This window comes from Vibrio pomeroyi, assembly GCF_024347595.1.
GTDB classification, from domain to species: Bacteria; Pseudomonadota; Gammaproteobacteria; order Enterobacterales; family Vibrionaceae; genus Vibrio; species Vibrio pomeroyi.
This window is the reverse complement of record NZ_AP025506.1, coordinates 1326442-1384112: the sequence shown is the minus strand read 5'-3', so window position 1 is coordinate 1384112 and position 57671 is coordinate 1326442. Positions and strand designations below refer to the sequence as shown.

55 protein-coding genes and 1 pseudogene (2 of these 56 only partly in view) are annotated in these 57671 nt (G+C 44.2%); 26 read left to right on the top strand and 30 right to left on the bottom strand.

Annotated features, from left to right (window positions below; genetic code table 11):
* The 4 genes from OCV12_RS06165 to OCV12_RS06150 form a co-directional block, all read left to right on the top strand.
* Positions 1 to 869 carry the 3' portion of a lysine exporter LysO family protein gene (locus tag OCV12_RS06165; RefSeq protein ID WP_176681525.1) on the top strand. Its footprint begins 37 nt before the window's first position, so 869 of the gene's 906 nt are visible here — the last part of the coding sequence; its start codon lies off the left edge, out of view; it ends in the stop codon at positions 867 to 869.
* A gap of 174 nt (positions 870 to 1043) precedes the next feature.
* Positions 1044 to 1571, top strand: coding sequence for a hypothetical protein (locus OCV12_RS06160; protein WP_146492362.1), 528 nt, complete (start codon positions 1044 to 1046; stop codon positions 1569 to 1571).
* A 118-nt stretch (positions 1572 to 1689) separates the two neighbouring features.
* Entirely contained in the window at positions 1690 to 3333 is a 1644-nt protein-coding gene (gene panP / locus OCV12_RS06155) for a pyridoxal-dependent aspartate 1-decarboxylase PanP (protein WP_017630381.1), read from the top strand.
* Between the two features lie 359 nt (positions 3334 to 3692).
* Complete coding sequence (locus OCV12_RS06150) at positions 3693 to 4547, top strand: MurR/RpiR family transcriptional regulator (protein WP_004734686.1); 855 nt, start codon at positions 3693 to 3695, stop codon at positions 4545 to 4547.
* Positions 4548 to 4674: 127 nt separating this feature from the next.
* Here OCV12_RS06150 and OCV12_RS06145 read toward each other — a convergent pair whose 3' ends face one another.
* A complete protein-coding gene (locus OCV12_RS06145) occupies positions 4675 to 5967 on the bottom strand; it encodes an iron-containing alcohol dehydrogenase (protein WP_261885625.1) in 1293 nt (430 codons plus the stop codon).
* Between the two features lie 553 nt (positions 5968 to 6520).
* Here OCV12_RS06145 and OCV12_RS06140 point away from each other — a divergent pair.
* Both OCV12_RS06140 and OCV12_RS06135 read left to right on the top strand, forming a co-directional pair.
* Positions 6521 to 6784, top strand: coding sequence for a GrxA family glutaredoxin (locus OCV12_RS06140; protein ID WP_009847069.1), 264 nt, complete (start codon positions 6521 to 6523; stop codon positions 6782 to 6784).
* A gap of 250 nt (positions 6785 to 7034) precedes the next feature.
* The gene (locus tag OCV12_RS06135) at positions 7035 to 8717 is read left to right on the top strand and encodes an aspartate:alanine antiporter (protein WP_017630384.1); all 1683 of its coding nucleotides are present in this window, start codon (positions 7035 to 7037) and stop codon (positions 8715 to 8717) included.
* A 368-nt stretch (positions 8718 to 9085) separates the two neighbouring features.
* Here OCV12_RS06135 and fabV read toward each other — a convergent pair whose 3' ends face one another.
* The 3 genes from fabV to OCV12_RS06120 form a co-directional block, all read right to left on the bottom strand.
* Positions 9086 to 10288, bottom strand: coding sequence for an enoyl-ACP reductase FabV (fabV, locus tag OCV12_RS06130; RefSeq protein ID WP_048664789.1), 1203 nt, complete (start codon positions 10286 to 10288; stop codon positions 9086 to 9088).
* Positions 10289 to 10498: 210 nt separating this feature from the next.
* Positions 10499 to 12781 carry an acyl-CoA dehydrogenase gene (locus OCV12_RS06125; RefSeq protein WP_261885624.1) on the bottom strand — a complete coding sequence of 761 codons (2283 nt, stop codon included), beginning with the start codon at positions 12779 to 12781 and terminating at the stop codon, positions 10499 to 10501.
* 55 nt (positions 12782 to 12836) lie between these two features.
* Positions 12837 to 13466: a TetR/AcrR family transcriptional regulator gene (locus OCV12_RS06120; RefSeq protein WP_017631427.1), complete on the bottom strand. Its 630-nt coding sequence runs from the start codon at positions 13464 to 13466 to the stop codon at positions 12837 to 12839.
* Positions 13467 to 14373: 907 nt separating this feature from the next.
* Here OCV12_RS06120 and OCV12_RS06115 point away from each other — a divergent pair.
* Together OCV12_RS06115 and OCV12_RS06110 are read left to right on the top strand one after the other, a co-directional pair.
* Complete coding sequence (locus tag OCV12_RS06115) at positions 14374 to 15681, top strand: TolC family outer membrane protein (RefSeq protein ID WP_261885623.1); 1308 nt, start codon at positions 14374 to 14376, stop codon at positions 15679 to 15681.
* On the top strand, positions 15681 to 16292 hold the full coding sequence (locus OCV12_RS06110) for an OmpA family protein (RefSeq protein WP_026084313.1): 612 nt from the start codon (positions 15681 to 15683) through the stop codon (positions 16290 to 16292). The genes OCV12_RS06115 and OCV12_RS06110 overlap by 1 nt, the downstream gene beginning before the upstream one ends.
* Positions 16293 to 16523: 231 nt before the next feature.
* Here the strand turns inward: OCV12_RS06110 and nhaA are convergent, their stop codons facing one another.
* The 5 genes from nhaA to OCV12_RS06085 all read right to left on the bottom strand — a co-directional run bounded on the left by nhaA (position 16524) and on the right by OCV12_RS06085 (position 23702).
* Positions 16524 to 17687, bottom strand: a complete 1164-nt coding sequence (gene nhaA, locus OCV12_RS06105) for a Na+/H+ antiporter NhaA (protein WP_261885622.1) — start codon at positions 17685 to 17687, stop codon at positions 16524 to 16526.
* Between the two features lie 275 nt (positions 17688 to 17962).
* Positions 17963 to 19111 carry a lipocalin-like domain-containing protein gene (locus OCV12_RS06100; protein ID WP_261885621.1) on the bottom strand — a complete coding sequence of 383 codons (1149 nt, stop codon included), beginning with the start codon at positions 19109 to 19111 and terminating at the stop codon, positions 17963 to 17965.
* On the bottom strand, positions 19101 to 21554 hold the full coding sequence (locus OCV12_RS06095) for an ABC transporter permease (RefSeq protein WP_261885620.1): 2454 nt from the start codon (positions 21552 to 21554) through the stop codon (positions 19101 to 19103). The genes OCV12_RS06100 and OCV12_RS06095 overlap by 11 nt, the downstream gene beginning before the upstream one ends.
* Complete coding sequence (locus OCV12_RS06090; RefSeq protein WP_017060385.1) at positions 21535 to 22206, bottom strand: ABC transporter ATP-binding protein; 672 nt, start codon at positions 22204 to 22206, stop codon at positions 21535 to 21537. Before OCV12_RS06090 ends, OCV12_RS06095 begins: the two co-directional genes overlap by 20 nt.
* A gap of 122 nt (positions 22207 to 22328) precedes the next feature.
* A complete protein-coding gene (locus OCV12_RS06085) occupies positions 22329 to 23702 on the bottom strand; it encodes an MATE family efflux transporter (protein ID WP_239848629.1) in 1374 nt (457 codons plus the stop codon).
* 482 nt (positions 23703 to 24184) lie between these two features.
* Here OCV12_RS06085 and OCV12_RS06080 point away from each other — a divergent pair, with 482 nt between their 5' ends.
* Positions 24185 to 25612: a cytochrome-c peroxidase gene (locus tag OCV12_RS06080; protein WP_261885619.1), complete on the top strand. Its 1428-nt coding sequence runs from the start codon at positions 24185 to 24187 to the stop codon at positions 25610 to 25612.
* A 155-nt stretch (positions 25613 to 25767) separates the two neighbouring features.
* Positions 25768 to 27198 (top strand): SDR family oxidoreductase, encoded by a 1431-nt coding sequence (locus OCV12_RS06075; protein ID WP_261885618.1) that lies wholly within the window; start codon positions 25768 to 25770, stop codon positions 27196 to 27198.
* A 161-nt stretch (positions 27199 to 27359) separates the two neighbouring features.
* Here OCV12_RS06075 and OCV12_RS06070 read toward each other — a convergent pair whose 3' ends face one another.
* The 3 genes from OCV12_RS06070 to rsuA all read right to left on the bottom strand — a co-directional run bounded on the left by OCV12_RS06070 (position 27360) and on the right by rsuA (position 30136).
* Positions 27360 to 28019, bottom strand: coding sequence for a DUF2913 family protein (locus tag OCV12_RS06070; protein WP_176681535.1), 660 nt, complete (start codon positions 28017 to 28019; stop codon positions 27360 to 27362).
* Entirely contained in the window at positions 28019 to 29236 is a 1218-nt protein-coding gene (locus OCV12_RS06065) for a Bcr/CflA family multidrug efflux MFS transporter (protein ID WP_176681536.1), read from the bottom strand. The genes OCV12_RS06070 and OCV12_RS06065 overlap by 1 nt, the downstream gene beginning before the upstream one ends.
* Before the next feature lie 204 nt (positions 29237 to 29440).
* The gene (rsuA, locus tag OCV12_RS06060; RefSeq protein ID WP_017633289.1) at positions 29441 to 30136 is read right to left on the bottom strand and encodes a 16S rRNA pseudouridine(516) synthase RsuA; all 696 of its coding nucleotides are present in this window, start codon (positions 30134 to 30136) and stop codon (positions 29441 to 29443) included.
* Positions 30137 to 30233: 97 nt separating this feature from the next.
* Here rsuA and OCV12_RS06055 point away from each other — a divergent pair, with 97 nt between their 5' ends.
* The 4 genes from OCV12_RS06055 to OCV12_RS06040 all read left to right on the top strand — a co-directional run bounded on the left by OCV12_RS06055 (position 30234) and on the right by OCV12_RS06040 (position 34746).
* Positions 30234 to 31976 (top strand): DEAD/DEAH box helicase, encoded by a 1743-nt coding sequence (locus tag OCV12_RS06055; protein ID WP_261885617.1) that lies wholly within the window; start codon positions 30234 to 30236, stop codon positions 31974 to 31976.
* A gap of 174 nt (positions 31977 to 32150) precedes the next feature.
* Positions 32151 to 32549, top strand: a complete 399-nt coding sequence (locus tag OCV12_RS06050) for a PepSY domain-containing protein (RefSeq protein ID WP_132763695.1) — start codon at positions 32151 to 32153, stop codon at positions 32547 to 32549.
* A 61-nt stretch (positions 32550 to 32610) separates the two neighbouring features.
* Positions 32611 to 33270, top strand: coding sequence for a response regulator transcription factor (locus OCV12_RS06045; protein WP_004741316.1), 660 nt, complete (start codon positions 32611 to 32613; stop codon positions 33268 to 33270).
* Positions 33271 to 33396: 126 nt separating this feature from the next.
* The gene (locus tag OCV12_RS06040; protein ID WP_261885616.1) at positions 33397 to 34746 is read left to right on the top strand and encodes an ATP-binding protein; all 1350 of its coding nucleotides are present in this window, start codon (positions 33397 to 33399) and stop codon (positions 34744 to 34746) included.
* A 105-nt stretch (positions 34747 to 34851) separates the two neighbouring features.
* Here OCV12_RS06040 and OCV12_RS06035 read toward each other — a convergent pair whose 3' ends face one another.
* The 3 genes from OCV12_RS06035 to OCV12_RS06025 all read right to left on the bottom strand — a co-directional run bounded on the left by OCV12_RS06035 (position 34852) and on the right by OCV12_RS06025 (position 37503).
* Complete coding sequence (locus tag OCV12_RS06035; protein ID WP_132763689.1) at positions 34852 to 35232, bottom strand: VOC family protein; 381 nt, start codon at positions 35230 to 35232, stop codon at positions 34852 to 34854.
* A 220-nt stretch (positions 35233 to 35452) separates the two neighbouring features.
* A complete protein-coding gene (locus OCV12_RS06030; protein WP_261885615.1) occupies positions 35453 to 36760 on the bottom strand; it encodes an LssY C-terminal domain-containing protein in 1308 nt (435 codons plus the stop codon).
* 14 nt (positions 36761 to 36774) lie between these two features.
* Entirely contained in the window at positions 36775 to 37503 is a 729-nt protein-coding gene (locus OCV12_RS06025) for a glycosyltransferase family 2 protein (RefSeq protein WP_261885614.1), read from the bottom strand.
* Positions 37504 to 37872: 369 nt separating this feature from the next.
* Between OCV12_RS06025 and rplY the strand changes: the two genes are divergently transcribed.
* A complete protein-coding gene (gene rplY / locus OCV12_RS06020; RefSeq protein ID WP_132763680.1) occupies positions 37873 to 38151 on the top strand; it encodes a 50S ribosomal protein L25 in 279 nt (92 codons plus the stop codon).
* A 168-nt stretch (positions 38152 to 38319) separates the two neighbouring features.
* Here rplY and OCV12_RS06015 read toward each other — a convergent pair whose 3' ends face one another.
* The 10 genes and pseudogenes from OCV12_RS06015 to OCV12_RS05970 form a co-directional block, all read right to left on the bottom strand.
* Positions 38320 to 38712 (bottom strand): NUDIX hydrolase, encoded by a 393-nt coding sequence (locus OCV12_RS06015; RefSeq protein ID WP_176681559.1) that lies wholly within the window; start codon positions 38710 to 38712, stop codon positions 38320 to 38322.
* Between the two features lie 30 nt (positions 38713 to 38742).
* Positions 38743 to 39252, bottom strand: coding sequence for an RDD family protein (locus OCV12_RS06010; protein ID WP_261885613.1), 510 nt, complete (start codon positions 39250 to 39252; stop codon positions 38743 to 38745).
* 151 nt (positions 39253 to 39403) lie between these two features.
* Positions 39404 to 40159, bottom strand: a complete 756-nt coding sequence (locus OCV12_RS06005) for a nucleotidyltransferase domain-containing protein (protein ID WP_261885612.1) — start codon at positions 40157 to 40159, stop codon at positions 39404 to 39406.
* 71 nt (positions 40160 to 40230) lie between these two features.
* Entirely contained in the window at positions 40231 to 40893 is a 663-nt protein-coding gene (locus OCV12_RS06000; RefSeq protein ID WP_176681562.1) for a DNA alkylation repair protein, read from the bottom strand.
* 142 nt (positions 40894 to 41035) lie between these two features.
* Positions 41036 to 41570, bottom strand: a pseudogene (locus tag OCV12_RS05995) (GNAT family N-acetyltransferase).
* Between the two features lie 51 nt (positions 41571 to 41621).
* Complete coding sequence (locus tag OCV12_RS05990; RefSeq protein WP_261885611.1) at positions 41622 to 42017, bottom strand: DUF3465 domain-containing protein; 396 nt, start codon at positions 42015 to 42017, stop codon at positions 41622 to 41624.
* 66 nt (positions 42018 to 42083) lie between these two features.
* On the bottom strand, positions 42084 to 42335 hold the full coding sequence (locus OCV12_RS05985) for a TIGR03643 family protein (protein ID WP_261885610.1): 252 nt from the start codon (positions 42333 to 42335) through the stop codon (positions 42084 to 42086).
* 113 nt (positions 42336 to 42448) lie between these two features.
* Positions 42449 to 42970 (bottom strand): GNAT family N-acetyltransferase, encoded by a 522-nt coding sequence (locus OCV12_RS05980; RefSeq protein ID WP_261885609.1) that lies wholly within the window; start codon positions 42968 to 42970, stop codon positions 42449 to 42451.
* Positions 42971 to 43084: 114 nt separating this feature from the next.
* On the bottom strand, positions 43085 to 43831 hold the full coding sequence (locus tag OCV12_RS05975; RefSeq protein WP_390904561.1) for a zinc metalloprotease: 747 nt from the start codon (positions 43829 to 43831) through the stop codon (positions 43085 to 43087).
* Positions 43832 to 44099: 268 nt separating this feature from the next.
* Positions 44100 to 44525: a hypothetical protein gene (locus OCV12_RS05970; protein WP_261885607.1), complete on the bottom strand. Its 426-nt coding sequence runs from the start codon at positions 44523 to 44525 to the stop codon at positions 44100 to 44102.
* 475 nt (positions 44526 to 45000) lie between these two features.
* Here OCV12_RS05970 and OCV12_RS05965 point away from each other — a divergent pair, with 475 nt between their 5' ends.
* A complete protein-coding gene (locus OCV12_RS05965; protein WP_176681569.1) occupies positions 45001 to 45192 on the top strand; it encodes a hypothetical protein in 192 nt (63 codons plus the stop codon).
* Positions 45193 to 45498: 306 nt separating this feature from the next.
* Entirely contained in the window at positions 45499 to 45918 is a 420-nt protein-coding gene (locus OCV12_RS05960; protein ID WP_261885606.1) for a BLUF domain-containing protein, read from the top strand.
* 146 nt (positions 45919 to 46064) lie between these two features.
* Here OCV12_RS05960 and OCV12_RS05955 read toward each other — a convergent pair whose 3' ends face one another.
* Genes OCV12_RS05955 through OCV12_RS05945 form a run of 3 tightly spaced genes read right to left on the bottom strand, consistent with a single transcriptional unit; the run spans position 46065 to position 47579 of the window.
* The gene (locus OCV12_RS05955) at positions 46065 to 46529 is read right to left on the bottom strand and encodes a hypothetical protein (RefSeq protein ID WP_261885605.1); all 465 of its coding nucleotides are present in this window, start codon (positions 46527 to 46529) and stop codon (positions 46065 to 46067) included.
* Complete coding sequence (locus OCV12_RS05950) at positions 46520 to 46909, bottom strand: hypothetical protein (RefSeq protein WP_239848611.1); 390 nt, start codon at positions 46907 to 46909, stop codon at positions 46520 to 46522. Before OCV12_RS05950 ends, OCV12_RS05955 begins: the two co-directional genes overlap by 10 nt.
* Before the next feature lie 52 nt (positions 46910 to 46961).
* Positions 46962 to 47579, bottom strand: coding sequence for a winged helix-turn-helix domain-containing protein (locus OCV12_RS05945; RefSeq protein WP_261885604.1), 618 nt, complete (start codon positions 47577 to 47579; stop codon positions 46962 to 46964).
* 254 nt (positions 47580 to 47833) lie between these two features.
* Here OCV12_RS05945 and OCV12_RS05940 point away from each other — a divergent pair, with 254 nt between their 5' ends.
* From OCV12_RS05940 to OCV12_RS05900, 9 genes are read left to right on the top strand one after another with little or no spacing between them, the layout of a single operon-like run.
* Entirely contained in the window at positions 47834 to 48352 is a 519-nt protein-coding gene (locus OCV12_RS05940) for a hypothetical protein (RefSeq protein WP_261885603.1), read from the top strand.
* 17 nt (positions 48353 to 48369) lie between these two features.
* Positions 48370 to 48888, top strand: a complete 519-nt coding sequence (locus tag OCV12_RS05935) for a hypothetical protein (protein WP_261885602.1) — start codon at positions 48370 to 48372, stop codon at positions 48886 to 48888.
* Positions 48885 to 51668 carry a TcfC E-set like domain-containing protein gene (locus OCV12_RS05930; protein WP_261885601.1) on the top strand — a complete coding sequence of 928 codons (2784 nt, stop codon included), beginning with the start codon at positions 48885 to 48887 and terminating at the stop codon, positions 51666 to 51668. Before OCV12_RS05935 ends, OCV12_RS05930 begins: the two co-directional genes overlap by 4 nt.
* A gap of 2 nt (positions 51669 to 51670) precedes the next feature.
* Complete coding sequence (locus OCV12_RS05925; protein ID WP_239848606.1) at positions 51671 to 52369, top strand: fimbrial biogenesis chaperone; 699 nt, start codon at positions 51671 to 51673, stop codon at positions 52367 to 52369.
* Positions 52369 to 53409 (top strand): hypothetical protein, encoded by a 1041-nt coding sequence (locus OCV12_RS05920; RefSeq protein WP_261885600.1) that lies wholly within the window; start codon positions 52369 to 52371, stop codon positions 53407 to 53409. The genes OCV12_RS05925 and OCV12_RS05920 overlap by 1 nt, the downstream gene beginning before the upstream one ends.
* On the top strand, positions 53409 to 54233 hold the full coding sequence (locus OCV12_RS05915) for a LysM peptidoglycan-binding domain-containing protein (RefSeq protein WP_261885599.1): 825 nt from the start codon (positions 53409 to 53411) through the stop codon (positions 54231 to 54233). The genes OCV12_RS05920 and OCV12_RS05915 overlap by 1 nt, the downstream gene beginning before the upstream one ends.
* Before the next feature lie 3 nt (positions 54234 to 54236).
* The gene (locus OCV12_RS05910; RefSeq protein ID WP_261885598.1) at positions 54237 to 54788 is read left to right on the top strand and encodes a winged helix-turn-helix domain-containing protein; all 552 of its coding nucleotides are present in this window, start codon (positions 54237 to 54239) and stop codon (positions 54786 to 54788) included.
* A 7-nt stretch (positions 54789 to 54795) separates the two neighbouring features.
* Positions 54796 to 55221, top strand: a complete 426-nt coding sequence (locus OCV12_RS05905; protein ID WP_261885597.1) for a hypothetical protein — start codon at positions 54796 to 54798, stop codon at positions 55219 to 55221.
* Entirely contained in the window at positions 55172 to 55663 is a 492-nt protein-coding gene (locus OCV12_RS05900) for a hypothetical protein (RefSeq protein ID WP_261885596.1), read from the top strand. Before OCV12_RS05905 ends, OCV12_RS05900 begins: the two co-directional genes overlap by 50 nt.
* Before the next feature lie 78 nt (positions 55664 to 55741).
* Here OCV12_RS05900 and OCV12_RS05895 read toward each other — a convergent pair whose 3' ends face one another.
* Positions 55742 to 56737: an OmpA family protein gene (locus tag OCV12_RS05895; RefSeq protein ID WP_261885595.1), complete on the bottom strand. Its 996-nt coding sequence runs from the start codon at positions 56735 to 56737 to the stop codon at positions 55742 to 55744.
* A gap of 63 nt (positions 56738 to 56800) precedes the next feature.
* Positions 56801 to 57671, bottom strand: partial view of a hypothetical protein gene (locus OCV12_RS05890; RefSeq protein ID WP_261885594.1) — the 3' end only. It continues 2645 nt past the right edge of the window; only the last 871 of its 3516 coding nucleotides appear in the window; the start codon falls outside the window, past its right edge — the gene reads right to left on this strand; the stop codon is at positions 56801 to 56803.

The window sequence follows — 57671 nt, the reverse complement described above, 5'->3', positions numbered from 1 at the left end:
TCGTGGGGTATCTGTTTTCTATTTCAAACGCTCAAACGCTCGAATTTATCAACCGCTCAACATCACGTTTAATCTACGTGATTCTCGCCTTAATGGGCCTTAGCTTAGCGGCGCTCGATAACCTTGGCAGCAACCTGCAGACAATACTTCTTTATACCGTCACTTTCTTTGTCTGCTTAAGCGTCTGTAATCTAATGGCGCTTCCTGCGATTGATAAGTTACTGCCACTCAAAACAGACAGTAGCAAAAAGAAGCTGCCCCTCTCTTCGATGGCGATGGAATCTGCCAAGCTGATTTTAGTCGTGGGTTCTGGTCTTATTGCTGGTCTAGTGCTGCCTATCGGCCTTGACTGGGTAGATACGGCAAGTGAATGGATTCTGTTTGTGCTGCTGTTCTTTATTGGCATTCAACTGCGTAATAGCGGTTTAACACTTCGACAGATTTTGCTCAATAAACACGGCATGGTCATCGCGGTGACAATCATCATCACCTCAATGTTAGGCGGCGTTATCGCGGCTTACCTACTTGATATTCCACTGTTCAAAGCTTTAGCTATGTCTTCTGGTTTTGGCTGGTACTCTCTCGCCGGTATCTTAATGGGTGACGCGTTCGGCCCCGTTTATGGCGGAGCTTCTTTCATGCTAGAGCTTTTGAGAGAGTTAGTAGCATTAGTGCTGATCCCAGTGCTTATCCGCAGTTACCCATGCACCTCTATTGGCTATGCAGGCGCGACAGCAATGGACTTCACTTTGCCAGTGATTCAAACAACAGGTGGCGTTCGATGTGTCCCTATCGCGATTGTCAGTGGTTTTATATTGAGTCTGCTTGTGCCTATTTTGATGTTGTTCTTTGTATCTCTTGCTAACTAGATCGCAGGAATAGCGTTTGTTTTAGATTAGAATGCATCTCGAATACCAATGCCCAAGACACCGATACAGTTACCGAAATAAAAACACACTAAGTGTCATTGCTCAACAAATAACGATCACGGTAACCTGTAACGACAAAGTTATAAAAAGAATAAACTTACAAAAGGAACCACTATGAAACGCCTTTGCGTCGCATTACTGCTAGCTACAACTTCTACTTTCTCTTTTGCAGCAGATTCAATGTCTGAGACAAACCAGTGCCAAGCAAAAAAATATGATGCGTACATCGACGCTTCTTTAGGTTGGTATACTGACCTTGCGGCATTAACGTCTGAGCAATACCCAGAACTAACCGAAGTAAGTGAGTGGTTCCTAGAAGGTCGTAAGCACCACTTTGAGCTAAATCGTGCAGCCGTTCACTACTACTTAGTCAACGACTCAAGCAAAGTGGCAACAGAGCAACCTGTTGAAGGTTGGCTACAGCTTGAGCAACACGACATTAAGACGCTTTCACAGCGCGATGACGAACTAGGCAAAGTAGCAAAAACCACGTTCGACGACCGTCAATCAAAGCCTCATGCTCAAAACTACGAGCTACGTTCAGCGTTTGCAGAACTGCTTAGCCACCCTAAGCAAATCGACACAGCGCTTCAACGCTACAACCAGTCGATTGCTAAACTTGAAGCGATTAAGTGTAAATAACCACTCATTTAATATGCTTTTTTGAGAAGTTGGATTTCATAATTAAGACGGGACATTGTTCCCGTTTTCGTTTAGATTGTCCCGCTCGCGTCAATATTAGAAAAATAACTCGCTTGCTATGGTTACGGAACAAAAAACAGCAGATGTTAGCTTCGACAGTCTTCTACGTATCTTCACGGTACCGGAAGGCCCAGATTCAACACTCACTCAAATTGAAGACAAACTTTCACGAAACCTGAATCAATTCTTACGTGAACATATTGTGGCTGAAGAAAAGCCGCTGCGTGAAATTGAGAAAGATTTTTCAAATGCTCATATCCCAGAGCAGCCTGAGTTTGTTTCTGAACATACTGAGCATCTCCTCGATTCGCTCGTGTCTCATTCGGTACATACGTCTTCGCCAAGTTTTATTGGTCACATGACGTCTGCATTGCCGTACTTCCTGATGCCGCTTTCTAAAATCATGATTGCGTTGAATCAGAACCTAGTAAAAATTGAGACCTCCAAAGCTTTCACTCCCCTAGAACGCCAAGTTCTGGGCATGCTACATCGCTTGATCTATCAAGATAACGACCAGTTCTATTCTCGCTGGATGCACAGTGCTAACCACTCTTTGGGTGCGTTTTGTTCTGGCGGTACCATTGCAAACATTACGGCGCTTTGGGTTGCACGCAACAATGCACTGAAAGCACAAGGTTCGTTCAAAGGTGTCGAAAAAGAAGGCTTATTCAAAGCCATGAAGCACTACGACTATGAAGGTCTTGCCATCTTAGTCTCTGAACGTGGTCACTACTCTCTTAAGAAAGCCGCAGATGTGCTTGGTATTGGCCAAGAAGGTTTGGTATCGGTTAAGACGGATAACGACAACCGTATTTGCACTGACGACCTAAGACTTAAGATTGAGCAACTAAAGCAGAACAAGATTAAGCCTTTTGCCGTGATCGGCGTGGCTGGCACAACCGAAACTGGCAATATCGATCCACTTAAAGATATAGCTGAGGTGTGTGCAGAATCAGATTGTCACTTCCATGTGGATGCGGCTTGGGGCGGTGCGACCTTGATGTCTAACAATCATCGTCACCTGCTTGATGGTATCGAATTGGCTGACTCCGTCACCATCGATGCGCACAAACAGCTTTACATCCCTATGGGTGCAGGCATGGTTCTGTTTAAGAAGCCAGATGCGATGACAGCGATTGAACATCACGCTCAATACATCCTGCGTAAAGGCTCTAAAGACTTAGGCAGCCATACTTTAGAAGGTTCACGTTCAGGCATGGCGATGTTGGTTTATGCAGCTATGCACATCATTAGCCGCCCAGGTTATGAGCTGCTGATCGACCAAAGCATCAATAAGGCACGTTACTTTGCCGACCTTATTAAACAGCAAAGCGATTTTGAGTTGGTATCAGAGCCAGAACTTTGCCTGCTGACTTATCGCTACGTACCTGAATCAGTAAAAGCTGCGCTGCTTAAAGCGGAGCCTGAACAACGCGTACAGTTGAACGAGTTGCTTAACGAACTGACTAAGTTTATTCAGAAGAAGCAGCGTGAAACCGGCAAATCTTTTGTATCACGAACACGCTTAAACCCTGAGGCTTGGGCACACCAGCCAATCATTGTTTTCCGCGTCGTGTTAGCTAACCCACTAACAGGTAATGAGATTCTTTCTTCAGTGCTTGAAGAACAACGCGAGATCTCTAAACTAGCGCCTAACTTGATGGGTAAAATCACCAAGTTGGTTACGCAAATCAACGCATAGCCATTCAATTTTAGTTGCATCAAATTGAAAATTTCTTTCTTTTTGATGTAACTAAGCTGTCAGTTCATACTCAATTTGCATTCTTTTTGCTCAAACCCTCTTCCAATTCTGTAGTTTTCTAAAATTTTGTTGAGGTTTGTCATATTCTTAAGCATTCATGCCGTGTTTTTGTATTAGTAAATAGTATGTTGGGTTTATACTGACTCTATGGTGCTAGTTAGCTTGATATCTATTTGAAGCAGCAGTATTTACGATACTGAATTTAAGTTTGGTTTTGTGATTATTGATATTTGTTTCAACCATACCCCCTGGTAAAAGATATTAACTGGCAAGTTGTTCTCTATACCCTTGTGAACACTATGAATACATTAGAAAAAATACAAAAAAACCTGGAAAATTTCAGCAAGTCTGAGCGTAAGGTAGCTGAAGTAATTATGGCTTCCCCTCAAACTGCAATCCATTCTAGCATTGCTACCTTAGCTAAGATGGCTGACGTAAGTGAGCCTACAGTTAACCGCTTCTGTCGTCGTTTAGACACTAAGGGCTTCCCTGACTTCAAACTTCACCTAGCTCAAAGCTTGGCGAACGGTACACCTTACGTGAACCGCAACGTTGAAGAAGACGATGGTCCAGATGCTTATACGCATAAGATTTTCGAATCGACTATGGCATGTCTAGACGTTGCTAAAAACAGTCTAGATGCGATGCAAGTAAACCGTGCGGTTGACTTGCTGACTCAAGCAAAACGCATTTCGTTCTTCGGACTGGGTGCCTCTTCTGCCGTAGCGAAAGACGCTCAAAACAAGTTTATTCGTTTTAATATCCCAATCACTTGTTTCGAAGACATCGTGATGCAACGAATGAGCTGCATCAACTGCAGTGATAACGACGTTATCGTTCTTATCTCTCACACGGGTCGCACTAAGAGCCAAGTTGAGATTGCAAACTTAGCGCGTGAAAACGGCGCAACGGTTATCGCTATCACAGCAAAAGACTCTCCACTAGATAAAGCAAGCTCGCTTTCTATCTCATTGGATGTACCGGAAGACACAGACGTTTATATGCCAATGGCAAGCCGCGTTGTTCAAATGACGGTTATTGATGTGCTAGCGACAGGCTTTACGCTGCGTCGTGGTTCTGGTTTCAGAGAGAACCTAAAGCGCGTTAAAGAGTCTCTTCGTGATTCACGTTACGAGAAATACTCTCAGTTCTAACCTTCTAGGTACGAACAAAGTGCCAATTGGATACGAACCAAAAGTTAGCGATTAAAAAACGGAGCCTAGTGCTCCGTTTTTGTTTGTCTGTTTTAAATGCTTTATTCAGCGAACAGGTCGAAGGCCGTTAAATAGTCCAGCTGTTACCTTTCTCTACCACGCTGTTTTCGGACGCGTAAGAGTTAATGATCGTGAAGCTTGATTCGACCATTGATGACTCTTCATCTTGGTGCTTCAAAGCCCCAGCATCTCTGCTCTCACCACAATCACACTTCTCGCAAACCTTCTGCAGAATATGAATTAAACGGTCTTGGTTCAGTGGTAACGGGTTTCCTTTTATCGCAACCGACTTAAGGGCATCAGTAGACACTTCATCGAACTGAGCTTCACAGACACCAAACTCTAGTAGACTTGGAAGCTTTAACGTATCCAGCACTTCAGATAGCCAAGTTATCGCCTCTTCTTCTGTCGCCTCGGAGTTATTTGTCACTATCTGAGCAATTCGTTGGTAGCGCACTAAGATGTCGGCTCTTTGCTGTTCTCTCGCAACAGCAATGTTTTCCAACATCACGAACGGGGCTAAGCGCGCGGTAATCACACTGTGTGGTGCTGAAATCTTGCCACCCAATGCAGAGGCTAAACCATGTGCTGCTCCAAGCTTGGCATTGGTTATCGCCATCCCGCCCAGCATAGATGCGAAAGCCAAGTCAGAACGAGCTTGAGGTTCATCATAAACGCACGCTTGAACTACAGAGCCACTCAGCTTACGTAACCCTTCTTCGCAGATCATATCAGTGAGCGGGTTAGGTTCACCACAAACATAAGCTTCCATCAGGTGAGTAAAGGCATCCATCGCACCGCGCCCTGACAAATATAGATTGGTGCCATGAGTTAAAGTTGGATCGACAATCGCAACGTCAGCCAACATATCTGGACTTCTAAGGCTGATCTTAACTTGGTCTTGCCCTGATTTAAGCACCGCATTTTTAGTCACCTCTGCGCCTGTACTGGCCGTGGTAGGAATCGCAATGAATGGAAGCGGCTTGGTTTTAAGAGGAACATTACGCCCGACGACTTCGACATAGTCGTATAAATTGCCTTGGTTAGGTAATACGGCGGCTAACGCTTTCCCCATATCGATCGCACTGCCTCCTCCCATAGAAACAACCATATCGGGCTTGAACCTTCGGGCAGATATCGCCGCCTCTTCGACCATTTTAATATTGGGTTCGCCGGAGACTGCGATGTGTTGATAGCGCATACCCTGAGCGTCTAGATAATCAGTGACAATTGACGTGCGTTCTAATGTATTGCCAGTAACCAATAGCACGCTGTAGCCGTATTGGTTAAAGAGAGACAATGAAGCGGAAAGTGCTCCATCACCAAAGATGATCTTTGTAGATGTCATAAATTGAAACATGGTGCCTCCTGCGCCTATGACCAAACAAAACTGCGAACTCTTGGTTTTTGGAATGTGGACTTTATAGCTCGTTTTTCTTGCCGTTTTAACTGGCAGATTTAGTAGCGAGGGTAAGAGCATGCTGAAAACGACATATGGCTAATAAAGAATACAAAACATGGTGGCGGTCCGTACATTTACGCCACGCCGCCTCTTTTCAATTTCGCTTCTTTCCCGCGCATCAGTATTAAGATGCCTCGTTCTATGCGTACGTTTTTTGACGAGGTGCAACTTGTCGCATTAAAGATAGATTAAAGTCCTATTCTTAGGGGTAATTCACACTCTTAAATTATGGGTAATCAACCTAGATACCCATCAGAAATAATCACGGATCCTTTTTGTGACCATTATTTGCTCTGATAGGCAAAACCTATTGTATTAAGAGGCAATTCCATCTTTATTTCCCCATGGCATTGAGGCATAGTTGGTTTTAAGAAATTTTGAGTGGCATTCATAAAAGAATAGTTAACATAAATGAGTTAACGAGCCTCATCCCGTATTTAGGAGAAATTAAATGTTTGTAGTTATTTTTGGTCGCCCTGCTTGCCCATTCTGTGTTCGTGCAAAAGAGCATGCTGAAACTCTTAAAGCTAAACGTGATGACTTCAACTACCGTTACGTTGACATTCACGCTGAAGGCATCAGCAAAGCTGACCTAGAGAAGACTGTAGGTAAGCCAGTAGACACAGTTCCACAAATCTTCATCGATCAAGACCACATTGGCGGCTGCACAGAATTTGAAGCATACGCAAAAGAAAACCTAGGTCTTTTCGACTAAGCTAAGATTTCTCTCAAGAGATCCAAGGCTGTAGCCTTAAACAGCTGACCAATTTTAGCGTTAGACTGTACGATTTATAAGAAGCCCGCTCACTGTAGCGGGCTTTTTTTATGACCATTTTTCGTACGGAATAAGAATAAGGTCAAAATCAAGTAAAATAGCAAAATATCGCTTATAATTTATTTATATTTAGATACAATTCACCTCTCAAACTTACCCTGTGTTTCACGCCAATTATTGAGCGACCACTGTGAATATCGACGTTGTTTTTCTGTTAGAACAAAACCCCATTCTCCTCATCTTTGTTGTTTTATCGATTGGATTAGCCATTGGTAAAATTCGTTTCGGTAGTCTCCAACTCGGCAATTCAATCGGTGTTCTGATTACTTCCCTCGTTATGGGACATCTTGGCTTTTCTTTTAACGCAGATGCACTCACCATTGGCTTCATGTTGTTTATCTACTGTGTTGGCATTGAAGCGGGTCCAAACTTCTTCGGTATCTTTTTCAGAGACGGTAAGCACTACCTCATTCTAAGCCTTGTGGTACTTTCTACCGCGATTGCCCTCACCTATTTCAGCAGTCACTACCTTGGCCTAGGCTTCGGCTTATCTGCCGGCATGATGGCAGGTGCGCTTACCGCAACACCTATCTTGGTAGGGGCGCAAGACGCTCTTAATTCTGGGCTTGCTGAAGTACCAAGAAACATGGACTTGAGCCTGATTATCGAAAACCTATCAGTGGGTTACGCGATGGCTTACTTGGTTGGCTTAATCAGCATGATCATGTTCGCTCGCCTGATTCCAAAGCTGCAAAAAGTAAACCTACACGACTCGGCTGAGCAGATTGCTCAAGAGCGTGGTTTAGGTGCTTCTGGCCAGCGTAAAGTTTATCTTCCTATCATTCGCGCCTATCGTGTGGGACCTGAGCTTATCTCTTGGACTGACGGTAAGAACCTACGTGAATTGGGTATCTATCGCCAAACAGGCTGTTACATCGAGCGTATTCGCCGTAATGGTATTCTTGCCCACCCAGATGGTGATGCAATTCTGCAAGAAGGTGACGAAATCGCACTGGTTGGTTTCCCAGACAGTCACGCGCGTCTTGACCCAAGCTTCCGTAACGGTAAAGAGGTTTTCGACCGTAACCTTCTCGATCTACGTATCGTGGAAGAAGAGATCGTCGTTAAAAGTGACAGCATCGCAGGTAAGCGCCTGTCAGACTTAAACCTGTCTGAATATGGCTGTTTCCTTAACCGCGTAGTACGTGCTCAAATTGAAATGCCGATGGACTTAAACATCGTGCTTTCAAAGGGTGATGTACTGCAGGTGAGTGGCGAAAAGAGTCGTGTTCACGGCCTAGCAGAGAAAATTGGTTTCATCTCGATCCATAGTCAAATGGCCGATTTGATGGCTTTCTGTAGCTTCTTCATTCTGGGTATTTTGTTTGGTTTGATCACCATGACATTCGGTCAGGTGTCGTTTGGACTAGGTAACGCGGTTGGCCTTCTTCTATCAGGCATCATGCTGGGCTTCTTACGAGCGAACCACCCTACTTTCGGTTACGTACCTCAGGGTGCGTTGAACATGGTCAAAGACCTCGGTTTGATGTTCTTCATGGTCGGTATCGGCTTAAGCGCCGGTGGAAAGATATTTGAGCACTTAACCCAAGTTGGCCCACAGGTCATTGGTATTGCTCTGGTGGTGAGTGTGCTGCCGGTATTCTTCGCTTACTTGGTTGGTGCTTATGTGTTGAAGATGAACCGAGCTCTATTGTTTGGTGCGATCATAGGTGCGCGAACCTGTGCTCCGGCAATGGACATCGTAAATGACCATGCTCGCTCAACAATCCCAGCTCTGGGTTATGCGGGCACCTACGCAATAGCAAACATATTGATGACCTTAGCAGGTACTTTCATCATCATCATTAGCTAGCGTCTACTGCATTAAAAGCAGCCAAGCTTAGATATTTCGAATGCACTAATTTACTTTGGGTTAGTGCATTTTTTATGGCCTGTTCTTAGCAATTCAGGCCTTCTTCCCCTCTCCTACTCTTAACTCTTTTCGTATCTCGAATCTCGTCACTCGTACCTGCTCTTTGATCTCTTCACATCTCGCCACTCGCATCCCGTATCTGCTCTTAATCTCTTCGCATCTCGCTACTCGTATCCCGAATCTACTCTTAATCTCTTCGCATCTCGCTACTCGTATCCCGTATCTGCTCTTAATCTCTTTAATCAAATAGCAGACAAAAAAATAGGCGCTCAATGAGCGCCTATTTCGTTTAGATTCGATAACTTGAATTAGATGTCAGCTACATCAAATTCAACAGCTGGGTTAACGTCAGCTTCGTAATCAACACCTTCAACACCGAAACCAAATAGCTTCAAGAACTCTTCTTTGTACTCTACGTAGTCAGTCAGTTCTTTTAGGTTCTCAGTTGTGATTTGAGGCCATAGGTTACGACAGTGATCTTGGATGTCTTCACGAAGCTCAAGATCATCTAGACGTAGACGGTTCACTTCATCTACTTCTGGAGCGCTGCCGTCTTCTTTGTATAGACGTTGGCTGAACATACGGAAGATCTGTTCCATACAACCTTCGTGAATACCTTCTTCACGCATCTTCTTGAACACCATAGCGATGTAAAGAGGCATAACAGGGATTGCAGAGCTTGCTTGAGTCACAACAGACTTAAGAACAGCAACGTTTGCAGTACCGCCAGTTTGGCCTAGTTTCTCGTTCAGCGCTGATGCTGCACGGTCTAGATCCATCTTAGCTTTACCTAGCGCGCCATCCCAGTAGATTGGCCACGTTAGTTCAGTACCGATGTAGCTGTAAGCAACAGTTTTACAACCGTCAGCTAGAACACCCGCTTCAGAAAGAGCGTTGATCCAAAGTTCCCAATCTTCACCGCCCATTACTGTAACAGTGTCTTTGATTTCTTCTTCAGATGCAGGCTCAACACTAGCTTCGATGATAGTGTCTTTGTTGGTATCAACCGCTGTTGATGTGTACGTTTCGCCGATAGGTTTTAGAGCTGAACGAATCACTTCACCAGTCTCTGGCATTTTACGCACAGGAGATGCCAGTGAATATACAACCATATCGATTTGACCTAGATCTTCTTTGATCAGATCAATTGTTTTCTGTTTCGCTTCGTTAGAGAAAGCATCGCCGTTAAGGCTTTTTGAATACAGGCCTTCTTCTTTAGCTAGCTTGTCGAACGCTGCTGAGTTGTAGAAGCCAGCTGTACCCGGCTTTTTCTCAGTACCGGCTTTCTCGAAGAAAACACCGATAGTTGAAGCGCCGCCACCAAATGCAGCCGCAATACGTGAAGACAAGCCGTAGCCACTTGAAGAGCCAACAACTAGTACACGTTTAGGTGCGTTTGCGATTGGGCCTTGAGCTTTTGTGTAAGCAATTTGTTCTTTTACATTAGCTTCACAACCGACTGGATGTGTTGTAGTACAGATGAATCCGCGAATTCGAGGTTTGATGATCATATTCAACTTCCTTAAAAAATCAGGTTAAGGATAAAAGTTTCGTACGCAAATGGCATCTAATTTCTGTAAAAATGTGGTGAAAATGCAAGTGGTTGGAGCACTCAGCGAATATTTGCTGACTAAGTCACCATTTGTTAACGCGTCTATTGCAACTTCTACGACAAAAACAAAAAAAGGCACCTTATTAGGTGCCTTTTGTCATTTCTTTATCTAAGCAACGCTATTTAGCTTAGGTTTTAACTCTTTTCGCGTCAAAGTTTCACTAAAGTCATGACTGAAGTGGTCAACTTGAATCGCTGCGTAGCGTAGTTTGTCTGCTGCAATGATTTGGTCAACTTCGTCTTGAGTAAGAACGCCTGCCGCCAGTGCCTGAGCAAGTTTATCTTGCAATAGACCTTTACGAGCCACTTTGCCCTCTTTCACCGCTTTGAAGATCTTACGCTCAAGAGGCTTGATGCTGTACATCGCATTGAACGCATTTTCCATCAAGCCAACGCTATCCTCTTCTTCTTTACCAATGTAGCAAAGGTGAGTCAGACGTTCACGGTGCGCACCCGGAGTCATCAAACTTTCAGCCAGTTGTACCGTTAGATTATCACTTGGTTTTTCAAAATGGTTACCTACCGGGAAAACGAGACCTTTGAGTACTTTACCAACCATCTTGTTCGGGAAGTTTCTGTACGCTTCTTGTAGCGATTTCGCCGCGTTATGGAAACAGTGTTGAACCGCGTAGTGTACGTAGTCTAGGTCAGCTTGTTGACGACCTTCGTCTTCATACTTCTTAAGCGCTGCAGACGCCATGTATAGGTAACTTAGACCATCACCTAAACGTGCAGAGATAAGCTCTTTACGTTTCAGTTCGCCACCTAGCGTTAGCATTGCGAAGTCTGCACTTACCGCTAATGCACGGCTTAGACGAGTTAAGTCTTGGTAGTAAGGCTTTGTTGGGCCGCTCATATCCGCTTTAATGAACTTAGAGCCTGTCAATGCCGCACCAAACGCGCCAAACGTGTTCTTAGTCGCGTGACCAATATGCTTGAACAACAAGTTATCGAAATCCTTCGCACCTTGCTTCTCATCTGGGTTTGCTGCCGCTTCCATTTCGCTTAGCACGTATGGGTGACAACGTGTCGCACCTTGACCGAAGATCATCAGGTTGCGAGTTAAGATGTTCGCACCTTCTACTGTGATAGCAACTGGAATACCTAGGTAAGGCGCAGCCAAGTAGTTCATTGGGCCATCTTGAATTGCACGACCCGAGTGGATATCCATTGAATCGTTCAGAATCGTACGCGCCATCTCTGTCATGTGGTACTTAGCGATAGCCGTTACGATACCCGGTTTCTCTTTCATATCGAGTGAAGTAGTTGTCAGCGTACGAGTTGCTTCTAGTAGATACGTTAAGCCACCAATACGGCCTAGGCTCTCAGCAACACCTTCGAACTTACCAATCGACATACCGAACTGCTTACGAACATAAGCGTATGCGCCAGTTGTTCTCGCAGTTAAGTGGCCCATTGCTGTACCCAGTGCTGGTAGTGAAATACCACGACCTGCAGACAGACATTCCACCAGCATACGCCAGCCTTTACCTGCGTAATCTGCGCCACCGATTAACCACTCCATAGGGATGAATACATCATGACCGCGTGTTGGACCGTTCATAAATGCAAGGCCAAGTGGGTCATGACGCTCACCAATCACAACACCTTCGTGGTCAGCTGGAATTAGCGCACAAGTGATACCGATATCTTCTTTGTCGCCAAGCAGTTTCTCTGGATCGTGCAGTTTGAAAGCCAAACCAAGTACCGTTGCCACTGGTGCTAGCGTAATGTATCGCTTGTTCCAGTTAAGCTTGATACCTAGTGTCTCTTTGCCTTCGTGCATACCCATACACACAGTGCCGACATCAGGAATACCACCCGCATCAGAACCCGCTTCAGGGCCCGTTAATGCGAAACATGGGATATCTGTGCCGTCAGCGAGACGCGGTAGCCAGTAGTCTTTTTGATCTTGAGTACCGTAGTGAGACAGCAGCTCACCTGGACCAAGAGAGTTTGGAACCATGACTGACACTGCAGTACTGATACTGCGAGTCGCAATCTTAGTTACGATAGTTGAGTTTGCGTGTGCTGAAAATTCACGACCGCCGTACTCTTTCGCAATAATTAGCGAGAAGAAACGCTCTTTACGTAAGAAGTTCCAAACCTCTTCAGGAAGGTCTCGGTCTTCTTTTACGATTTGGTGGTCATCAAGCATAGCGAGCAGAGTTTCAAGTTCATTATCCATGAACGATTGCTCTTCTGCTGTCAGCTGAGGTTTTGGATATTGGTGCAGCTTAGTGAAATCTGGTTTACCAGAAAACAGCTCTCCATCCCACCAAACACTACCCGCTTCCATCGCTTCTTTCTCGGTGCTAGATAGTGGTGGTAATACTTTTTTAAAGAGTTTAAAAGCTGGGTCACTTACCCATTTTTGTCTTAGAGAGCTCATAGTTCAGATCCTTTTGTTCACTATTTTGGTTGTGAATGTTTCGCTTTTTATTATTTTATTCTTCTGCTGACATGCCAGCGGCCAAGTATGGAATAAGAATATCGACCACTGCTTTGGCATCTATTCGCTTGCCGTAATCATTCTCTGCGATTTCAACGAGAGCCTGACTGGAAGCCATGGTGAAAACACAAGTCCCTAGGGTGAAGTGCAATCGCCAAAATAACTGTTCTTGAGTGAGGTTCGGGTTAGCTTTCATTACTGAACTGGTAAACAGAGTCAAAACTTCGCTGTAGCGAGTTGTAATGAACCAACGCAAGTGACCTTGCACATCCGTATAGCCTCGACCGATGAGTAACATAAATCGGCTCGTACCATTTGGCCTTACATCGTTAAGTGCTCTTAGTGGTTGTCTTAAAGACTCAAACACGTCACTCATAGAATACGTTTCGTTCAAGTTTAAGTTCACTAAAGCGTCTTGCAGTGCTGGCATAAATGCTTCTAAGTATCGATTTAACACGGCACGAACCAGAGTCTTCTTATCGCCAAAGTGGTAGTTCACTGAAGCAAGATTGACATTGGCTTTACCCGTAATAGTGCGTAAAGAGGTGTCATTAAAACCGTGCTCAGCAAATAAGCCTTCAGCCACATCTAAGATTTTGTCTTTGGTTGTACTTCTTGGTGCCATTTCAATCACTCGTATTAAACAACTGTTTGAAATATACGCTTAGTACATTTATTTAACAAGCAAGCAACATCACATTTTCACAAATTGGTCGTACCAGTTCATAAAAGTCTGCACTAACCGATTGAATCGACGTGTGTTTACAAAAAAAGGAAAAATTAATGAATTTTCTGGGAACTGAAATTGAAAAGGAGGGTCATAAATTATGTAGAAAACAGAGTATTTAGAAGTTTAACAGGCCGTCAAACTTGTTTTTCTCCCTGCTTTCTTAATTACTGCATTTTCCTTATTAACTCCTATACTTGTATCCGCCCAAACCACGTTGGTTTGGGCTTTTTTTTGATGTTCAAGTACGAGCATATCCAATAGTAATCATTCATTGAGAACGTATCTCGATATACTCACTGGTACACGCTAAGGCTAAAGGTAGTTTATAAATAGCACGACGTTAGAGTTGTCAGGTTGCCTAACAATGATAAGGCTCAAAGCCTATACAAGAGGGGCTCCCTCTTACTCTACCGGCCATTCATTAGTCTCTATACCATTAAGAGTACCACCAAGTTTCATCTCACATGTTGTTTCCAGAACGCTCAAAATAGAGCTGAAACTTTTGGCACATTCTTAGTGTTGATATCGACATTTCAAACAAGCTCACGCCCTATCCTCACCTATGCGAACACTTGCTTAGTAATGGCCTTAATCCACTTCGTAAATCATCCACTCAAAAGTTGCCGACCTCGACTATTAGCAAATTAATCAATAGCAATAGCGACTTACCTTCGAAATAAAGCCCATAAACTTAGCATTTTTGTCCATATGTCCTAAGCTTCGTTTAATACCCTTTCTCAATTAGGAAGTTAAACGCAAGTTAGGGAAAGGTAGGGACATTAAAAGTAGAAGGAGACCTACTTTGAGACTGTTTAAATTATCCATCATGTGTTGCTTAGTCGTTGCAACTACACTCTCTGCTCAAACTTTGGAACAGGCCGTCGCCATTACCTTGGCAACAAACCCTGAAATCAAAAGTATCTTTAATGAGTTTGTGAGTGTCCAAAAACGTAATGACGCCGCTGGCGGTGCGTATAGACCAAGCATCGACCTTGATGCCGGTATTGGCTACGAAGGTATAAACCCTGCACCAAACAATGGCCCAGATACAGACTTAACACGAAAGGAAGCAACGATATCCCTCACTCAGTTGCTGTGGGATGGTTCATCGACTCTCAACGACATTGATCGTACTGCCGCAGAAGCAGAATCGGTTCGCTTACAACTGTTAGCGGATGCTGAAGATAAAGCGCTAGAGGTCACTCAGATCTACTTAGACGCCGTCAAAGCAACTGAAGTTTTAGCCCTTTCGGAAAGTAACCTTGCTATCCACAAGAAAATCTATAAAGACATCAAAAAGCGTGCTGTCTCAGGGATAGGATCAACCGCAGATGTGTCTCAAGTAGAAGCTAGGATTGCAAAAGCGCACGGCAACTTATTAGCCGCTCAAAACAATTTAATCGATACCCATACCCAATTTAGACGAATAGTAGGTCAAGAACCACTAGGCTTAGTTTACCCAAGAGCCGATATTTCGATGATTCCTCTGTCATTATCAGATGCCCTTGTTGATGCACTAGACCAGCACCCTGTCATCAAGGTCGCTACTGCAGATGTTGATTCCGCGCACTTCCAATACAAACAATCAAAAGGTGTTAATTACCCGACCTTCTCTATTGAAGCCTCTCAGTCATGGCGTGATGATGCGGGTGGCGATGAAGGTTCGAGCCAAGAAACACTGGCAATGCTACGAATGAGATACAACCTCTACAACGGTGGCACTGACAGTGCAAACTCAGAAGCTGCGGCTTATCAACTCAATAAAGCAAAGGATCTGAGAGATCGTGCTTATAGACAAGTTGAAGAAGGACTGCGCCTCTCTTGGAGTGCATTGGATCTTACGTTACAACAAAAGAACTTCTTATCTGATCACGTAGATTCTGCGTCAGAGACCGTTATCGCTTATGAAAAACAATATCGAATCGGTAAACGTACGCTTCTAGATTTACTCAACACCGAAAATGAATTGTTTGAAGCTCGTAAAGATTACTTAGATGCGCATTACGCTGAACAGTACGCGAAATACCGTGTAATGAACGCGACAGGTTCTCTATTGAACGCTCTGCTAGTCGACATCCCTGACGAGTGGACAACGGCCGTGGAGTATTAATCATGAAGATAACTTACTTACTACTTCCTGCATTGACAATGACCTTGCTAGCCTGCTCTAGCCAACAGGAAGAAGAATATATTGAGACACCTGAAGCGTCGCAGATTTCAGATCTGCAAGACGATGATAACGATGGCGTGGTCAATGCTCGAGACACCTGCCCTGGCACACCTGAATCATCTCTGGTTGATAATGAAGGTTGTGGCGAAACGGTTAGCTCGCAAGAAGTCAGACAGTTGAACATCCTGTTTGCCAATGACTCATTTGAAGTTAACCCGATATTCTCTGATCAAATCACCACTATGGCTGAGTTCCTAGAAACCTACCAAAGCGCTTCGATTGAGATTCAGGGCTATGCCAGTAAAGTCGGAGCGAGTGAATACAATTTGGAGCTATCAAAGAAACGCGCTCACCACGTTGAAGATGAACTACTATCGAATGGTATCGACCCAAGTCGAGTAAGAGTTGTCGGTTACGGTGAAGAGCGATTAGAGAGCGAAGGCGATGATGCAACTTCCCATGCACTAAACCGACGAGTAACAGCAACGGTTGTCGGCCTAAGTGAGCAAATCGTCGAAGAGTGGACCATATTTACCACGCTTAAAAAGTAGCGTGACATCGTCACCATGCTGATGAGGTTGGTATTAAAAATGACCTACTAGATTGCTAACTAGCAAACCGTAAGATCAATAAAGCCGTGATAGGGTTGCCCATCACGGCTTTTTTGTTCTTTGTCGTCACATGAATCGAGGGGACGACTCTGTGACGTTTCTTGCTACTCGGGAACTAGCTTGTTACTCAGTCAGTAGACTCCCTATTTAATTTAGCGAGCCTACTACCGATTATAGTTTTACTTCTTGGTGCTTAGTTTTCGGTAAAGAAATACTTAGCAGGAAGTAACCCAGGATTGCTGCTGTCGTTGACCCCATCAGGATACCTAGACGAGCGAGTGTATCAAAATCTGCGTTCGTTGGACCAAATGCCAATGAAGAGATGAAGATAGACATTGTAAAGCCAATACCACACAGCACAGACACTGCGAAGATGTTCATGAAGTTCACACCTTCAGGAAGTTTAGCTATACCTGTTTTCACAGCACCCCAGCTGAATAGGAAGATACCCAGTGGCTTACCAACCAATAGACCCATAGCAATACCAAGCGGTAGCATGCCAGTTAGGTTTGAAATTGAGATACCTTCTAGCGAGATACCAGCGTTTGCAAATGCAAAGATAGGCAAGATTGCAAAAGCGACGTATGGGTGCAGAGCATGTTCTAGGTGTTTCAGCGGAGAATGTTCCCCTTTATTACCTTTCAGTGGGATAGCAAAACCAATTACTACACCTGCTAGCGTTGCGTGAACACCAGACTTCAATACTGCGAACCACAGAATTGCACCAACAATGAGGTAAACACTTAGCTTAGTTACATGCTTGTTGTTTAGCATGAACAATACACCAGTCGCGATAAAGCCAACCGTTAGTGCAAGCGTAGATAAGTCACCTGAGTAGAACAATGCAATGATAACAACAACACCTAGGTCATCGATAATTGCTAGAGCCAGTAGGAACACTTTCAAGCTTACTGGTACACGGTTACCAAGAAGTGCCATGATACCCAATGCGAATGCGATATCTGTTGCTGCCGGGATAGCCCAACCTTGAAGCGCTTCAGGGTTACTTGAGTTAAATAGCACGTAAATTAGTGCAGGAGCTAGCATACCACCCACAGCTGCGATAGCTGGGAAGATTGCAGTCTCTTTAGACTTTAATGCGCCTTCTAAAAGCTCACGTTTAACTTCTAAGCCGATTAGAAGGAAGAAGACAGCCATTAAGCCATCGTTAATCCAGTGAGACACAGACATACCAAGAACGTAACTGTGAAGTACACCTTGGTACATTTCGTTCAGTGGTGAGTTTGCTACAAACATTGCGATCGCCGCAGCGATTACTAGGATGATGCCGCCAGCAGATTCCATTTTAAAGAAGTCACGGATGACGTCGGTCATGATTTCGCCCTTATATTTATTATTTAAATAAACGAATAACAAAGAATAACCACGAGTTTATATCCAAGCTTTATCGATAGATAATCACTTCTTTGGATGTTTAACTTCGGTTTTTCCTACAAATACTAAACAATACGTCGTATATTCCATAAAGTTGTTATGCACCATAAATTAAGTATAGATGAGATCATCGAACCTGTATGCAGAATTCATTACATGCAGAGTAAAGTGGATGGCACAAAAAAAGGCTATCAAATGATAGCCTTAGGTGAAGTTTAGTAACCAGTGAGCTGCATAAAGCCGGTCGCCTCATGGCTCCCGCTCGCCTTAATTGGCCCTTCCCAATATGGTATGACAAATGGAAGCCACATATCCCTACGTATAATACGCGTAGTCAGGTTGATATCATGCTTGGGCACGTTAATGATCCACTGAAGTGGCATTCGTCGACCATTCATCAAGGTTGTGTTTTGCAAAGGCTGAATCGAAATATCGGCTTCGGTCAGTTGGTATACCTTACCGGAACGAGTCGCTAAAGTGCCGAACACATAAGGCAACTGTTGATTATGACGATAGCGATTAATGCTCAGCGCTGTACCATCATCAAGATTGAATACAAACCAATCCCAACCTTGTTGACCCACTCCGAGTAAACCACTGCCCCACTCTTTATGTACCCACGCTGTGCCTTCAACTTCCTTGGCGACACCGTCGAGATTCAATACGCCACTCAATGATAAGAACGGCGCGCTGAAGTTATAAGATGCAACAGGTAGTAAATCGTGCTTTTTCTGATAGCCGTTTTCCCCATTAAGTACATATGGCCCTTTCGCCACTGTATCTAATTGGAGACCGAACGTATCCGTTTGTACTTGCAGGCGACCAGGAAACGGCGTGTTACCCAGCGAACGCCAATTCCAATTATCAATCCAAATTCTAAACGGACGATTGGTCATTCCCGCTTGGCCAATGCCACCACGAGCCATGCGCTGCTCTTTCCATACTTTAGATTTGGAAGAGACCACCACGTTTGAGATATAGACTTGTGGACTCTGCCATCCGGGCGTTTCACGTTCGTCTGTCGCGATACGGAAAAAGCTCCACTGAACCGAATAGTCTTTGCCATCGTCCCCTTTCAAAGACGCAAAGTAGTGCCACCATTCGTGCTGAAACTCCGGATGAAACTTGAAATCTTGTGGTAGCGAAACGTTACGGTCTGGCAACACAGGTTCAAACACGTTGAAGTGTTCACTTACCAAAACAGAGTTCACCTCATTGACCCCTTTTTCGCCAGGGTCGATGAAATAGGAGTAGTAACCCCAAACACTCAAAAAGATGCCGAAGAAACTGATTAACAATAGAGAAGACAAAATTCGCTGTCTTAACTTGGTTGAGCTATTCCGTAGAAACATATTAAAGGGCATCCCTCAGTGACTTCATCGGCGTGTTCCGAATCATTCTCATCACTGGTAAAGCACCAGCTAGCATCAATGCTGCCATTGCCCAAGCAAATGTCTCTAAATAGTCCCAAGGAAGCACTTGTAACTCGAGTGACCACCCAAAAGACTGCTTGATAACGATATCAACGATCAAGCTCGCTAACGCTAAGCCAAGCGGAATCGCGATTAAAGAGGAAATAAGTCCAAACACAAACAGTTGTAAACTGCCTGTCAGAATCAGCTCTTTCGCAGAGACACCTAAACAGCGCTGCAGCGAGATATGCCTTTGCCGCGATACTTCACCCGCAACAGTTGCAAAGAAGATACCGAACACAGCTATAACCAAAGTGATGTTGCCTAGCGTATCTGCAATCGCGAACGTTCTATCAAATACCCGCATCGCTTGGCTGTGAATATTGTTGTTATCAAAGATACGTTCAGATCCGAGCCTGAATACGCTTTCCAATCGGCTTCTAAGACCGATTGAATTGACATCATCTTTGAGTATCACGCCAAGGCCAACATTGCCTCGCCCAGCAAAACCGTATAGCCAGTTTCGGTGTGACATCATCACTTGATGGTAAGGGTTACCATAATCGTAATAAACGCCCACAACTTGCCAACCGGAGCCTAGGTTGTCATAGAGGTCAATATAGTCTCCCGGGCGAATACCCAGCTTGAGAGACATCGATTCGCTGATCAACACACCTTTAGAATGGTGTAAGTGATACCAGTAATTTGGAATACCGAGTTTAATCGTTAGCGCTTCTAGTTCGCCTTCAGAAGGTCCCGTACTCACCACTTGAATACTGCCTACTGGAGAAGCGACATCTTTCTCCCAACGCCACCAAACAGAATCAACTTCAGGCTGTTCTGATAGCCAACTACTCATACGAGCCGCCGCATTGTTGGTTGGGTAAATATAGAGGTCAGCCGCCAAACGCTGTGTTAGCCACTTATCGGTAGTGTCCCTAAAGCTACCTACCATGGTTTCTACGCCAATGTTCGCCGTCAGCGCTAGCATAAAGGCCATAGTCGCGACACCACGATAGCTCATGCTTGATGCTGCGTCCGCGAAGAACCAGCGAGCACGAACCCAACGCAATGAATAAGACAGGCTGTTAAACAGTTTCCACATTAAGAATGGCGTGAACAGAGCCACACTCACCAACATCAGTGCGATAATTGCAAAGCCAGACTCTTGTGTTTGCGGAGCTTGGTACACAGCAACAGCAGCAACCAAGAAGCCACAGCCAATCAGTGCTTGCCAAGTGAACTCGGTGCCAGCAAAACGCATCAAAGACAAACGAGAAGAGAGACGAATCGGTTGAGACTTAAGTAAACGAACCAGTGGCCAAGCACACGCTAAGAAAGCACCAATCAATGCCATCAGTAAGCTGTAACCGCTCCAACGCCAATTCCAATCGATCGTTAATCCGACGTTGGCGTCATATAAATCGCCCAAGCTTGAAGATACGGCAGGTAACAATTGGTTTGCTAGCATCACGCCAAACACATTGCCGCAGATCCAGCTCAGTAAAACCAGTAGCAATAATTCTAAACAGAGCGCTTTCGTCAGCTGCCAACCAGACACACCCGTCTGTCTTAAAATTCCGACTAACGGTTGACGTTGAATAAAAGAAAGCGACATTGCTTGATAGAAAATGAACAAGCCAACCACAAACGACAGCATACCCATCGCTTTTAAGTTTAAATGGAATGCACTGGTTAGAGACTCAAGTTCGGCTTTAGAGCTGCGCGAAATCGTTAAACCGTTTGGCAACATATTCTTAAGGCGCTCAAACTTCTCGGTAGACATCTCTGAGCAAGCAATCACAGATAAACCGGCACTTCGCTTGAGCATTCTCAGCAGCGAAATATCCGCAATCAATCTTGTACCATTAATAATGTTGTTCTCGTCAACCATCACAGGGCCAAGTTCAGAGCCATCCAGAAGAGGAATGTAATCACCATTGTTCCATTGCATGTGTTCAGCGAGATCATCGCTCACAAGAATCGGATACGGCGGCTTCATGAGGTTTAACGTATTGAGATCTTTTAACGCAACGCCCGGTTGCAGTTGAAGCATAGATACTGGGTCTATGCCAATCAGCATGAAGTTTGAACCGTTTTCATCAGTGATACGATGGTGATCAAAAGGAGAACACTGCTGAAAGCCCTCACGGCGAAGGTGGATATAAAAGCCTTGTGGGATTTTATTGGCGTTGTGTTTTGGTCGAATACGGTAAGGAAGAGGATTCGAAAAGAGTTTTTCGCCATGAGCATAGCTTTGCTTGGCGTGCTGGTTAATGGCAGTAACACCAACCAAAAGTGATACACCGAGGGTTAAACCAAGCCATACCAAGATAATCTGAAGTGGGTAACGTCGATAATGACCGAGTAGTGCCTTAACTACGGGCCATAACATGCAGTTGCCCTCCTTGTAGACGGATCCGGCCATCCATGTGTAACGCTACTTTTTCACTGTGTGTCACCAACAACAAAGTGCATTCTAATTGGCGAGCCAAAGACGTAAGCAAACGCATTACCGCTTCGGCATTACGTTCATCTAGACTACCTGTTGGTTCATCGGCCAATAAGATTTTTGGTTCCATATACAACGCACGAGCAATCGCTGCACGTTGTTGCTGTCCACCAGACGCCTCTTCAGGGTAACGACCAAGCAAAGGCATTAGATCTAAAGCAGAAAGAATCTGCCTCCAGAGCCCCTTGTCTTCAGGTAAGCCTTTTAATTGGCGGCAAAAACGAATGTTATCAGCAATATTCAATGTCGGCAGTAAGTTGAACTGCTGAAAGATATGGCCAATGTTGTTTCTGCGATAAGCGGTGCGGTCACGCTCGGTAGAGTCGTGCATGTTGAAGTGAGGGAAAGCGATTTCACCTGAATCGGCTAGGTCTAAACCCGCGATAAGATTCAGTAAAGTACTTTTACCTGAACCGCTTTCGCCCATTAATGCCAGCTGGTCACCTTGGTTTAATGTCAGTTCAGCACCTTGCAAAACAGGGTGGAACTCCCCCCCATCGACATAGCCTTTACATAGGTCTGACAGCTTTAACATTAAACAGCTCGCATTAGTTAGAATTTGGAAGGAGAATCTACACTAATTCCCTGTTAGGAGGAAGTATTTTGAAAGATAGATCACACACCAACGATAAAGTGATGCGATTGGTGCGCCCGACTTCAACTTCCTATCAAGTTTTTAATCCATTTTCTTGTTTTCATGCGATAGAGCGACCCGCCCCACTTAATCACTTCTTCAGTGAGGAACAGCAGGTAAACCCACTCAGGTGGAAACTTAAAGTAAATAGCGGCGATGGCTGCCAACGGAATACCTATCACCCACTGAGCAATCAGATCTTGGTAAAGACAGAACTTAACGTCACCGCCCGCTCTGAGTACACCAACGATCACTGTCATTGGAATAGAACGAATGACAATACCCACGCTGAGAATCAAAATAAACTTCTCTGAAAGCGCTCGGGTTTCTTCAGTCAAAGCACTAAAGGCATTCAATATTGGCGTTTGTATAAAGTAGAGGAAAATCGCCACTACAATACTGGTCAAGAAGCACAAAATCGTTAAGCCGAGTGCTTGATAGTAGACCGCTTCATTGTTCTTCGCACCAAGCTGGTTCCCCACCAAAACCGCGGCTGCATTCGACATACCAATTAATAAACTCAATGAGATAGATTCAACGGGCGTCATCACCGAAAGTGCTGCTAACCCTTGCACGCCCGATTGCCCCATGATGGCGTGATAAGCGAATAAGCCACCAGCCCAAGCTAAAAAGTTAAAGGTTGTCGGCAGAGACAATTTCAAGAAGCGAACGACTTTCTCCACAGTAGCCGCTGCTTTGATATCACAAAGTTTGAAGGCTAATAAATGTTTAGAGAAATAGAGGTAGCCAAACAAGGTCGCCACTTCAATTGCGCCACTCAGTACGGTCGCAATCGCCGCACCTTTGATGCCAAGAGCCGGAAATCCTAAGTTACCGAAGATTAGCACCCAGTTTAAGAACACGTTAGACAGGATACCAATACCACTGAAGAAGGTACTCAACCCAGGTTTATGCATCGCTCTTAGGCCAACAGCCATACTGCTGACACACGATACGGCTAACATGCTAAATGAGGTGATAACGATGTATTCAACGCCCAAGCTAATAACTTCTTGAGAGTCGGTAGTCACACCCATAATTTGTGCCGGGAAAGAGACAAAGAACACGATGGTCAGCAGTGCAAACAGCGTCGAAACCAGCCAGGTTAATGCAGTGCTTTCTCTCACACCTTGTTTGTTGCCCGCTCCCCAATATTGAGCTGTCAACAGGGCCCCGCCCGTGGTCACGCCCACCAGCATAATAGTCGTCACAAACATCGCGCGACTTGCAACACCGACAGCGGCAATATCTGCTTCCCCAAGTTGTCCTAACATCAATACATCCACTAAGCCTCGGCTTGAAAACATGATGCTCTGCAAGGTGATTGGCAAAGCAATGGCAATCAACCTACGAACAAAATCGCCGCGTGTGTGATGGATAATTGAAGAGAGCAACATAGGAATACCTGAACGGAACGTGTTGATGACAAAAGGATTATTCTTTCAGTATATCAATGTTCGAATTTCAACCATACATAAATCATACTGAGGACATCAATTTCCGTATAACGTCTTTTCACGTTTCATCAATTGAATGGCAATAAGGTGAGACTCCCAAGCCTAGGTAAGAATAAGTTTGGTAAATATAATCAATTCTCAAATTAGCCATAAAAAGTAGATATCAAACAGCGCTCATACATACAACACTCGACTTGATCTCCTAAAAACCTAAATTGACGGAAATCAAAGTTACTCCCGATGTTTATTTCATTGAATTTGTTATCAATTTTCACACATCGCCTTAACCGCATGATTTGAGTGGTTTTATTGTGTCAAATTTTTATCCATCTAATTATTCGATTAATATTCATTCCTTTTTGTCATTTCATAAATCATCTTTAATTCAATAACTTCCACCCCAGTTTCAATAGGGAGTTAAAATGAATAATAAAAAATTAATAATGAGTTTGGCAGGTGTCGGTATCTTGGCTTATTTAGGTACGGTGTATACGGTTGATAAAAACGATCAACGCATTGCTGCTGAAAGCCTCGCGCAATTTTCATCTTTGGATAAGTCCTCTTTAGACTACCAAGCAATGAAAGTACTCAGTGATAAAGGGTGTGCTTACTGCCACACCAACGAAAGTGAAATGCCCTTCTACTCTGAATGGCCAATCGCGAAAACCCTCATGAATGCCGACATACAAACAGGTATGAAGCACTTTGAGATTACGCAACTCTTCAACGGTATTCAGAATAATGAACCAGTATCCGAAGTAGCGCTCGCGCGCATCGAAAAAGTGCTCTACGACGATTCTATGCCACCTAAGATCTATCAATCCATGCACTGGTCTGCAGGCATTTCAAATGAAGAAAAGCACACCTTATTAAAATGGATACGCCAAACAAGAGCAGACATTCACCAAGACTCTCCAGTAGATGACAGCCGCAGAGAAGGTACGCTTCAGCCAATCTACACCGAGTTTGAAGTAGACGAAGACAGAGTAAAGCTGGGCAAAGCGCTCTACCATGACACGCGCCTATCAGGTGATGACACGATTTCTTGTGCCACTTGCCATAGCCTAGATACAGGCGGTGTCGACAACTTAGTTGGCTCTGTTGGCATTCATGGTCAAGTTGGCGGCATCAATGCGCCAACGGTTTTCAACTCGGCGTATAACAAACTGCAATTTTGGGACGGCAGGGCGAATGACTTGCAAGACCAAGCGGGCGGCCCTCCTTTTAACCCTATCGAAATGGGATCAGAGGGTTGGCAACAGATCATCGATAAACTGAGCAGTGATCCTGAGTTAGTTGCCAAATTCAATAAGACTTATAACGGTGAAATCACCGGTGACACCATCACTCATGCTATCGCCGAATTTGAAAAAACCTTGGTGACACCAAACAGCCGATTCGACCAATACCTGACGGGTAATACCGACGCAATGGACGCTCATGAAAAACATGGACTGAAGCTATTCAAACAATACAGCTGTGATACGTGCCACACGGGTGAAGCCATGGGCGGTGAAACCTTTGAAACCATGGGTATGAAAGCGGACTACTTCTCAGACAGAGGAACTGACATCACCCCAGAGGACTTGGGAAGATACAACGTCACGGCGATTGAGTCCGACAAGCACAAGTTCAAGGTGCCAACGCTGAGAAACATTGAACTCACTGCGCCCTACTTCCACGACGGCCATGCAGAGACACTAGAACAAGCGATCTTTGATATGGGTAAATATCAAGTGGGTGTCGAAATGAGTGATGATGAAGTGGATGCCATCAAAGCATTCCTAAAAACGCTCACCGGCGAATACAAGGGAAACAACCTTAGCCCTAAAGCTCAGCAGCAGAGCTAACTAACGTCCATCGAAGCGATTAAATGCTGCCGATAAACTTAAGCCAATAGATTCTTTCTATTGGCTTTTTCATTACTCGTGGCTCAATTGGTTTTGTAGAAAAGTTAGCGTAGTATGAGCAAAGGATGGTTTGATACGCAATACATGGAGTAACGATGAAGAAAGTACTGGTTTTAGGCGCTTCTGGATATGTTGGTTCACAGCTGCTTCCCCTTCTGCTAGAGCAAGGTTATCAGGTAACCGCAGCAGCAAGGCATATCGACTACTTAAAAGCGAGAACTGAGCCTCATGAGAATTTGTCACTCGAATATCTCGATCTGGCTGACCAATCAGCAACACAAGCTTTGGTTCCCGACTTTGACCTTATCTTCTTCCTTGTCCACGGGATGGCTGAAGGCCACGACTTCATTGATTACGAGTTAAACCTAGCTCGCAACTTTGTCTCTGCACTTGGCCCTAAAAACCAACATGTTATCTATCTGAGTTCACTTCAACCTCAAACCGGCGACTCTGAGCACCTTCAAGCCAGAAAAAAAACGGGTGAGCTGCTTCGTAAAGGGTCTGTTCCTGTTACCGAGCTGCGAGCTGGCGTCATTATCGGCCCGGGCTCTGCTGCATTTGAGATAATGCGAGACTTCGTTTACAACTTGCCAATCATGATTGCGCCGAAATGGGTCGACTCAAAAGCGAACCCTATCGCATTGAAAAACCTAAATTACTATTTATTAAAGCTAGCGCAAGATACTCCAAGTGAAAGCCAAACCTTTGAGGTGGGCGGGCCAGATATCGTCTCTTATCGAAATCAATTCGCGCATATTGCCAAAACCGCCGATCGTCCACTTAGGCTGTGGGCAACCTCCCTATTCACACCTAAAATCGCTTCTTATTGGCTTGGCGTGGTGACCTCTGTCCCTTCCAACATAGGTAGAGCGTTACTTGCGGGTTTAAAGCATGACTTTATTGCCAACTCGACCACTATCCAAGAAAAGTATCCGCAAAAACTCGTGTCATTCGAGAGCATGGTAGAACAAGCGATTCACGCTGAAGGTAACTTCGTAAAAAGTAATGTGTGGGGCTTCGATAAAACCGCATTCAAACGCTGGCAAGCCGGATATGGTTACTACCCCAAGAAGACTGGCGCAAGTATCACGTCGACTGCCTCGCTAGAGTCGCTTTGGCACGTCGTTCAAAAGATAGGCAGCCCGAAACAAGGTTACTTCTTCGCTAACTCTTTATGGCGCACAAGAGAATGGTTAGATCTTCTGTTTGGCGGCGGTGTACCCGTTCGACAAATGCCAGAAGGGCCAAAACTAAAAGTAGGCGACAAAATTGACTCATGGAAAGTGATTCGCTGTGAAGAGAACCAATTCTTATCGTTGTTGTTCGGGATGAAAGGCCCGGGCTTAGGGCGACTGGAAATTACCGTTTCTGATAACGGAGATTCTCGTGAACTGAACATATCAGCTTGGTGGCACCCGAAAGGCTTTCTAGGATTACTGTATTGGTTTGCAATGATGCCAGCTCACCTATTTATCTTTAAAGGGATGGTGAAAGCGATAGAGAAGCAGGCGAAAGAGCTGGGCTAGAAGCAGATACGAGATTCGGGTAACGAGGTGCGAAGAGATTAAAAAGCAGATGCGGGATTCGAGTGACGTGATGCGAAAAGACTTAACAGCAAATTAGCGACATGCGCTGTGAGAGGCGATAAAGAGCGGACAATTCCGCTCTTCGAATCCCGAATCCGCTACTAGCCGATAACGCTAATTGGAATCTCTGCCAATTGATTACCTTGGTTAGCTGGGTACACGATATATTCACCGTGGTACTTCACTGCAGACTTGTAGTCCGTCACTTTGTGAAGCATAAAGCCCGCTTCCATCGCCGCTTGAATAAACTCAGCGTGGTTACCACGTACAAACCAGTTCATTGGCTTTACCATCAACTCACCGTCGAAAGAGTCGTCACACTGTTTGCCACACAAGGCAAAAGAGTGCTCACCATCGGTAAAGAATTGGATTTTGCCGCCAGTGGTTAGCTCGTCTTCGCTTGATACGCTCCAACCCATCTCATACATCTTATCCATAAACGCTTCAACATCGCTGTCTTTTAGCGCTTTCGGCTCTTCGCCTTCAGGGAAGAACTGACCGTAAAACGCAGAGATACGTTTGAAGGTAAAGGTTAAATCAGAGTTGTTACCCTTCGAGCGACCCTGCTTTTGCCAGCGAACTAAGTCAGGCACTATCACGCGATCGTAAGATTGAGCCTTGATCGCTTTGGTTACCCAACGAACAAGGTAAAGGTTGTTTGCAATAGGAGCGTCAATCGCTTTACCTGACTTATGCAGAGCGTATAGCTCACCTAACGCATCGTTCACTAACTTCTGAATTTCAATATAGTATTTTGACATTATGCCTTCTTTCCTAATGTCCAATATAGTAATGCTGACAGTATTGCACATGCTGCCATCACCATAGCCATTGGCCCTGCAGTGTCACTTGGTAGCATTGCGACAATTGCGCCTACCACAGAACCAGTACCAAATCTTAATGTGCCCGCCAGCGAAGAAGCTGTTCCGGCCATATTCGGGTATCCGCTTAAAAGCAGCGCCATTGAGTTACTACCAATGGTAGACAGTGTGCCGATAAACAGCATCACGAATGGCACAATACCCCATAAGCCGATGTCTAGTGACCAGCCGACCAACAAACCTAAACCCGCGAACAATTGAATCGATAAACCCAATTTTAGCATCGCGTGAGAGCCAACTTTCTTTACGATTCGTCCATTAATGCTCGTCATCAAGATCATCGCGACAATGTTCAAGCCAAACAAGTAACCAAATAGATCAGGACGAACACCATAGATGTCGATGTAAACGAAAGAACCTGCCGTTAAGAATGCGAACATTCCCGAGAAAGAGAACGCACCTGAGAAAATCAGGCCCATAGCCGTCGGGTTTTTACATAAACGAGCATAGTTACGAATCGTGGTTTTGAAACGCAGCGGTTGACGATTTTCCGTTGGCAGCGTTTCTGGAATCTTCATCGATACCGCTAAGATTACGATCACCGCAAAAATAGCCAATACCCAGAAAATTGAGCGCCAGCCGAACCACAATGCCAAGTAACCACCAATCATAGGAGCGACTAATGGTGCAACCGTCATGACCAAGGTAACGAAAGACATGGTTCTCGCGAAATCTTCGCGGTCAAACATGTCTCTTACCACAGCTTGAATAATAACGGCGGCTGCAGCACCTGCAAAACCTTGCGCGGTACGGATGTAAGTCAGCGCTTCAATACCATGCGTTGTTGCACTTACCATAGAAGCGATAGCAAACAGGAACACACCAATCAACAGTACAGGCTTGCGACCATAACTGTCGGCTAATGGACCGTGCAATAACTGCCCCAACGCGAAACCTGCGGTATAAGCTGTTAGCGTAATTTGTACTTCACCCGCCGTCACACCAAGATCTTTGGCAATGGTCGGCATCGCCGGCAAATACATATCGATCGCGAGCGGCGTCAGTGCGCCAATTGCACCGAGAATCAAAAATAGCATTAAGCCTAATTGAGGAGTTTCAGGTTGGGAGCTTGGGCTCTGTGTGGTAGATGTCTGCATGGTTCTCCGAATGTTCAACTGGTAGAGCTAGGGACCTACGCGAGCACGCAAGTCAAAAGATTGGCTGAGACTTTCCTAGTACCAGTCAACATCATCAGCCGACGCTATCCATGGTCGGCTTTACAACGAAAGGGCTATTTCCTGCTATGAGCGATGTTCTGTCATCAACAGTTTTGCTGATTTTAAACAGCTTCTAGCTAAGGGTTACTTCCAGATAGAGTCGACTTCTTCTTGAGTTAGGTAACGGTATTCACCTAATTCTAAAGACTCGTCCATCTCGATTTCGCCAATACGTTCACGGTGCAGTGCTTCTACCTTGTTACCAAGCGCAGCAAACATGCGTTTTACTTGGTGGTATTTGCCTTCGTGAATCGTTAGTAGTACTTCACGTTCTGCACGTACTTCAAGATGTGCAGGAAGTGTTAGGCCATCTTCGCTCTTAAGCTGGATGCCCTCTTTGAATTTTTCAACGTAGTCAGGTTCTACTGGATCAACCAACCACACTCGGTACATTTTTTCGCACTTGTGTTTCGGTGCTGTGATGCGGTGAGACCACTTACCATCATCAGTGATCAGGACAAGGCCTGTTGTATCAACATCTAGACGACCAGCAAAGTGCAGCTTGTCCATTTTGATTTCATCAAGTAATTCAAACGCAGTGCGATTTGAGCCATCTTCATGCGAACAAACAAAGCCTTCTGGCTTATAAAGCATGATGTAACGTGGACCATGAACATTCAGTTCATTACCCTGCCATTCAACAACACACTCTTCCGTTACCTTAAGTGAACCGCTTTTTTGAATGACGTCATTGACTGTCACTGCTTTTGATTTTAATAAGTGTGTTGCTTCTCTTCGAGTGACGCCTAACGCATCGCACAGAAATTTATCTAAACGCATGAATACCTCAACTAATCTAAGTCGGGTATTATAGTCACCTTTGCTCAATTAGTTGAGCTATTTCACACTATTTGTTTTCCCTTTTACAAGACGCGATATGTATACACTCCGCCCGTACCAAGCTGATTCCGTAAAATCAGTGATTCATTACTTCAGAAAACACCAAACTCCGGCTGTTCTCGTGCTACCGACAGGGGCAGGAAAAAGCCTTGTGATTGCAGAACTGGCGAGGCTTGCGAAAGGTCGAGTGTTGGTGCTTGCTCACGTAAAAGAGCTGGTTGAACAGAACCATGAAAAATATGAAGGTTATGGGTTAAAAGGCTCGATTTTCTCGGCGGGTTTAGGCCGTAAAGAGACCGACCAACAAGTGGTATTCGCGTCGGTTCAATCTGTAGTTCGCAACCTCGATTCATTCTCTAATCAATTTTCGCTGTTGGTTATCGACGAATGCCACCGCGTACCTGACGAAAAGACCAGTAGCTATCAGAAAGTGATCACTCACTTACGCGAGAATAATTCCGGCATCAAAGTGCTTGGCTTAACGGCAACACCGTATCGCCTTGGCATGGGTTGGATTTATCAATATCACACTCGCGGCCAAGTACGTTCGGATGAGCCACGCTTCTTCCGTGACTGCATCTTTGAGCTGCCGATTCGCTACTTGCTTGATGAAGGCTTCTTAACCCCTGCCCGCATGATAGATGCACCAGTATTAAGTTATGACTTCTCACAATTAAAACCGGCAAGCACAGGCCGGTACAAAGAAGCTGAGCTTGATATGGTAATCGAGCAATCGAAACGCGCTACACCACAGATTGTCGACCAGATCATTCATCTTGCCCAAGATAAGCTTGGCATTATGGTGTTTGCAGCCACGGTTCGACACGCTCAAGAGATCCTTGGCTTATTACCCGAAGGCGAAGCGGCAATTGTGATTGGCGATACCCCAACACTCGAACGCGACCAAATCATCAATGACTTCAAAGACCGAAAAATCAAATTCTTGGTCAACGTATCAGTATTAACCACTGGCTTTGATGCACCGCATGTCGATTTAATCGCGATACTTCGCCCAACAGAATCCATCAGTTTGTACCAACAGATCGTTGGCCGTGGATTGCGTTTGTCTCCGGGTAAAAAAGAGTGTTTGGTTCTCGACTATGCGGGCAACAGCTATGACCTTTACCAGCCTGAAGTTGGCGACCCCAAACCGGATTCAGACAGTGAAATCATCACCATCCCTTGCCCTGCCTGCGGCTTCAATAACAACTTCTGGGGCAAGCTAGACAGTAACGGCTTCTTGCTCGAACACTTTGGCCGTAAATGCCAAGGCTACTTTACAGATGAAGACACGGGCGAACGTGAGCATTGTAACTATCGCTTCCGCGCCAAATACTGCGGTGAGTGTGGTGCGGACAACGACATTGCGGCACGCATTTGTCATGAATGCGACGCTACCTTAGTTGACCCAGACAAAAAGCTCAAAGAGGCACTCAATCTAAAAGATGCTTTGGTGTTTGAGTGTTTAGAAATGGACCTCAATGTACTCAAGGATGATAAAGGCAAGTCGCAGCTTAAAGTCACCTACCGAGGCGAAAACCAAGCGCAAGTGCATGAATTTTGGTCATTAACCACCAAGAAGCAGAAGCAAAACTTCAAAGATCAGTTTGTTCGCCCTCACCTTGCGGATAGACACAGGCCTTTTGAAGAAGCGTCGCCATCGAAAGTGGTTGCTCACCAACACAGATTCCGCCTACCACAATTCGTGATTGCACGTAAAGTTGGACGCTTTTGGAAAATGAGAGACAAGATATTCGAAGATGAACTACAGCAACGTTGAGGTTAAAGCTAAGTCTTACGTTCTTAACACTTGGTGGTTAGTCTGGCGTATTAAAGCATTCGCCATTTAAGCGTTAAGTTTTTCGGTATCAAATTCTCATTATTAATCAGGTTCACTTTCTGTTCAGAATTACTTTTTTATACTGAACGCTATCAACCTTCTCTAGGATTCGCTATGTTTAGTAAAGCTATGATTTCTTTGTTTTCTATAAGCTTAGGCTTATTTGTTTCTGCTGGCGCATGGGCTGACTCACATCATAATGGTCACGACCTAGTACAAGACGTTCACAAAGCAGGAACCCGCATCGAATTCGAAGAAGATCAAGACGAAGTCTATGAAGCGGTTCGAGAAGGCTATATTCGCCCTTTCTCTGAAATGTATGCCGCAGTAGAAAACGATCTTCATGGCCGAATCATTAAAGTCGAGCTAGAAGAAGATGATGATATTTGGGTGTATGAACTAAAAATTAACTTCCAAAACAACATCATAAAAGTTGAATACAACGCCGAAACGTTAGACATGCTGAAAATTGAAGGCCGCAACTTTAAAAACGCAATTAAACACGGCGACTAATTAAGCGCGACGAATAATCCAGCACAACGAAGAATCATTACAAGAATTAAGAAGAACAATTATGAAAATTTTAGTCGTTGAAGACGAACCTCGTTTGGGCCAACAAATTATTGAAACACTTGAGGGAGCCGACTGGGTTCCAGAACTTTCTCAAGATGGTATTGATGCACTCTACCGTGCTACCTCAGAAGAGTGGGACGCGATTGTTCTTGATTTAGGACTGCCTAAGCTTGATGGCCTGACCGTTTTAAAAGGTATTCGAGACGAAAACATTAACACGCCAGTGATTATCTTGAGTGCTCGTGACACGCTAACCCAGCGTGTTGAAGGCTTAAACGCAGGCGCAGATGATTACCTGACTAAACCATTCGAAATGGTTGAGTTGATTGCTCGTATTCGCGCTCAATTGCGCCGAGCTTCAGGCAGCGCAGCGCCAGTTCTTCAAATTGGTGATTTAAGCCTAGACACTCGCAGTTCTAAAGTACTGTGGCAAGGCCAAGCTGTAAGCCTAACAGCACTTGAATATAAGGTTGTCGCGTATTTCATGCATAACCAAAACAAGGTTATCTCGCGCACTGAATTGGTTGAACACATCTACAAACAAGATTTCGACCGTGACTCAAACACGGTTGAGGTGTTCATTGGCCGTATTCGTAAGAAAATCGCACCGAAGATCATCAAAACGGTGCGTGGCCTTGGCTACCAACTGAACGCTGAATAGCACCCTATCTAATTACACTAGAGCAATCGTCAACGAGACTCAGTGTAATAGCCAATTAAATGGACAGCCTGTTCTGATCATCGAAATACAATCAAATAACGGTGGGCAAAGGCAGGCTGGAAATGCATGAATCTAAAGAAACGAACTCTTAAAAACATCAGTCTAAAAAGCCGCTTGCTCCTCGCTGCGGCTTTTTGGCTTGGTGCGATGATATTAGCGGCAGGTGTCGGAATACCGAAACTGGTGAACGACTACCTGGTCGATGACATGAAGCAGCAGCTTTCCCTTACTATGGACGAGCTCACCGCCAATATCGAAACCAACGACAATGGCAACCTTATCATGGCGGAACGTCTTTCTGACCCAAGGTTCAACCAACCTTACAGTGGTATCTATTGGCGCGCCTCAACCCAAGACCAAATAATTCGTTCTCGCTCACTATGGGACAAGGACCTCACCATCAAGCGCTCTCCTATTCACACCTCTATCAAAGGGCCTGAAAAAGAAAAGCTGATTTACATCGAACAAGACATCTACCTTCCGTCACTCAGCGATCCTATCACCATCACCATTGGTATTGATGAAGATCCATTAGAGTCAACGCTTGCAGAACTAACGGGGCAAGTATGGTTGATTCTGATGTTGTTGTTCGTTGGCGTGCTGATGCTAATTGGTATTCAAGTCAGCTGGTCTCTATTACCTCTTAGTAAGATGCAGCGTGAATTGGTGATGCTGAGAAAAGGCGAACAACAAGGGCTAAGTGATAACTACCCAAAAGAAGTTTCTCCACTAGTATCAGACCTCAATGCCCTACTCTTTCATTACCAAGAATTGCTGGAACGTGCTCGTAACCACGCGGGTAACCTCTCTCATGCATTGAAAACACCGCTATCGGTGATGAAAAATGAAATAGAGATGCTTCCTGACAACGAGAAGAAACTGTTACAGCAGCCCATTCAACAAATCCAAAGCCAGATAGATTATCACCTTGGTCGCGCTCGTATGGCGGGTGCAATGAACATCCTTTCGGTGAAGTCGTCACCTTTTGAACGTGTTGAAGCGATCTCGATGGCGTTTGATAAAGTTTATGCCGCCAATGAAGTCACTATGATCAATGAACTGGACTCTGAACTTGAGGTTGCTGTCGAAAAAACCGACCTCGATGAAATGGTCGGCAACCTACTGGAAAACAGTTACAAGTGGGCGGGCAGTATTATTCGAGTTCACGCTAATGAACTGGCCAACGGCAATGTCGAATTGATTATTGAGGATGACGGACAAGGCATTCCCGAAGAGAAACTCGCACAAGTGACCAAGCGAGGTGTAAGGCTCGATGAAACCACTCCCGGAACCGGACTAGGGCTGAACATTGTGAATGAGATGGCACACAGCTACCGTGGCAGCTTAACGCTCAGTAAAAGCTCAATGGGCGGCTTGAAAGCCTCTCTTGTCCTAAAAGTATCTCAAGCTTCTTAAACCAAGAAACTCATAATCGCATTAGCCCTTCAATAAAAAATCAGGAGTTTGCATATCAATCGCAAACTCCTGATTTATCTTGATATGGTTATAACTCAAACTGGGTTAGCTCATCGAATGCAGACCAATGACATTGCCTTCGGTATCAATAACAACGCTAATGAAACCATGCTGTCCAATCGCCATTTTGGGTACTTGCAAAACGCCACCATTCGCTGCCGCTAAACTGGCCTCTGTCGCGCAGTCTTCACAAGAGAAATACACCATAGTACTATTACCTCCCGCCTTTACGTTAGGCATGGAACACAAGGCTCCTGTCGCGCCGTATTTTTCCATCTCGCAAGGAAACACCCACATTTCAATATCGATGCCCGTTTCGTTATCTAGCTTCTCCAACGTCACTTTAAACACCGCTTCGTAAAACGTTTTTGCTCTCGCCATGTCGTCGACATAGATTTCAAACCAACCAACCGGATTCATTTGCATCACTTTGTCCTTAGCTTTCGCCCTTGTTCACCCTTAATTAGGATAGACAAAGTTGGCGAAGTTAGAGTTGGGAGATGACTGAAAGAGAGTGTTGGCTTCAGTCCGCATGAACAAAATAGATAGAGATGAACAAACAGAAACGACCAAACCCTGTTGAATTTGGCATTCAAACAGGGTTCCTATTAGACGGGTATAAGAAAGAGTTCAAAAAACCTAAAGGCTAGATATCATTAACCGCAACATCTAAGGTTTGTGACTCATTACTGTACGAGCTTGCACCGATGACCAAGATCTTTCCGTCGGTGTAGTAGTCATGTTGATCATTCATTGCTTCAGCATTGGCGAGAGGCAAATTGACCAGTTCGATGCTTGGGTAAGCCGATTTAATTTGCAGAGCCAACCTATCACGCTCTTCATCGACATTCGGGTCAATCTTATGAAGTATGGTGACAATCCCAGAATACGGTGTCACTTTTAAACCATCATCATAACTGATTGCTCCTAACCACTTAGGTTGATTGCTGTTGCTGTCTAGCCCAGCGTTCCACCAGCGTATGTGGCTTCTTTTCATCAAGTTTCCCGGCAGTTGGAACGCCATGTCTTGTGGTTGATTACGCCAATACAGGTCAGACACGGGCGGCGTCTTATCTTTAAGCAGAGCAAGGTAATGAGTCCACTCGATCTCGTTTCGAGAGAAAGTCTGGTTCTCAATCCAACCCAGTTGATTCATTAGCTCACGTGGCGATTCCCCGACATACACGACATTGATTGCTTGCGCGTCATAAATAGGAGACAGCCCAGGAAATGCTTTGTAAGTCACTTGTTGTAGGTCGACAGAGTTCACCTGTGCCGATGTTTGTTGAGCTTGAAAGTCATCGGCCTTCCAGAAGAAATGAGCATAGTTTGCGTAACATAACCAAGCGACTAAAAAGGCACTGGTTTTCAACGTTAGCTTTCGCCATTTAAGTTTGTAACCCATGACGATAAAAACAGACACCGCCACTAAGCCAATCAACAAGCTTTGATGTTCCGTGAGAAAAACCTTAACCGCGCTCAGTAAAGGAAACTGTTCAACGCCGTGTGCTAACAACATGCCCCAAGCAACAAATTGACCGCCACCAAGCAACAAACCTATCGAAGAGAACAGTGTAAAACTGCTCCATTTAACACGATGAGAACCTGCGATAAAAGGCACTACCCAAGCAATCGGCCCTAACAGGCGCGCAGCCACAATAATATACGTTCCCTTCTTAGCAATGAGGTAACGACACCGAGCGATCAGCCTTTTGGTTTTTGGCCGAAATTTAATAAGCTTCTTTTGCGCAGTAGCCCCCCACTTTGAGCCAATGAAGTAACTGAGTTGATCGCCAATAAAGCCACCCAACATCACCATCACCAACGCCATCCATGCACCTGAATACAGTTGAAAACCCGCAGCAATAAAGAAGGGCTCTCCCGGTACAAATAGGTTCGGGCCAATGAGTGCATCACCTAATGCACCCAAAAACAACCCTAGTCCATCAAACATAACAACCTCAGCCCTTACTGTTCTTTGTAGTGACCAAACTTATAGTTCATCTCGTTGTTACGCATTTCGCCTTTAAAGAAGCGTCTTACATTGGCTTTAAGATAAGTTGTGCCTGTTTTCACGACACCATCTTGGTCTAAACGACGTGGGTCAAAGCCAAACGTCATGTTCAAGAATCGGAATCGCCACGTTTTGCTCGCTCGCTTTACGTAGTCGCAGTCTTCACACAATACAATTTCCTCATCAAACCCGCCGATCTCATCATGCGCTCGCTTGGTCGAGAAAATACACGCACCAATCGCGGTAGGGAAAAAGAACTGAGTAGCAAACAGACCTGCGTTAAATAGCCCATAGCCAAACTTATGCACCAATGGCAGCCCTTTTGAACTCATGTACACACCAGCGACTTCTAGCTTTTTCTCTTCTAACTCGTAAAGCGCTTTAGCGAGGAAGTTACGAGGCAAGCTTACGTCTGCATCCAAGAAAAGGACTCTGTTGTACTGAGCTAAAGCTGCACCTGTATTTCTACCAAGGCTTACGCCACGTTCTTGCATGTGATGGACGGTAAGTTTTGGTAGTGCGCTTTCATAAGCCTGCGCAACTTCTCTTGTGTTGTCTTCGCTGTTTGAATCGACAACAATCACTTCAAACTCTTGGTGGGTTTGTACGCTCAACTCTTCCATCAAGCGGCTAATGCGTTTCTCTTCGTTTAATGTAATAACGACAATGCTTACTGGTTCCATGTTTTCACCTGTTCATTCTGCTGATTAATTAACACTAAGGTTACCCAACCAAGCATTAACCAAGCCTTAGGTGAACATTCATTTTCCGTTCATTAACTCGATGATTTCGCACCAATATAAATGAGCTCAAATAGCGATACAGGAACAGCAAAAAAGGGATAAATTAGGGCTAGCGAGCGTTTTATCTACAAACGAGCCAATTATCGAAGGAAATTCACTTTGTGATGGGCTTCTTACTTGCTCATATTCGAATGTGATGTTAGTATCCGCGCTCGCTTGAGCATGAACTCGTTTATGCCTAAGCATTACCACATACTCAAGGTCGCATTGAGGTGTGAAGTTAATTTTTACTAATTTGAGAGTAAAACTATGAAATTTGAAGCAGTAGTACGTACTGAACTAGGTAAAGGTGCGAGCCGCCGCCTACGTCACGCTGGTAAATTCCCAGCTGTAATCTACGGTGGTGAAGCAGCAGCTGTATCTATCGAACTTGTTCACGCTGAAGTGATCAACCAAATGGACAAGCCTGAGTTCTACGAAGCAATCACTCTAGTGATTGACGGCGCTGAAGTTAAGGTTAAGCCACAAGACGTTCAACGTCACGCGTTCAAGCCTAAAGTTGAGCACATGGACTTCATCCGCATCTAATTCCCTACCAAGGAATAAGATTGGATTAATCCAGCCTTCTGCATAGAAAAGATAATCGATCTTACCAGTCGAGAAATCTAGAAATTCGAAACCCCGATGCTACCAACATCGGGGTTTCACCGTTTCTGAGCCCTCAAAAACGTCGTAAAGCCTCTTATCACGGCAGTGTTAGAGAAACATCCCCACTCGCTCCAATTCTTTCAAAGCAACACCATCAGCTATGATACCAACAGGCGCGGAATCCAATGGATGCCACGCGATGCTGTCTGCTTCTTGTGCTGTGATTTCACCTTGCCATTGGGTTACCACAAAGTAATGAATCAACTGTAACTCTTTTGTTAGGTGGTAAAGTGAACATAAGAATGTGTATTCAGTTGGAGTAACGTTTAGCTCTTCATTTAGCTCTCTAAGCAATGTCTGAACTTGATTTTCACCCTGCTCTATATGTCCGCCAGGTATAGTGACCAAGCCGGGATCAGTGTCCTTAGAATCGCTGCGCTTTTCCAGCAATACATGTGATTCGTCCAGCAAGATAAAAGAGACACACTCATGGACATCCATAGATTTTTCCTTAAGCCATAATTTAGATATTTAGACTTTCCTTACGACAACAGAGCCCGCAATGAAATCGTGAATCGCTCTGCGTTTGTGGTTAAACAACATGGAAATGAACTCTAAAAGAACCCAGCCAATCGCCACATAACCAACGAAAATAAAAGCTCGACCTTGTTCTAAACTTTCCCAGGTTTGGCCGTAGAACGACAGTTGTGCATAAGAGTAAACTTGAAAAGGAATAAACATGATTGGGACAATATCTCTCATGCAAGATTGTTTGAGAGTTAGGTTTCGACTTTCAGATACATCGACCACTTTTACTCTCGTGATCATCTTACCGATCGTTTGCCCGTATTTGGCGTGCATACCCACATAGTAAGCGATCCCAATTAGTGAATACGCAACTCCCCAAGCAAACACACCACCGGAATTTATCACGCCAGAAAACACGTAATCGTCTATCCACTCCAAAGGTATAAATACGATTGAATCTATCCAGATAGCAAAGAAGCGTCTCCAAAAATTTGAATACTTATCGACGTACATTCTTGTTCCTTAGTCTCTATTGGCAATAAAGCACAGACCCTACAACACATCAGTTTTTAATACATTCAACTAGTTATGATTTATAAAACAAATGCGAAGCGGCATGCATATGCCAATGATTTACCCCACCGATTTGCAGGCTCACTAACGCTCACGACAAGTTCTTGCTTAGTCTTTCATACAACTCCAAGGCTTTAGCTTTAGAGGTTAATTGCCCGAGAGCGTATTGATGTGCTAATTCAATATCGTCACTTTGTTCTGGATAATAACGCTTGGCTACTGCAGTACACTGGCTCAGGTTGGTGTACCAACTGTCGTCTTTCTCAGCGACAAAGTAGTACGCCGCCCGCACTAACTTCTTGCCAATAACCTTAGCGACATCCGCATCGGTCATTGTTTTAAAGGCCAGACTCATTTGCTCAAGAAAAGTAGACAAGTCACCATTAAGCGCTAGGGCTATTTCACGACTAGGTTTGTGGCGTGGAAAATCAATAGATAGATCATTACCCCAAACACAACAGCAACAGTGCTTGAGCCAAAACTGCCAATGGAATTTTTCTTGTGGCTGCAGAACTTCTGAAAGTGAGCCAGGGTCGATATCAAGCTTACTGACTTGGGGATATGTTTTGGGAATGGTGTCAGAAAGGTGCTGAAATAGTCGATTCTCTTTTTGACCAATAGGCGTATTGAGTACGATAGAAACATCCAAATCCGAGTGACCAACAACCGCCGTTCCTCTCGGCACACTTCCGTATAGGTAGATACCATCAATTTGATTCGGAAGGCCACTTAACAGCGAGTCAATAACAGCATTCACCACACCTTGGAATTCGGGTGCGATATTCTTAGATGAATATAGATTTTCGATGAACCCGTCTTTGTCGAGACCTTTAGCTTGCTCTTCCACCTAGAGTTCCTATTTGAATAGTTATAATTAATCACACAGAATTCTGATAATGATTTCAGGTATGCCATTGGTCAAAGTGACATGAGCTCTCGTTTAGTTTTATCATCCAACTTTTCAATCGCGTAGCGAAATGCCACTCTTGGCATTACTGCATAGTTAGCCTTTAAATAACGAACAACCAATTCAGGCTCTTTTTGACTGAGCACTTTAAGCATCCAACCATAGCCTTTCTGTACTAAGTCATGGTTATCTTCGAGCAATAGATCCGCCACGCGAAACGGATCCAACGCGGCGTATCGATTCTGATTGATTGGATAAATTAAGATGACAGCAGCGGCTCTACGTACAGCAAAATTCGAATGCTCGACCCATTTGATTGTGAGATCGAACAAATCATTATACTGAGACAACAAATCCCCAAAAGCATGAGTACAAAAGTCGTCACAATCGTTCCAGTCTGTGACGAACTCTTTTAACCAACGTTCAAAGATCGGGAACGTGTCTTTTGAATATTGTTTCCTTACCCTAAAAGCCCAATCGTAAGCGATAACACCTAGTGCCCAGTCTCTTTGTTCTAATAATTGAGTGCACAAAGACAACACGTGTGAGATGTCTTTATCTTCAATAGCCTTAAAAGTCTGAGCAGATATGGTTCGAACCTGACCTGTTTTGATGCTTGCTTTCGGATAGCCAACTTCTGAAAGATGCCGATTAACCGTTTCCACTATATCCACTAAAGAAGTACCCCCATAAAGTTACAAGTGACTAGCCAACAAAGCCTAAAGTTCGAAGTATTAGTAATTTTTTAAATTACTAAGGAAGTGCCACATGTTAAGAATCAATGGTTAATAAATTAGATAAGTACGCTTGGGTATTTCAGCACCTTTCCCATTCAGTACTAAGAATCGCGAATACGACTGTATCCCACCACTTATTTTTGAAGAACCTGTGCTCTTTAAAACACGCTTCTTGTCTCGTCCCGAGTGATTTACAATCTTATAGCTGCTAGATTATCACCAATGGTTTCTGCATAAATACGATGAACCCCTAACTCTGAAAACCCAAACTCAGCCAGAGCTTTAGTCGCTTCTATAGGTAGCCCTTTCCCCTGAATCTCTCTCGCAAAAGCGCAGCCCATTGAAGCTTGCTGGTTATCTTCAAGGCGTAAACACATGGTTCCGATAAACTTCCCTGACTCTTTACTTTCAACAGCTAATTGATAGGACTGCCGAGGATCTTCCTCAGCCTGTTCAACAAACAATTGGGTGAGTTGTTGATACTTACTAGGCTCACAATCAGTCTCATCGTAGAAGCGCTGATATTTCGCATCCTGTGACATAGCGACAAACGCGCTTTTATCCTCGAGCGTCATATCTCGGAGAACCAACTTATCAGTTTCCAGTTTGAACATCAGAATTCCTTTTTTGTCTTATAGCCATGGAAGGATAAGTCTCGAAGGTGTTTACTCGTATAGGTTCCCATTGTGTTTTAACCAACCATGGACATGCCTGTTATTAGGGTCTCGATGAGTCCAGTGAATCACACCACCTTTCTTGTTCCACTCGTATTCACCATAGAATTCAACTCGGTCTCCTTTTCTTATATCTTGAATACGAGGAGCCAAGTCAATATTGTGCGTGACTAACACGGTTTGTTTACTGTCCAAACGTAAGATGAATTTCTGATGTCTAGAACCTTTATTATCATCTGGAAGTATTCGAAAAACGGTACCAGAGCCACGAACTTGTACATCGCTTTGGTGACGCTCATAAGCTTGCTTAAGACGAACATCGTTGGCTTGAACATAACCAACACCAATGCAAAGTGTGACCAAAACTAAAGTAAAAAAATGTCTCATTCCTTTTCTTCCTGTCGTTTCCATATTGAGGTATTCATTGGAATTGATGGATAAATAAGCCCTTATTTAACGATGCTTGTATTGAGAAGGACAATAACCTCTCGACACTTCAGAGCTACGAAGTTTTACATGTTTTGTCGCACGACCTGCGACGCGAGCGCGCCACAATTTGAAGCTACCAGGCTTCATATGGCTCCGCATAAAACGAATCACTTGTGACTCATTCAAACCAAATTGCAACTCAATCGCCTCAAACGGGGTTCTGTCTTCCCACGCCATTTCTATAATTCTTGATTCATTCTCTTTCGATAACTTCATTGCATACTCATCCTTTAGAAACTGGGAAGAAGTACGCTATCTCTCACTTTTTAGATCAAAGCGTTATCATTGAATCGCTAAAAAATCACCTGGCAAAAAACAAAGGTTTTTCGCTATCCTCTCTCCTGCCACTCGCAGCGCAGCACTCCATATTTTACCGAATCATAATACTCGCCTTGGTAATAGCGCACCTTTCTCAGCCTTGCTTCTTGCTGGAAACCCAATTTCAAAGCCAGAGACATCATGCGCGGGTTACCTGACCAAGTGGTTAGCCCTACACGCTCTATCTGTTTGTTTTCGAATAAGTAAGTAATCCAGAGCGGAAGTGCCAATGCTGCAATGCCCTTACCCCAGTAATCTGAGTTATAAATGACCACGCCAGCTTCGAGCCAACGTGTCTCTTCGCATTCCCAGTAGCTACTCACGGTTCCAGCTGGCACACCATCGACCACTACCAACTGCATATCGTCGCCATCAAGCAACCGTTGAAAAGAATGTTCTTCAAACTTTTCTAATGATGGATGAGAGTATGGGAAATAAGGGCCATTAAACTTGGTCCACTCATCGTTTGAGATAACCAAGGCATAAATGGCTGCTAGTTCGCTTGGTATTGCAGGTCTGATAGTTACTTGCATTCGCTCTCCTTGCTTTAGATCTTGGTCTTGATTACCGCGGGATTGATCTTAACCATAACAGTCATTAAGAATGAAGTAACTCAGTCGGATGACTGCCAAACTAATCACGATCCGCTATTGGACTAAATAAGCTTGTGCGAATTCTCTAAGCACTCTCGCATTGTTGTGGTGTTTGCTATCCCCGCACTTTATGCCATCCACTCTGATGTCCGGGCTGGAATAAGCAGGTATAACATCTCGCTCATAAGACATCACTGTGCCTCTGTCAGCACAAATTGCGCCAAAGGAATATTGAGGAACTCTTGGGTACGATCCAGAAATGTAACTTTCGATGCTACCAGAGTCTTTCAATAACGTTTTGTAGTCGTGATTAGCACCACTCAAATGGCCAATTTCATGTTCCATTGTCGAGTCTGGGCAATTTATAGCCAAAGAGAAAAAATAGGATACAGGAGATGAGATACCACAATAATCAGACTCGAAACTAGAATTATAGTTAGAAAATACTATCCCTTTAAAAATGGGAACACCTTCCTCTGTTGTTTCAGGAATCGGTTCTTCCATCGATAGTTTTAATAACCTCTCTGCTGCGCTCAAGTCTTGAAACCAGAGGCTATCGATTACCGAGCTATAAGTCACCATGGTTACTTTTCTCGTCATAGGAATGCAGGAGTTCTTCAACACCAGATTTGAATAGCTTTCCCATGTCGCTATCTTAGAGGTTATAAATTCTTGGGAATATTCGGCTAACACAGATTCATCAACATAAAGGTGGATCTCTGTATTCAAAACTTCACTCTGCGCACAAGTAGGAAGCTCTATGGTTTGAGCATTGGAAAATCGGCTAAAGCTCAACACCATAATCAGAACATAACCAACGACCCGGATGAGCCTTTTTAAGAAACTCTTATTTACTTGTGTATTCACCGCCACCCTCTCCCTAAGTTCAAAATCTTAAAGAACACTATAAATGCCGTGACTCAAGATTTATAAAAATCACTATTACACATATAAGAGTGGTCTCTCAAAGTAACTTGTTCTATCGATGTTTTTCAGAAAATAAAAAGCTCGCCAATTGATGACGAGCCTTATTTATTATTGAACCTAACGTATTGCGATACCCTGTTTACTAAGAAACTTGGTCGCGTAATGCCAATTCGACATTTTTCAACACTTTGAACTCTTCTCGAGTGCAACCACGAGCCACGGACACCCAATGATCGCCGGTTTCGTCTGCCCCTTTAAACTCTGCACGCAACTCGTATTTTCGCCATGAAACAAAAGCCAAAATAAAAGTCAGTGCAAGCATTGGCAAGCCAAACTGAGGTACAAACGCCCAAGTCGCAGCAGAGAGCACCAAAGCCAATGAAACGATATTGATTGCGTTTTCTTTAAGGCCCAATTGACGAATTTCTAACTGCTTAATCTTACGCAAGCTATACACATCTTTCTTAACTCGCAGTTCACTAGAGCTGACAAGAAAATCCGTTGCCTTATAAGGCTTACGAAATCTAATTAAATTCGCTAACCCATTGCGTGCTTGGTTCTTATTCATCGCCTTTTCTCCATGTTATTTAAAGGTTAGTAAAAACTAATATAATCATGAGGCTATTGATGAATGAGGAATTTATAAATCAAACAAATGTTAAAATCAAGCTTATGCAATTAATAATACTTATGACAATACCAACCTGACATTTACAATCCCAATAGATATATACGCATCTTGGATGTTAGCTCCATGGGAGAAGTTGGCCAAAACAACAAACAGCGTTGAGCCGTTTTGTAACCACTTATTTCTATCCAATTTTGATAAAAAACAGCTTCCACTCCAGAGCTTGAAGCCTTGTCACATAACACCACCATTAACCATAAGCTTTGCCATAGTTGTGCCACCCGCCTATTAGCAAGCTGAATGATCAAATCATTCATTGCATGACATCAACAGCGCCTATCAATTAAGCAATTGATCTCATAATATGGAGTCTGTATGGTTACTTTATACACACTGTTGCCTAATGGAGATGACGATGGACGAACTACTGACATACGCTATGGAACAGAAACAACGAACGATGGTGACGAGCCTATTCGCAAAGAATGGATTTAAGATCGCAGCAACAGATTTTGATGATGTGACTTTTGAGCGTGAAAGCGTGATGGTCAATGTCCGATTTGATGCATCTTCAAACGTTGAATCGATTTCGGTTTTAAACAAGTAGCGATATTAAAAGCTAGCGCTAGATTACATGCAGGTAACGATAGTTAATCGAAAGTATGGTTATTAAAGACAACATACACGAGTAAAATAACGAAAGTTGCCTGCTCATGGCTCCTATCTCAGAAACGATCAAGTTATAAACTCTCCCATTATTCTAAAACCGATTTCCACTACTTCTTTTCTAACGAATCCTGATTGTTATCCTTTCCCAAAAATCCTTTAGTGATAATTCTACCAATAATTAGCAATTCCATGAGCTTGGCTTATATTTATTAGTACCTTTTGAACAAAATTCGAAGTGATGCCTATGCGCCTAACTCGGTTAATCTATGTCAGTACGCTTTGTGAAAGCTGCGACTCGAAGGCTTTAGATGAAATTCTCAAGATCTCACACGATCGTAATAAGCAGAGCCACTTAACTGGCCTTCTTAGCCACAACGATAAGTATTTCCTACAATGTATCGAAGGTTCTAGAACTGCGGTTAACCATACCTACAATCATATTCTCAATGATAAACGGCACGAGAAAGTCATGATCTTGTATTTCAAAGAGATAGATTGTCGGGAGTTTGGCGATTGGTCGATGGGCGATATTCCGCAATCAAACCTGACCGAATTAGTGAACTTACAGTTTTCAACATCTGATCAATTCAACCCTTATGAGATGTCTGGAGAAAGTGCGTATCAAATGCTTCTAGAGCTGAAACAAAATTTGCCATCTCAATAACCTGTATTCCAAACCAAATCGCCAGCGAGTTGAAGGGCAAACATCACTCTGTTGCTAAGCACAGATACAGAAAAGGCTAGATGTGAATCTAGCCTTTTCTGTTTCATGCTAACGCTCAAGATAATCCGATAAATACAAACAACAATCTATAACGGTGCTGGAGTTGGTATAGATGAAATCGGCCCAAAGTATCCAGCGGCCTCAATTTTGTTTTCGTGCATTCCTAGCCTTGGGTCCTCCTCAAGCCTTCTTACAACGTATTGCCCTTGCTCGTCTTGCTTAATCTTAAAAACCAGTAATGTTTGGTGGGAACGAAGAAACGCATTGAGATTGTTAGGATTGCCTTCCACGACTTTATCACTACGCACTGTCAGTAAGTAAATCGTATCAAGTAAGGTGCCATAATAGCCCGTGCCGACAGCATGAGTACCATCGTGATAAGCGGCTTGAGCTTTGAAACGACCATGAGAGCCGATGATGGTCACATCACGATCGTCGAAATGACTGGTTATTTTGAAGTCGCTAAACATGGCATTTGCCCAAGGTACAAGTAGTAGCAATACAAGTAAGACAATGATGGATAGAACCTTCGTTTTTCTTGTTAATCCCATACTTTTAACCGTCCTTGAATTACGACTTGGTCGAACTTCTTTTTAATATCGTCTTTCTGCAATAACCCAATCACTTTGCCATTTTGCTCAGCGATACGCACATGGGTTAAACCTCTAAAATAGTTTTCCAAGTCGCTCGCCACAACCTTGGCTGCAAACTCGGGGTCAAGGTTCGCTTCATAATCACCATCTAAGGAAAAGAAATACAATGAGTCACCCAAAGATGCATAAATCCCTCGATGCACTCGATACACCTGCCCTTCATAACTGTGGATGGTCTTATAAAGGCCAGATTTTGCGTTCAAAATAATGTCATGTTCATCGTCTTCAAAGTGAGCATAGCCAGAAAAGTAAGTACCCAAAGACAAAAACCACGGCACCAAAAACAGCACCACAATAAAAAGCCCAATCCGTAGGCTCAAAGACTTAAGGCTAACCACCAGCACCCCCGCCGAAACACTCAAAGCACTCGAAGGCTTCTCGATAAACGAAGTAGAACATGATTAGGCCGATAAACAGTGCAATGGTGATTTCCCAAACAACGGGCTTTTTGCTCCAACGTTGAAACACGTTAGAGTCGGAAGACACGGTCGAATCTTGAGTCGTCATCGGCGTTTCTACATTGTCATCAGCTGCCTGAGAAACGGGCTCTTGAATTGTCTCTTTATCATGACCTAATTCGTGAGACTCAATGACCGCTTCATTATTTGCTGCAGATTCATCATGAACAATTTCAATGTTCATGGCGTTGATGAACACATACCCTTCTCCGGGCAAATTATTCACTTCAAACCCAAGCTCTAAACTGTCTAACTTTTTTCTCAACTTCATGATAGCAACGGCCAAAGAGTTATCACCAACCACTCTTCCTGGCCAACCTTTCTCTATCAACGCCTGCTTATCAATCACTTCTCCGTGTGATTCACAGAAAGCCAACAGCAAGTTGTATTCACTTCGGTTCAGTTCTAAGGGTTGATTCTCCTGCCCAGAGTCACTGTCTATCAAAGTGATGGTTCTTCTTACTGTATCTATAGAAAGTCTTTTAAACATTCTTTTCCCTGTATTACTGCCACCTACTAAAAGTAGCCTAAAAAAACATAAAACACGATTTATCAGTCAGTTAACCGTGATAAACCTAAAAAATTAAACGTTATTAACTGCGTATAAAGCACTATTAACGGGCTTTTATTTCCAATTCATACGCCATTGAAGTCAAATCAGTCACCTCGAAAGTGTGCATGTGATCTCGATTCCAATGCACCTTTTATTTTTATACATACATTTATAAACAATAGGTGACAAAGATGAAACTTAATAACTTTTTCGTGATGGGTGCAACAGCATTCGCTATGACTTCTGGTTCGGTATACGCGGCAGATGATGCGGCTATCGCTAATGTAATTTGGTCTGGTGACATTGGTTCGTCGATTCCAAGCTCTAATCTAATCATCACTGGTTTGGGCGGTGGAGACATTGAAACAGGCAAATTATACGTTGATTCAAAAGGTACATTCTCATCGTCGGAAGTGGTACTCGAATCTCGTCAGTTTGACCCAGAAACCGCAACAGTTGGTGACCGACAACCTGGAGCTACCTGGACTTACGTAACATCTCAGCTTTTGCTTGACGGTCAAGTCTCCGACCAAGCTGAGATCAAAGTTTACGACGACGGTTTGGAACTTCAGAAAGCAACGCCTACCGTGATTGACATTTCATATGTCAAGCTCGCCGTGAAGAATGACATTGAGATTACTGATATTCCAGTACAAGGCAATGCTACTGTCTCAGTGCAAATGGCTGCCAGCTACGTAGAACAGCTTTAAGTCGTTTGGGGAAAACTGTGAATTACTTAACTCGCCCACTTCTCGTTCTGTTGACTGCAGGCGTTATGAGCTTTTATGCCAATGCAGAAACTCATACGTTCCAGTTAACGAGCGATATCGATAAAAAGAATTTTTTCTCTTATCAGATTACAGAGGTCGCGTTTTCCCCTTCTTCATTGACATTAACGGTCGATCCAAAAAGCGACTCTTTCCGTGATGCAACAACCCAGTTATTGGTTGAGACCGATATTCCAAGTTCAGACCAATCGACTCGGTTCCAGTTATTCATGACGGGCAATACAGCGCAGTGTTTCGATATTGATAAGCAAACATTACCAACGCCTGCTGACCTTGTCGATGTCACTGTCGCGGATCAACCCTTAACTTCATCGAACCCAGTTCTGATGGATTTCAATACCTCATCAGACGACCTAAAGGGTGGCGAATACGACGTGACCTTATCCTTTGGGGCTTTACCGACAGGCTCAAACCTGTGCCAAGGCCAGTTATCTGTTTTAGCGGAGCTTTCACTGTGAAAAACAGCACGTTTATTACAACAACGATCTTAGGTTCGTTGACCTTGTCACAACTGGTTTTTGCTAATGGAAACACTTTAATCCCAGCGGGATTTGAAGATTTTTATTCGAAACAAGAGCGCGATGTCGAGATAAAAAACATTGATGGCCGTTACATGACGATTCCTATGTCGGTAACTTACGATTCAGTGCAATTCAGCAACCCTGAAGATGCGGCTGCCGTTGCAAATGAACTGATGTCATCAGGATTAAATGAGCGTACAGCAAAGCAGATAGTCGCTGGGTTTACTCACGGTCAATCGAATACTGTCGACTGCCAAGGTGACCTGAACTTATGTAGCCTAACACCGAAAAGCTATGACACATTTTATGACTATCACTCGAACAAGCTGTACCTCTATGTGAACAAAGAACTGCTTGAGGAAAGCAAACCGAAAGCTCTCAAGAAGCATTACGCGTCGACTTACAACGCAAACCCAGGCTTGATTAACAACGCAAGCTTGTACACATCAAGCGATTTTACTAATAACTTGAATGTGAATTTAAGCGATCAATTCATCTTGGGGCTGCCTTATGGCTCAGTTCATGTCGATACCTATCTGAGCAACCAAGAAGATGCATCTGAACTGAATTACGGTTACTACAACTTAGAGTACCAAAACCTGCGTTTAACAGCAGGCTACCACCAAGATCGCTTGGCGCTAAACAGCACCTCTTTCTTGCTCAACAGCACGCAATATCATGACGTAAACGTGAATTTGTCTTCGAGCAAGAACCTAAGCCGTACCGCTAAAAACGAAGACCAATCGCTGTACTTCTATGCGCAAACACAAGGCGTACTCAAGATATTCCGCGATGAGCAAATCATCGTGCAGCAGTCTGTACAAGAAGGCCAAGGCAGCATCAGCTACTCAGAGCTACCCAATGGCGTTTATGACGTAACCGTTGAGATCTCCGTAGGTACTCAAGTGGTCTCTTCTGAATCGGTACGAATTTACAACGCGAATACAGACACATTGAATACTGGCGAATTCGATTACTCGATCGCCGCAGGCCAATTTCAAAACAACGACACTTATCAGAGTGACGAAGACCAACCATCAGGGATGTCTTCAACTAATGAATTCGAAGGCGTGGCATTTCTTCAAGGTGGGTTGGCTTATAAATGGTCGGACACACAGACGGTCGCGATTGGTAGCACTTTGACCAACGAACATGCGATGGGCCAATTGGGTTTTAAAGGCTACCTGCCATTCGATAGCCGCTATGAAATGTTCCTTTCGAACATCGATAGCGAAGCTTGGTATTTGTCTGGTTATTGGAACCTTGGCAGCTTGGGCTTTACCTATGAGCGCCTAAACAACCCAGACCAAAACCCATTTGCAGAATACTTATACGGTGTCAGTGACAAAGAACAGCTCGGTATTTCCACCAGCTACACCATTGGTGACACGGTGCGTGGGTATAGCTCAGTGAATTACATCGAACAAAGTAATTTATACAACAGTTCGCTAAGTAACTGGTCACTGTCTTCTGGTTTAAGTGCACCGTTTATTGTCGATTCAACTCTCGACCTGAACGTCACCTTTAACAATGAGCAACTGACATCCAATTGGGACGATGGTGAACTCTCCATCTCTCTCAATTGGTCGGTACCTCTTTCGTCGAAGCTTACTGGCAACACAGGTTTCACCGTCACAGAGAATGGCTTTAGCCAATACACCAACAGCTTAGAGACACAAGATTTAGTCGAAAACCAAGATACCGATTTACGACTTACTGCCAGTAACAGTTACTACGTTAACTCCCCTAATGCGGCGGTGACGAATGTAACAGCGTATGCAGCTAAACGGGATGAGCATTACCAAGCTGATGGCTATGTGTACGCCGCGAACAATGGCGAAAAAGCGTTAAACGCGACATTACGCAGTACCCAAATTATTGGTGGCGAGAGCGTGAGTTTCACTACAGCACAAAGTGATGCTTATGTGGTTGTCGATACCCAAAACAACATTCGATTTGATGCCGATGAACGCAAAACCAAAGGCTTGGTGGTGGTAAGAACCGATGACCAAGTGATGAACAAACAATACATCTACGACGACCGAGCAGTCATTACGCTAGACGACTACCAAGCCGCAACCATCGAGCTTGATGTCGAGAGCGTCGCTTTGCACAACACTGGCCAGCAATCGGTAACAGGATACACACACCCTGGTTCGGTCATCGAATTGAATTCAAACGTGAGCCGTGTGATCAGTTTTGTCAGCAAATTCAAAGATATTTTCGGCAACGATGTACACGACATTGAATGTGAAGGCCCTGCTTGTTTGAACGTATCAAGCATTACGTCTGGCATTCATAAAGTCGATGTACAAGAAGGTCAACAGTTCGCACTAACCAGTAATGGTCAGCAGTGTTATTTACCTTCTGTCGACGATGCGAAACAGCTGAATTTTGGTACTAACTTCTGCCAACCAAACTTGAATCCAATGGAATCAATGATGTTGGTTAGCAACAACGAAGAAATTAACGTGATGTACATCGGTGAATTCGATGACATCAACACACTGAACGAACAATTGCATGCACTGACTGACAGCGGGATGGAGTTTATTACCACTCGTCTAGGTCGTACTTCTTTTGTTTACCTGACTGTAAATAAGGATCTTCAACTCAGTCATCAACAACGTCAACACATAGAAAATGTTGCTCGCTACGCCAATTCGGAATCGCTACGAGAGCACAACTTTGTACTTAACCGACCTAAAGGTAACTGATTATGAAAAAGCTTCCTATTTTACTGACTGCTGCTCTTGCAACCTCTGTTAACGCGATGAACGTCGATACCATGTTATTGGTTGGAGACGAATACGGAAACGGTGTATTCACTTTAACTAACAGCAACAAGATCACGGAATTCATCCAATCCAACATTACTCAATTGGTGGTTGAAGATGGCGAGATCACGCGTGTTCCATACTCAGAAAACAACTTTGAAGATTGGCACGTCACGCTGACTCATAACAAAACCATCCTAGAACCCCACCGTCAAAAGCAAATTGGCGTGCGCTCTTTGTGTGGTAACAAATGTGACTTCACTGAAGACCAGTACTACCTCGTCAGCTTTGAACCTTCGCCATACGACCCTGAAGGCAAGCTGAATTCAGCAGTGACAATCAACTTTGGCTACCGACCGTTGTTTGTTATCCCTGCACAAGCTCAAAATATTGATTACTCGATTTCTTTAGATCAAGGCCAATTGCACATCAACAACACAGGTAACAGCTTTGTGCGTGCCTATGTCGATCAATGCACAGATGAAGTAACAGAAGATTGTGAAGTCACGATCATGTCTCTAGCTGGCCGTGAGCGTAACTACCCTCTACCGGAAAACATCGATCTTTCAGACCTAAAAGTCACTGTTGTTAACCACGACGAAAGTTACCGCCAAGATGTGACTCTGAGCGAGAGCAAATAATGAAACGACTCGTTTTATGGTCGCTACTGTTCGCGGCTATGCCAAATTATGCAGCCACTCTCAACATCAATATTGAGGGGCAACAGATACGCTTTGAAAACGCCATCACACTCGGTGGAAATAACTACACCTTGAGTGATTGGTCTATCGCGAGTGGCCTCACGACAACGAGTCAGTTTTTGCCAAGTGCGTTTATTACAGACAAACCAGACACCATGACATTAACCAGTAATGCTGGTCAGAGTGTGGAAGCGGCAATAGCAGTCAATGGTCTGCAATACAATACGGCATCAAACCCTTTCACGCGCGGTGACAACCTGTTCGTGACACCGGTATGCAGCCAATCTCAATTATCGGGAAACATCGTTACGCTTCATGATAGTGATACACAAAGCTGCAGTGCGGATTTCTCATTGGAGTATCCGCAATCCATCACGCCGTTTTATTTCTATCGCCCAACCTTCAACATAGACACAGCCTCACTATTGAATGCACTTCAAGGTCAGGCAAAAGGTGTCTACACGGCAACGATCCCTGCTGACATCAAATACTACTACCGCTCTGCGGGTGGAGCGCTAACCTATCGAATTTTGCCTGACGTTTTTACCGTCAATATCGATTACACACCAAACAGCTTAGAAAGCATCAATGTGGTAGGCGATGGTGTATTGAGCCCAGTGTATGACACAACGAATCATACTGTCTCAGCGCAGACCACGTTCAATATCACTGCGCTAGGCCAATTCAGTACTGGCTTATCAATGACACTACTCACCAACGAATTTGAGCTGACATCAGCATCAGGTAAGACATCGATTCCCTACTCTATCCAATGCAATGAAGCGAGCTGTGAGGATACAGATTGGGTTAAAAATGGCGTCAATCAACTCGACAATAATCAAACCAGCTATGTGATTCAGTCACCGAGCTCAGTGATCAATTTCGATCTTAATGTTAACTACCAGAATATTCCTTCGACAGACGTTGAAACCGGTACTTATTCAGGAAACTTCACCGTGATGTTTGAGGAACTGTACTAATGAAACTATCGGCTTTTTCTTTCGGTGACGCTTTAAGGACGAAATACGTTATCGCCGGAGCCTTAATGCTGCCTAACCTATGCTTGGCCGACACTTCTCCGTTTTACATCGGAGCTGACGTCACGAACGCAGGCAAAACAAACTCGGAGGTATCTGATACCGCATTTGGTGGTCAAATTCTATTGGGTTACGACCTAAACAAAACGTGGTCTGTCGAAGCCAGCACTGGCTTTTACGGACACATTAAAACCATGAAAGAACCAGACCTCCCCTATTCAGAAGTTGAGGAAAAAAGATTCAACAGCACGGATATTTCGTTACTCGGGACGATCCCACTGTCACGCCATTACAACCTTTACGCTGGCGCGGGTTCGTTATTGGAGGGCAATACATGGTCTCCAATCAGCCAACTCGGCTTAGAGTATGAGTTCGACGAACAGCTCACCATGAAGTTCGGCTATAAGTTCATCTTCAGCGATGACCCAGAAAAAGATCTGCAAGTTCTCAGTGTCGGTATGCGCTACCATTTCCCGACACAAAATGAATCAGTACTTGAACCGATTGTGTACGACGACATTTCTGTCTCTTCTACGTCAGAAGTGACGGTGTATGAACCTAAGGTTGTCGCTGAAGTAGAGCCTCAAACCTGCGAGACTGTTCGCTATATCGTTAAAAAAGACGATTGGCTGATTAAGATTGCTCACAATCACCACATTAGTTTTGAAGAACTCAAAAAGCACAATCATAGCTTTACAGATCTCAAAGATATCGACTTGATTCATGCGGGCGATATCGTGTTTCTTCCTAGCGAGCACTGTAATTAAGCCATGTTGTTGTATCTAAATTCAAAACGAGATGCATTAGAACTCTATGACGGAGAACCACTCACTCTGTTGCACTCCATCTCTCTGAGCACCATCGAGTTTAATGTGCTGCATGTTCTCTATGACAACAGTTATAAGCCTTGTAGTCGTCAAGACTTGAAAAAGGCGGGTTGGCCAGATCGTGTGGTTGGCCCAAATTCGTTGAATGTCTGCATCATGCACCTGAGGAAAAAACTTAAGGCCATCATTGACGACTCAGAAATACGCGTAGTGCCGTCACATGGCTACAAGCTGTTAATTCCGACTTCCATTCAGTTGGTTGGAGAAGGCGAGCTGCCCAGCATCAAACGGAGTGCGAGTTATAAACGACTCAAAGCCTCAGGTACTGATCCTATAAGCCCTCTATCAGTGGAAAAAAGAGCGAAGAGGAAACGAATTAATCCAGGCATTTCTAGTTGCACTCGCAAGCACCAGCGGCTTCGTTGGGAAGACCTGATACTGACGGTAGGTATCTGGACTTACGCTTTTACTCTCTATCACTCGATTTTCAACTGAGGTTTTCATGAAGCTCAAACGACCACTACTGATTATCTTAGCCATTTTGGCTATTCCCTATATCAATGCCACTGGCGGCGAGTTCTCAATTTACTCTGGGCAGACTAAGCGACATGCCGAAACCCACATGCAATTTTTCCACGGTCTTTATTCATCGGTTCAGTTTCTGCCACATGAAGTAGTGAGAAAAGGATATGGCGTTTATGCCGTGCTCAATGACACGGTATTCATGCTCTCGTTAGACAAAGACTACGAATTTCTTAATCCCAACATTGACGACAGGGAGGTATTAAAACTCGATGCGATTCAGCACTTATCTAAAATCAATGTCGCACAGCTAAGCTCTGATAAAAATACAATTTATATGCGAAAACGGTTGGAACATGAAAAAATCGAAAACATTCAATTTAGGGGCGATTTGGGCTTCTGGTAGAATCTCATTATGGAAGGTATCTTTGCTACTGGCGATTTTGCTTTTGATAAGCCCTTGGATCAAACTCGTCGGGTATGAATTCACACTTGAGAGCTCTTTAAGTGGTCCGGAACGTTCGCTGCATGTCTACATCAATAATGGTGTGTTTACCTTTGTGAATATTCTGTCTGACGGCACAACGAGAAAGAGCTCGGGGTTAGTTGGCTTCACGCAAAACACGCTCTATTTTCTTATTTTGGAGTCAAGGTACTTACATGTAGACGACCACTTATCCCCGGAGTTAAAACGTGACTTCATCAATGCCAACAATCGGCTTTTTGACGTTCGGTTAAAGGCTCAGGGAGAACACAAGGTCGTCATGTCATTCGATGAAGAGCTGCAGTTTAAAAAGGTACAGACTCAATTTGCCAGGATTCAAGGCAGCTACCCCAAGATAGATTGATAACTTCAGAAAGTCGCGCAAAAAAGCCCCGATGCATGGGGCTTTTTTGCAACTAAGTCTAGATCTAACAACAACTTATTAGTTGTCAGCTGAAGCTTCCTGCTTACTCTCTATAGTCAAAGCTTGCTCTTCACTGTCAGAAAGCGCCTGCTGCTGACTGCCGGAAAGCATTTGTTGCTCGGCAGTAATATCCGACTCTTTAAACACGATAAACGCTCGACGGTTGAGCGCATCGGCTTTATCTGAACGTTCATTGATTGCTGGCTGCAATTTACCAAACGACTTCACTTCCCAAATGAACTGATTCGGGTCGAGTTTAGTTTTAAGGTATTCAACCACTGTTTTTGCACGGCGCTCCGCTAACTTCTCATTGTAAGAAACCGAACCCGCTTGGTCGGTGTGTCCTGCGACCAAGATGCTGCCTTGCAAACCACTTAATTGCGCTGTGAAATCATCCAACTGAGTTAAGTCTTCTGGCTTAAGTACTGATTTATCAAAATCAAAGTGTGGCGTCATTGCCATGTACACTTTACGCTCAGGCTTTGGTGGTTCACAGAAAGGCATCTCTTCGTACTTCTGAGCTTCTTCAAACACGATAAACGCACGGCGGTTTTCCGCTCGATCTTTATCGGTTTTGCCTAACAATAGAGGTTGAGTCTCACCAAGGTGCTTCACTTCCCAGTCGTAACTCGTTGGGTCGAGGTGCGCTTTCAAATAGTCTGCGACCGACTTAGCACGGCGTTGTGAAAGGCGCTGGTTGTAATCCAACGAGCCTTTGTAATCGGTGTGTCCAACGATCGTGATGCGCCCTTTTAGGCCTCTGATCTCTTCGACAAAGGTATCTAGGTTGATCTTGTCGAGATCGCGCAGTTTGTATTTATCAAAAGCAAAGTGCTCTGCAATCGCAATGTGCACTTCGCGTTCAGGCGCTAAACATTCGCTAATCAAAAACTTAGACACATCTAAGCCGGCAAACTTATCTCGATTTTCTTGACTCACATAGGTGTCGGTTGCACAGCCAGCAAGAAGCAAAGCGCTCATTACGCCGCTGACTAGGCCAATTGTTATTTTCATTTTACGTTCAATCTTCAACTTTAAAATCTCTACTCTCTACGCTCTTCCCTCTTTGGGGCTGGCTTAAATCTTACCGACTAAGTTAATGAACACACCTGAAGCGTCATAATCATCATCGTTGGTTAAATCACTATCAAACGCAGAGAAGTTATAACCAATGCCCATTTTTAAGTTTTCACCGATGTGCTTGTTGACAGAGACCAGCGCGCCGTGCTCTAACTCATCATTGAGTGTGTCGGTTTTCCAGTGATACTCACCCGTGACATCCCACTCTTTCATTACGCGATAAGAAGCACTCAGTCCGTATAAGTCGATGTCGCTCTTGACCATCTCATTCGCACCAGACGCTCGCTCGAAGGCTTGCTCTTTGTCTTTATGCGCATATTTAGTGCCGACGTCCCAGTGCTGATCGATTGAATAGATCGCTTCAACTTCAATTATCTGGCTAGTTTCGTCTTGATAATCCACATCGCGATCCAGTTGATCGAAGTCTGCAATATAGGTGTAGCGGCTCAGTAAGTTGAGTCGATCGTTGTAGATCGGACGATACGCAAGTCCGCCCGTCGCCTCGGTAAATTGCGCCATGGTTTCGCCAGTGGTTTCACTCTCTGTAATTGAATAGTTGTACTTACCAAACAACGTGTATTCTTCTGTTAAGTGATGCGTGTAACGGTTGGTCGTCACGATTTGTTGCAGCTCACGTTGGGCTATCTCTGGGTCGTCTTCACTCTTGTCCACTCGATATTCGAATTTGTGGCTTAGGGTGATGTCGTCTAGGTCAATCGATGCATTGAAGCTGATGGACTCACGCTCTGTGGTGATGTTCTCGTCATCTTCAATTTCACCAAGCTGATAACCGATGCCCATCTCGACATCTTCCGTCACGTCGTAACCAAAGCCATACGAATCGATACGGCCGTGACCATCGTTTTCA

Bases quoted from the DNA above. Each gene is read 5' to 3' on its own strand.
- OCV12_RS06125 (WP_261885624.1), bottom strand. From the start codon at position 12,781: ATGAGCTCTCTAAGACAAAAATGGGTAAGTGACCCAGCTTTTAAACTC.
- OCV12_RS06030 (WP_261885615.1), bottom strand. From the start codon at position 36,760: ATGTTTGATGGACTAGGGTTGTTTTTGGGTGCATTAGGTGATGCACTC.
- OCV12_RS06070 (WP_176681535.1), bottom strand. From the start codon at position 28,019: ATGTCAAAATACTATATTGAAATTCAGAAGTTAGTGAACGATGCGTTA.
- OCV12_RS05910 (WP_261885598.1), top strand. From the start codon at position 54,237: ATGTTGTTGTATCTAAATTCAAAACGAGATGCATTAGAACTCTATGAC.
- OCV12_RS05970 (WP_261885607.1), bottom strand. From the start codon at position 44,525: ATGAATAAGAACCAAGCACGCAATGGGTTAGCGAATTTAATTAGATTT.
- OCV12_RS06160 (WP_146492362.1), top strand. From the start codon at position 1,044: ATGAAACGCCTTTGCGTCGCATTACTGCTAGCTACAACTTCTACTTTC.
- OCV12_RS05955 (WP_261885605.1), bottom strand. From the start codon at position 46,529: ATGGGATTAACAAGAAAAACGAAGGTTCTATCCATCATTGTCTTACTT.
- fabV (WP_048664789.1), bottom strand. From the start codon at position 10,288: ATGATCATCAAACCTCGAATTCGCGGATTCATCTGTACTACAACACAT.
- OCV12_RS06140 (WP_009847069.1), top strand. From the start codon at position 6,521: ATGTTTGTAGTTATTTTTGGTCGCCCTGCTTGCCCATTCTGTGTTCGT.
- nhaA (WP_261885622.1), bottom strand. From the start codon at position 17,687: ATGACCGACGTCATCCGTGACTTCTTTAAAATGGAATCTGCTGGCGGC.
- OCV12_RS06035 (WP_132763689.1), bottom strand. From the start codon at position 35,232: ATGCAAATGAATCCGGTTGGTTGGTTTGAAATCTATGTCGACGACATG.
- OCV12_RS05940 (WP_261885603.1), top strand. From the start codon at position 47,834: ATGAAACTTAATAACTTTTTCGTGATGGGTGCAACAGCATTCGCTATG.
- OCV12_RS06045 (WP_004741316.1), top strand. From the start codon at position 32,611: ATGAAAATTTTAGTCGTTGAAGACGAACCTCGTTTGGGCCAACAAATT.
- OCV12_RS06085 (WP_239848629.1), bottom strand. From the start codon at position 23,702: ATGTTGCTCTCTTCAATTATCCATCACACACGCGGCGATTTTGTTCGT.
- OCV12_RS05965 (WP_176681569.1), top strand. From the start codon at position 45,001: ATGGACGAACTACTGACATACGCTATGGAACAGAAACAACGAACGATG.
- OCV12_RS05975 (WP_390904561.1), bottom strand. From the start codon at position 43,831: ATGGTGTTGAGCTTTAGCCGATTTTCCAATGCTCAAACCATAGAGCTT.
- OCV12_RS06040 (WP_261885616.1), top strand. From the start codon at position 33,397: ATGAATCTAAAGAAACGAACTCTTAAAAACATCAGTCTAAAAAGCCGC.
- OCV12_RS06145 (WP_261885625.1), bottom strand. From the start codon at position 5,967: ATGTTTCAATTTATGACATCTACAAAGATCATCTTTGGTGATGGAGCA.
- OCV12_RS06080 (WP_261885619.1), top strand. From the start codon at position 24,185: ATGAATAATAAAAAATTAATAATGAGTTTGGCAGGTGTCGGTATCTTG.
- OCV12_RS06025 (WP_261885614.1), bottom strand. From the start codon at position 37,503: ATGGAACCAGTAAGCATTGTCGTTATTACATTAAACGAAGAGAAACGC.
- OCV12_RS06055 (WP_261885617.1), top strand. From the start codon at position 30,234: ATGTATACACTCCGCCCGTACCAAGCTGATTCCGTAAAATCAGTGATT.
- panP (WP_017630381.1), top strand. From the start codon at position 1,690: ATGGTTACGGAACAAAAAACAGCAGATGTTAGCTTCGACAGTCTTCTA.
- OCV12_RS06150 (WP_004734686.1), top strand. From the start codon at position 3,693: ATGAATACATTAGAAAAAATACAAAAAAACCTGGAAAATTTCAGCAAG.
- OCV12_RS05945 (WP_261885604.1), bottom strand. From the start codon at position 47,579: ATGTTTAAAAGACTTTCTATAGATACAGTAAGAAGAACCATCACTTTG.
- OCV12_RS06120 (WP_017631427.1), bottom strand. From the start codon at position 13,466: ATGGCACCAAGAAGTACAACCAAAGACAAAATCTTAGATGTGGCTGAA.
- OCV12_RS06095 (WP_261885620.1), bottom strand. From the start codon at position 21,554: ATGTTATGGCCCGTAGTTAAGGCACTACTCGGTCATTATCGACGTTAC.
- OCV12_RS06100 (WP_261885621.1), bottom strand. From the start codon at position 19,111: ATGCCCTTTAATATGTTTCTACGGAATAGCTCAACCAAGTTAAGACAG.
- OCV12_RS06050 (WP_132763695.1), top strand. From the start codon at position 32,151: ATGTTTAGTAAAGCTATGATTTCTTTGTTTTCTATAAGCTTAGGCTTA.
- OCV12_RS06090 (WP_017060385.1), bottom strand. From the start codon at position 22,206: ATGTTAAAGCTGTCAGACCTATGTAAAGGCTATGTCGATGGGGGGGAG.
- OCV12_RS05900 (WP_261885596.1), top strand. From the start codon at position 55,172: ATGAAAAAATCGAAAACATTCAATTTAGGGGCGATTTGGGCTTCTGGT.
- OCV12_RS05915 (WP_261885599.1), top strand. From the start codon at position 53,409: ATGAAACTATCGGCTTTTTCTTTCGGTGACGCTTTAAGGACGAAATAC.
- OCV12_RS05920 (WP_261885600.1), top strand. From the start codon at position 52,369: ATGAAACGACTCGTTTTATGGTCGCTACTGTTCGCGGCTATGCCAAAT.
- rsuA (WP_017633289.1), bottom strand. From the start codon at position 30,136: ATGCGTTTAGATAAATTTCTGTGCGATGCGTTAGGCGTCACTCGAAGA.
- OCV12_RS05985 (WP_261885610.1), bottom strand. From the start codon at position 42,335: ATGAAGTTATCGAAAGAGAATGAATCAAGAATTATAGAAATGGCGTGG.
- OCV12_RS05905 (WP_261885597.1), top strand. From the start codon at position 54,796: ATGAAGCTCAAACGACCACTACTGATTATCTTAGCCATTTTGGCTATT.
- OCV12_RS05895 (WP_261885595.1), bottom strand. From the start codon at position 56,737: ATGAAAATAACAATTGGCCTAGTCAGCGGCGTAATGAGCGCTTTGCTT.
- OCV12_RS05990 (WP_261885611.1), bottom strand. From the start codon at position 42,017: ATGAGACATTTTTTTACTTTAGTTTTGGTCACACTTTGCATTGGTGTT.
- OCV12_RS05980 (WP_261885609.1), bottom strand. From the start codon at position 42,970: ATGCAAGTAACTATCAGACCTGCAATACCAAGCGAACTAGCAGCCATT.
- OCV12_RS06075 (WP_261885618.1), top strand. From the start codon at position 25,768: ATGAAGAAAGTACTGGTTTTAGGCGCTTCTGGATATGTTGGTTCACAG.
- OCV12_RS05960 (WP_261885606.1), top strand. From the start codon at position 45,499: ATGCGCCTAACTCGGTTAATCTATGTCAGTACGCTTTGTGAAAGCTGC.
- OCV12_RS06015 (WP_176681559.1), bottom strand. From the start codon at position 38,712: ATGGATGTCCATGAGTGTGTCTCTTTTATCTTGCTGGACGAATCACAT.
- rplY (WP_132763680.1), top strand. From the start codon at position 37,873: ATGAAATTTGAAGCAGTAGTACGTACTGAACTAGGTAAAGGTGCGAGC.
- OCV12_RS05925 (WP_239848606.1), top strand. From the start codon at position 51,671: ATGAAAAAGCTTCCTATTTTACTGACTGCTGCTCTTGCAACCTCTGTT.
- OCV12_RS06065 (WP_176681536.1), bottom strand. From the start codon at position 29,236: ATGCAGACATCTACCACACAGAGCCCAAGCTCCCAACCTGAAACTCCT.
- OCV12_RS06010 (WP_261885613.1), bottom strand. From the start codon at position 39,252: ATGTACGTCGATAAGTATTCAAATTTTTGGAGACGCTTCTTTGCTATC.